The organism is Kitasatospora sp. NPDC022785 (assembly GCF_055561295.1).
The window spans coordinates 1-56,962 of the sequence record NZ_JBVHHB010000010.1; the positions used below are offsets into that span (position 1 = coordinate 1).

The window sequence follows — 56,962 nt, forward strand, 5'->3', positions numbered from 1 at the left end:
CGCGCCCCCGGCCCCATCGTCGCCCTCCTCGAGGACGAACGCGTCACCGTCGAACTGATCAACGACGGCGTGCACCTGCACCCCTCCGTCCTCGATCTCGCCTACCTCACCGCCGGCGCCTCCCGCGTCGCCCTGATCACCGACGCCATGGGCGCCGCCGGCATGGGCGACGGCCTCTACCCCCTCGGCCCCCTCCAGGTCGAAGTCAGGAACGGCGTCGCCATGCTCACCGACGGCAGCTCCATCGCCGGCTCCACGCTCACCCTGGACGTCGCGTTCAAGCGCTCCGTCACCGTCAACGGCCTGACCCCGAACCAGGCCGTCGAGTCGCTCTGCGCCGTCCCCGCCCGCCTGCTCGGCCTCGCCGACACCGTCGGCTCGCTGGAGACCGGCAAGAACGCCGACCTCGTCGTGGTCGACTCCCACACCTACGACCTCGTCGCCGTGATGCGCCGCGGCGAGTGGATCACCGGCGGGGACCGGTTCCCGCGCGTCCGGCGCGAGGTCCTGTCCGACCGGTCGCACGCCCGGCAGGACCGGCCGGACAGGACCTGAGCCCGCCGCCCACCCACCACCGTCAGCCGGCCACCCCTGCCAGGGCCCGCTGCCGCTCCTGGATGCCGTGGAGCTCGGCGACGATGTCGCGGAGCGTGCGGCAGTCCGGCGGGAGGGCGTCCACCGCGGGGCGGCCCGCCGGAGCGGCCCGGCCGTCCAGCGCGTCCGCCACCTCACCGACCGCCGAGACCACCTGGCCGACCGCCGCCGCGCCGGGCGGCTCCCAGCCGTGCGCCAGCCGGATGGCGCAGGCGGTCGCGGCGTCGGCGATCCGCTCGGCTCGCACCGCCACCTTCAGCCAGTCCTCGCCCGGGTCCGCCAGCAGCTCCACCCGCACGGTCTCGGCCGACACCCGGGCCTCCGCGAGCGCCCGGTAGGCGCTGCGGCGCAGTTCGGCGCGCCGCCCCGCCTCGGCCCCGGGTGCGGCCCCCGGGCCGGGTGGCGCCGCCCCCGGGTCGGGTGGCCCGGTCAGCACCTCGTCCAGGTAGCGCTGGGTGTGGCGCAGCGCCTCGGCGCAGCGGTGCCCGACCCGGGCCCGGGTGTCGACCAGCCGCGGCAGGTGCCCGACCACCAGGACCACCGCGCAGGCGAGCGCCGTGTCCGCGAGCCGGGAGGTCGCGGCCTGGGTGTCGCCGCCGAGCGAGACGAAGGCGAGGACGGTGAGCGTGACCACCCCGGTCTGGAGCGCGAAGTGCCGCAGGGACGGTGCGATGAGCGCCCCGCAGACGGCGACGACGATCACCGGCAGACCGGGAGCGGCTCCGGCCGGCACGCCGCCGAGGCCCGCGAAGAGCAGGACGCCCGCCGCCGTCCCGGCGAAGCGGTTGACGATCCGCGAGAACAGCGGGCCGTAGTCGGGCTTGACCAGGAAGGCCGCCGTGGCGGGCAGCCAGTACCAGTGGTCGGCGTGGAGCAGCAGCGCGAGCGCCGTGGTGACCGCCACGCACGCCCCCACGCGCACCCCGCACTCGCGCCCCGCCGGCCCTGCGGGGTGGATGCCCCGGCGGGAGCGGGCGGGGGCCGGCCGCTGCGAGGGCCCGCCGGTGGACGCATCGCGGGATCCGTCACGAGATCCGTCCGGGGATCCGTCAAGAGATCCGTCCGCCTGTCCGTCCGCCTGTCCGTCCGGAGCGCCGGACGGAGCGCCGGACCGGCGGTGGTCGAAGGCGAACCCGGCGGCCAGGACGGCGCGGTCGAAGGCGGTCCGGGCGGGGCTGTCGGCCACCGGGACGGGCAGCCTGCCGGGCTGGGTGTCGCCCCGGACGGCCTCCGCCAGGCGGCGCGGGCCCGCCAGCGCCATGGCCGGCAGCGCCTCGCCCTCCCAGAGCAGGGCCACACTCGCCTCGCAGAGCGCGGCGGCAGCAGCGAAACGCTCGTCCAGCCGGAGCTCCGCGGGCCGGCGGCGGCCGGGCCGGCGCAGCAGCCGCTGGAGCCGCAGCGCCTCGTCGGCCCGGTCGAGCGCCACCGTCAGCCCGCGCCGGGCGCGCTCGGCCCCGGGCGTGCCGACCGCCCGCAACGCCTCGGCCAGAGCGTCGAACACGGCCGCCACGGCCTGCCGCTCACCCTGCAACGGGCGGAACTCCGGGGCCGGCCGCACCGCGAGACGCAGCATCAGGAACCAGGCACCGCCGAGCAGGTACCAGCCCGCCTTCGCCCACGCGGGGCCGGCCATGGGCATTCCGCAGCCAAGGGCGGTGAGCACCAGCAGCTGCACCCCGGCCGCCGAGCAGACCGGCCCGGCGACGCTGACAGCACCGCAGACCACGCCCACCACCGCGAGCAGTGCCACCGCCCACCAGCCCGGGGCCTGGCCGATCAGCAGTCCGGCGGCCCCTGCCAGGGCCGGCAGGCCGACCAGCGCCGCGGCCGAGCGGGCGGTGCCGGGGCGGTCGTTGATGCCGCCGAACATCGCGGCGAGCCCGGCCAGGACGCCGGCCTGCGGCTGCCCGGCCGCGACGGCGGCCGCGAGCAGCGGCCCCATGCCGAGGGCACCGCGCAGCACGCCGCCCCAGGGGAACGGTCCGGACTGCCGCCGCAGCGGGTGGAGCAGCCAGTCCGGCGGTCTGATCTCTCGGCGGCGCACGCTCCCCCTTGGTCCACATGACACTGATCTCCCTCGGAACCGTAGGCGATCTGCCTTTCCAGACGGATTCCTGTAGGTAACGCTCCCGTTTCGTCCATCGATCCGCAGTCTGTCGCAAGGACGCCGCCCCTCGGTCCGCCGGCATGACAGCTCCGGTCGGATTCGGCCCGGGCTTGATCCGGCCGACCGCGGTGCAGGACGGGCGGGGGACGCCGTGGCGCCGCGCCGGAGGGGCTTCCGGGCGCCTGCCACGGCGAGCCGGAGTGCGGGGCGGGCGCGGGAATTGAGGAGGGGGCTTTTTAACGCTCCATCAGTTGGCTAGGCTTCCGCAGGTTTCGAAGACATGATCGACCGGCGCCACTATGATCGGCGCGGCATCGTGTCAGGTACGCGCCCACTGGACGACTCCCCAGCGGCCGACACCGCAGCACCCCTCGCCCGCCCGTCCGATCAACCTCCAAGGCGCCATGACTGCTCACCAGCAAGGCCTGATCAACCCTCCGCTCATGGCCGGAGGACCGGCCCGGTGACGATCACCCGCAAACTCGCCGTACTCGCCACGGTGCCACTGCTCGCGGTGGTGGCATTCGCGGCGCTCGCCCTGCGCATCACCGCCGGACAGGTCTTCGGGGCCGCGCAGCTGCGATCGATGGTGGCCATCAGCGCCCAGGTCGGCGACCTGACGCACCAGCTGCAGCGGGAACGCGCCTGCGCCGCCACGCTGCTGACCGGCGAGGCGAATCCCGACCGGACCAACGCCTACCTCCGGCAGATCCAGGCCACCGACGCGAGCATCGCGCAGTACCGTCAGCTGCGGGGGCGCATGCACGCCTCCCGGGGCAACTCCAGCGGGCTGCTCCGCCAGGTGGACGACGACCTGACGGGCCTGCCCGCGCTCCGCAAGCAGGTGGAGTCGAGCTCGGGTGCCGTCCTGTCGGCGACCACCTTCCACTACCGGATCGTCATCGCCGACCTGCTGGCCTACCGGGGCGCCGTCGCCGGGGCCGGACGCGCCGGGGCCGATCTCGCAAGCCGCATCAACAGCGGGGTGACCCTGGCCCGGGCCCAGGAGTCGGTGAGCCAACAGGAGGTGGCGGTCCTCACCTCGCAGGCCTCCGGCGTCCTCACCCCTGCCGCGCAACAGGCGATCACCGCCACCCGGACCGGGTACACCGAAGCCGTCCTGGAGTTCCAGCGGATCGCCACCCCGGAGTGGCAGACGTGGCTGGACCGGTCGTTGACCGGTCCCGGCATCATCGCGGCGGGCCGGCTGGAGGACGCCGTCGCCCGCGCCACGCCGGGCCGGCCGCTGCCGGTGGACGCGAGCTGGACGACCGTGATGGACGAGCGGACCGACCGGCTCCAGCAGGTCGAGCAGAAGGTCGACGCCTCGGCGCTCGACAGTGTCACCGACTTTCGCAACACGCAACGCCGACTGGCCCTGAGCGAGGGCGTGGCCGTCCTGCTCGCGGTGGTCTCGGTGATCGTCCTCGCACTCCGGCTGGGCCGGCCGATGATCCGGGAGCTGCGCCGGCTGCGCGTCGCCGCGCACGCGGTCGCCCACGAGCGCCTTCCGGCGGCCGTCACCGCACTGTCGGCGGGAGGCGCACTCGGCGAGGCCACGCCGGAGGAGTTCGCCGCCGCGGCGGGCGACGCGGTCGAGGTCCGCGGCCGGGACGAGATCGCCGCCGTCGGCGCCGCCTTCAACACCGTCAGCCGGGAGGCCGTGCGGATCGCCGCCGAGCAGGCGGCCATGCGCGACCGGATGGGCAGCGTCTTCGTCGGCCTGGCCCGCCGGGCCGAGCGGCTCACCGGCGCACTGGTCCAGGCACTCGACGCGGCCGAGCGCGACGAGCCCGACCCCGAACGGCTGGCCCGGCTCTTCGAGCTCGACCACCTGGCCAGCAGGATGCGCCGCAACAACCACAGCCTGCTCGTCCTCGGTGGCGAAGCGACGGCCCGGGTGCGGTCGACGGACGCCCCGATCGAGGACGTCCTCCGTGCGGCGGCGGCCCAGACCGAGCGCTACACCCGGATCGACGTCGGGACCACGGACCAGGGCGTCCTGGTCGAGGGCCGGGCGGTGGACCATCTGGTCCACCTCTTCGCCGAGTTGCTCGACAACGCCACCGCCTTCTCCAAGCCCGGGACCCGGGTGACCGCCGAGGCCCGGCTGCTGACCGACCGGCTCGTGGTCCAGGTCTGCGACCGGGGCATCGGCCTGGGTGAGGACCGCTGGGACGCCGCCAACGAGAAGCTGGCCACACCCTCTCCGGTCGAGATCGCCGCCGTCCGCGCGATGGGCCTGACCGTGGTCGGCCATCTGGCGTCCTGGTACGGCATCCGGGTCGAGCTGCGCCCGCGTCCGGGCGGCGGCACCATCGCCGAGGTCACCCTTCCGGACACGGTGTTCGGCGTGGCCGAGGCAGCCGACCCGGCCCCCGTCGCGGCCCCCGTCTCCGTCGCGGCCTCCGTCTCCGTGGCCGTCCCCGCGCCCGTCGAGGCCCCGTTGCCCGCCCAGGCCCCGGCGGCAGCGCCGGCGCTGCCGCCCGCCGCCTCACCGGCGCCGTCGGAGTCGACGACCGCGGGCACCACCGGGAGCGGCCTGCCCATGCGCAGGCGGCCGGCGGCCTCCGCCGCTGAGCCCGCCCCCGCCCACGCGGCGGCTCCCAGCACCTCCGGCTCCCCGCCGCCCGCCGCCCTTCCCTCGCACGGACTGGCACACCGCGACCCCGGACAGGTCTCGGCCTCCATGGCCGCCTACGCCCGCGGGATCGGCGCCAGCCGCGCCGGACGCGCCGCCCCCAAGCCACTCCTCTCCGATCCGAACCAGAAGGAAGACGCATGACCTCCCCCTCGACGCACGATCTCGACTGGCTGCTGAACGACTTCGCGGCCCGGGTCCCGGAGATCACCCACGCGGTGGCGGTCTCCGCCGACGGGCTGCTGATCGCCGCCACCAAGGAGGTCGACGCGGAGCACGCCGACCAGCTCGCCGCGATCGCGTCGGGGCTGGTCAGCCTGCTGGCCGGCGCCGCACGGCTGTTGAAGGCGGAGCCGGTGGTCAGCAACCTGACCGAGCTGCACGGCGGCTTCCTCTTCTCCATGGCGGTCAGCAGCGGCGCCTCGCTGCTGGTCCTGGCCTCGAAGGCCTGCGACATCGGCCAGGTCTCGTTCGAGATGGCCGAGCTCATCAACCAGGTCGGCCCGCAACTCACCCCCGCGGCCCGCGCCAAGCTGCTCGACACGCCCTCCTGACCGACCATCAGTTCCGGCCTGTCACGCCTACTCCGGGAGCACACATGTCACCGATACGCAGACGCCGCTCGGCAGGAGCCCTCCTGTCCGCCCTGCTACTCGCCACCGGCTGCAGCAGCGGCCACAGCGGCGGCGACGCGGCCGGCGGTGGTCGAAGCACGGTGAAGATCGGCCTGCTGGCGTCGCTCTCCGGGACGTACAAGTCCGTCGGAACCGATCTGCGGGACGGCTTCCAGCTCTATCTGGACACCCACGACGGCAAGCTCGGCGGCCATCCGGTCGACCTGGTGATCGCCGACGAGGGCGACGGTGCGCCGACCGCCCTCCCCGCCGCCACCAAGCTGGTCAAGCAGGACAAGGTCCTCGCCGTCACCGGTGTGGTCGGCGCGGGCTCCGTCGCCGCGATCTCCCCGCTGCTCGGCGAAGCCGGGATCCCGCTGGTGAGCTCCAACGGCCGCCCCGCCGTCAAGGAGGTCAGCCGGCAGTGGAGCACCAGCTTCATGTCCGACGAGCCGGGAGCCGCGATCGCCCAGTACGTGCACGACGTCGTCAACGGGCCGGTCTACGCGATCGGGCCCGACTACCAGGGCGGCTGGGACGAACTGCGCGGATTCACCGACGCGTTCGCCAAGGCCGGCGGCCAGCTCGCCGGCCCCGACGGCAAGGCGACCTTCACGCCGTTCCCCGCCACCACCGACTTCACTCCCTACCTCAACAAGATCAAGAACTCCAAGGCCAAGGCGGTGTACTGCTTCTACGCCGGCAGCGCGGCGGTCGACTTCGTCAAGCAGTACGCCCAGTCCGATCTGGCCGGCACCCCGCTGTACGCCGCCGGGTTCCTCACCGAGGGCGGCGTGCTGACCGCCCAGGGCGATGCCGCCAAGGGGATCCGCTCGGTGCTCAACTACGCCCCGGACCTGGACAACGCGGCCAACCGGTCGTTCGTCTCGGCCTGGCAGTCCAAGCACCAGTCCCCGCCCACCACATACGCGATGGCCTCCTACGACGCCGCCTCCGTGCTCGACAAGGCGATCGGCGCGGCGGGCGACAAGGTCGACCCGCAGACGCTGAACACCGCGATCGCCGGCCTCGGCCAGATCGACAGCCCCCGCGGCACCTGGCAGTTCGGCAGCAACACCCACTCGCCGGTGCAGAAGTGGTACCTGCGCGAGGTCAGGAGCGACGGCCGCGCGCTCTCCAACCAGATGGTCCAGGACCTCGCCACCATCGGGAACTGACCGGGCACCGGAGAGGGGGGCCGATGGGCCTGATCGACGCACATCTGGTGCCCGCGGTGGACGGCGTGGCCTACGGGCTGCTGCTGTACGTCGCGGCGGCCGGGCTCACGCTGGCGTTCGGGACCGGTGACGTCCTCAATCTCGCCCACGGCACCCTCTACGCCGTCGGCGCCTACACCGCCGCCGCGCTGTCGGACGGCTCATGGTGGGGGCTGCTGCTCGCGCTGGCCGTCGCCGTCGCCGCGGCCGGCGCCGGCGGCGGGCTGCTCGCCGCACTCACCGCACCGATTCGTCGGCGCGGCCATCTCGCCCAGGCACTGCTCACCTTCGGCGTGGCGCTGGTCGGCGGCGATCTGCTCAGCACGGCCGCCGGGCCCGACGACCTCCCGGTCACCCTGCCGGCGGCCCTCGACGGCAGCACCGACCTCGGCGGGCACCGCTACCCGGTCTACCGGCTGGCCTTCATCGTGGTGGCGGCGCTGCTGGCGGCCGCGGGGCAGCTCTTCCTCCGCCGCACCAGGGCCGGCGCGCTGCTGCGGGCCACGGTGGACGACTCCGCGATGGTCGCGGGCCTGGGCACCGACCCCCGTCTGGTCCACACCGCCGTGCTGGCCGGCGCCGGGGCTCTGGCGGGCCTCGCGGGCGTCCTCGGCGCGCCCATCATCGGCCCCGGCCCGCGCACGGCCGACACCGTCCTGCTGCTCTCCCTGATCGTGGTGGTGCTGGGCGGCATGGGCTCGGTCCTGGGCGCCCTGGTGGCGGCGGTGGCCGTGGGCGAGGTGCAGACCCTCGGCGTCGACCTGGTGCCGGAACTCGCCCCCTACCTCCTGTTCACGGCGATGGCCGCAGCCCTGGTCCTGCGCCGCGCCGGCGCCGCCGGAGCGGGCGGATGAACGGGATCCGGTCGGTCGCACCGGGGATCGTCCGCTCGCTCCGGTCGGCCGCGACACCCTCGGGCGGCGGCGCACGCCCCTCGGGCGGCTCCCGGCCGCCGGGCCGGGGGTCTGCCGTGCGCCCGGCCGGATGGGCGCTGCTGCTGACCGTGCTCGCGCTGTTCGGCGTACCGGCCGTGGTCGACGAGTCGACACTCGTCCTCATCACCCCGGTACCCGCGCTCGGCCTGGCCGCCGTCGGCATCACCGTACTCACCGGCCGGGCCGGGCTGCCCACACTCGGCCAGGCCGCCCCGTACGCCGTCGGCGCCTACACCACCGCCCTGCTGGGCCGCGCGGGCGTCGACGTCGGGCCGGTCCAGCTCGCCGCCGCCGCGTCGGCCGCCGCGCTCTTCGCCCTGCTGACCGGACCGGTCGTCGCCCGGGCCCGCGGCGTGACGGTCCTGATGATCACACTGGCCCTGGGAGAACTGACCGCCACCGCGGCGGCCCGCTGGAGCTCGGTCACCGGCGGCACGGACGGCCTGGCCGGCATACCGCCGGTCCGCGCGCTCTGGGGCACGGCACCGCTGACGGGGGACCCGGACGTCTACCGGTACGCGGTCGCCGTCGCCGCCTGCGCGATCACGGCGACGGTCATGGCGCTGCGCTCGCCGCTCGGGCTGCTGCTCGCCGGGTGCCGCGACGACGAGGCGCGGATGCTGGCCAGCGGCCACCCGGTCACCCGCGTGCTCCTCGGTGCCCACGTCTGGGCCGCCGCCCTGGCGGGAGTGGGCGGCCACCTGCTCGTGACCGCCCAGCGCTACGTCTCCCCCGCCGACGTCGGCTTCACCACGTCCTCGCTCTGCCTGCTCGCCGCCGTCCTCGGCGGCGTGGCCTCGCCGCTCGGCGCCCTCGCCGGCACCGCGCTGATACTGATCACCCGGGACCAGCTCGCCGCCCACTGGCCGGGGCACGGCCCGCTGCTGCTCGGCGCCCTGTTCATCGCCTCCGTGTACCTGCTCCCCCGCGGGCTCGCGGGCGTCCGCCTCCGCCGGCTCCCCCGCGGCTCCCTGCCGGATCCTCCCTCCGGTGCCCCGGCCCGTCCCGCCTCCCCGGAGGTCGGCCCGTGAACGCCCTGCTCAGCATCGCGAACGTGACCCGCCGCTACGGCGCGCTGGTCGCCGTCGACCGGCTCGACCTGACGGTCGGGCCCGGGGCACGCCACGCCGTGATCGGGCCCAACGGCGCCGGCAAGTCCACCCTGCTCGGCCTGGTCGCCGGCACAGTCGTACCGTCGTCCGGGCGGATCCTGCTCGACCGGCAGGACGTCACCCGCACCGGCCCGGCCCGACGGTCCCGCCTCGGCATCGCCCGCACCTTCCAACAGCCCGCCGTGCTCGCCGGCCTGAGCGCCCTGGACAACGTGGCCCTCGCGGCCTGGCGGCACACCGGACTGCGCGGGCTCTGGCGCCCCCGGCGGTACCGCGAACTCGGACGCCGCTGCCACGAACAGCTCGACCAGGTCGGCATCGGGCACCTGGCCTCCCACACCGCCGGGCACCTGTCCCACGGCCAGCAGCGGCTGGTGGAGATCGCGGCCGCCCTCGCCACCCGGCCCCGGATCCTGCTGCTGGACGAGCCGGCCGCCGGCCTGGCCGAGGAGGACACCGACCGGCTGGTGACGGTCCTGCGCCAGGTGTCCGCCGAGGTCGCCGTGCTCCTGATCGAGCACGACCTCGCCTTTGTCAACGCCCTAGCCGACCGCATCACCGTCCTGCACGAGGGCCGGTCGATCGCCGAGGGCACTCCGGATCAGATCAGCGCCGACCCCGCCGTCCGGGCGGCCTACCTCGACACCCGGGCCGGGTGATCCGGATGCTCGAAACGCTCTCCCTACGGGCCGGCTACCACGGCGGCACCGTTCTGCACGGCATCGACCTGACGGCCGGGCAGTTCTCCGTGCACGCCGTTCTCGGGCCCAACGGCGCCGGAAAGACGACCCTCCTGCACGCGCTTGCCGGCCTGGTCCCGGTGGGCTCGGGCCGGATCGAACTCGCCGGAACCGACGTCACCCGTCTCCCCACCCACCGCCGGGCCCGGGCCGGCATCGGCCTCGTCCCGCAGGGGCGCCGGGTCTTCGCGTCCCTGACGGTGGCCGAGCACCTCAAGGTGGCACAGCGGCGGCGGCCGACAGCCTGGTCACCGGCCCGGGTCGTCGACCTGCTCCCCCGGCTCGGCGAGCGGCTGCACCATCGCGCAGACCGCCTCTCCGGCGGCGAGCAGCAGATGCTCGCCATCGCCCGCACCCTGCTCACCGGGCCCCGTGTCCTGCTGATCGACGAGCCCACCGAAGGCCTGGCCCCCGCCGTCGCGGCCGACGTCCTCGCCCTGGCGGCCCAGTTGGCCGCCGACGGAATGGCCGTTGTCGTCACCTCCCCGCGCCCGGCCCAGGTGCTCCCCATCGCCGACCGGATCACCGTCCTCGGCGCCGGCCGGATCACGGCCGCGCTGGACGGCGCTGCCGCACGCCGGGACCCGGCCCGCGTACTCGCCGCCCTCACCCCGCCCCGCCGAACGCCACAGGAGCTGCCCTGATGCCGACCGACACGCGCTACGCCTTCGACAACCGGGCCGACGAGGCCGTGGACCAGCTGCAGGTGCTGGAGTCCTCCCTCGACCCGATCACCGCCTCTCACCTGGACCGCCTCGGGGTCCCGACCGGCGCCCACTGCTGGGAGGTCGGGGCCGGAGCCGGGTCGATCGCGCGGCTGCTCGCCCGACTGGTCGGTCCCACCGGCTCCGTGACCGCCACCGATCTCGACCCGGCCCGACTGGCCGGGTCCGCCGGGGCCGCCGGGAACCTCCTCGTCCGTCGCCACGACGTCCGGCACGAGCAGCCGCCCGGCGGCCCCTTCGACCTGATCCACGCCCGCCTGCTCCTCCTCCACCTGCCCGAACGCCGCGAGGTGCTCGCCACCCTGGCCGGCGCCCTGCGGCCCGGCGGCCTCCTGCTGATCGAGGAGTTCGACCGCAGCCCGCTCTCCGTCCTCACCCCGGTCGACCCGTCCGAACGCGAGCTCTTCTCCCGGGTCATCGACGCCGTCCTCGCCGTCCTCGGCGACCGGGGTGCCGACCTGGACTGGGGGCGCCAGGTCCAGGGCGCGATGACGGACCTCGGTCTGACCGACGTCCACACCACCGTCCACGCCGAGAGCTGGTCCCACGACGGCGGCGCCCGCCTCCACGAGATCAACTCCCGCCAGCTCCAGGAACCCCTGCTCGCCGCCGGTCTCACGCTCGACGAGCTGACCCGCTTCCGCGCGCTGGTCCGTAGGCCGGGCTTCGAGGCGCTCTCCTACACCCTGGTCTCGACCTCGGCGCGCAAGCCCGCGTGAGCAGCGCCCCGGGCCGGCCCGGCCGTGGAGGATGATGATCTCCATGAGCACTCGAGTGGACGAGGCGGGCGTGCGCCGTGCGATGCCGGCCGACCTCGCGGAGGTGGCGGTCCTGGCGGCCGAGCACGCGGCGTACGAGCGGGCGGCCCCACCGGCGCAGGGTCTGGCGGCGCTGCTCGCGGTGGAGCTGTTCGAGCGCGCGGAGCCGCGGCTGACCTGCCTGGTGGCCGAGCTGCCGGGCGGCGGGCTCGCCGGGTACGCCACCTGTACGAGCGAGTTCAGCACCTGGGAGGGGCGGCCGTACCTCCACCTCGACTGCCTCTACCTGCGCGAGGAGCACCGCGGTCTGGGCCTCGGCGCGGAACTGGTGGCCGCCGTGGTGGCCGAGGCCCGGGCTCGCGGGCTCGGACAGGTGCAGTGGAACACCCCCGCCTGGAACGAGGGCGCCATCCGCTTCTACGACCGGCTCGGCGCCACCCGCAAGGAGAAGCAGCGGTACAGCCTGGCCGTCGACACCGTCGGACCGGCGTGACGGGACAAGCCGTCGGCGCGGTCACGGGCCGCCCGTGACCGCGCCCCGGAAATATCCGCGGCCGGATTTTCCACCGGAACCGTCCCGGGCCTGCTACAGTCGTTTTTAGTTGCAGTAGTGGTTCCCATGAACTTTGTGTGCGCCTGCTGATGTTTCGCAGGCGCATTTTTGTTTCCCCGGCTCTTCCCCGGGCGGGTCATCATCGCGGCGACTCGGAGTCCGCACAGTGCGGTCTTCGGACAGCCCTTGAAGGAGATTTTTTTATGGCTAATGGCACCGTGAAGTGGTTCAACGCGGAAAAGGGCTTCGGCTTCATCGAGCAGGAGGGTGGCGGCCCGGACGTGTTCGCCCACTACTCGAACATCAACGCCCAGGGCTTCCGTGAGCTGCTCGAGGGCCAGAAGGTCGAGTTCGACGTCACGCAGGGCCAGAAGGGCCCGCAGGCCGAGAACATTCGCCCGCTGTAGTTCTTCTGCCACGGCACCCGCCCGGCAGCGAGGGGCCCGCACCGCGTACATGCCCGGTGCGGGCCCCTCGGCTTTCGCTCCACGAACGATCCCGGCCGCTCAGGCCCCTGGCTCCGCCACCGGCGGCCGGCCCCACGCGAGACGCACAGCGCCGCGTCCGGACCGGCGCCCCGCCGTGACAGCTCACGGTTCGAGGTTCTCCGCTCCCGCCCGCGCGGTGAGCGCCGACCGTAGGTGACGTGCCGCACGGCTGTGCCGTCCACGCTCCACCCGTCACACTTCTGGCCCGTTCCTTGCGATCTCCGCCGGCGCCTCGCGCTGCGGAGCCTTCCTCGAAGCGTGCCGCCCTTTGAGGAAGGTTTCCGTATGAACCGTTCCAGTCGTTCCCCGTACCAGAGTGCCGGTTCCCGCTCCGGCGGCAGCGCCTCCGGAGGCCGCTCCGCGCGCGGCAACGGCTCCGCCCCCCGCTCCGGCGGCGGCCGGCGGCCCTCCGGTGCGAGGGGGCGTCAGAGCTCCGCCCCGCAGGGCGAGTTCGCGATGCCGGTCAGCACCACCCCGTCGCTGCCGGCCGTCGAGTCCTTCGACGAGCTGGACATGCCGAAGGCGCTGCTGTCCACCCTGGCCCGCCAGGGCGTCACCTCGCCCTTCCCGATCCAGGCCGCGACGCTGCCCAACTCGCTGGCCGGGCGCGACGTCCTCGGGCGCGGCCGGACGGGTTCGGGCAAGACCATCGCCTTCGGCCTCGCCGTGCTGGCCCGCACCGCCGGCAAGCGTGCGGAGCCGCGCCGGCCGCTGGCACTGGTGCTCGTCCCCACCCGTGAGCTCGCGCAGCAGGTCACCGAGGCGCTCACCCCGTTCGCGCACTCGGTCCGCCTGCGGATCGCGACCGTGGTGGGCGGGGTGTCGATCGGCCGCCAGGCCCACGCACTGAACCGCGGGGCGGACGTCGTCGTCGCCACCCCCGGCCGTCTCAAGGACCTGATCCAGCGCGGCGACTGCCGGCTGGACGAGGTCGGCATCGCCGTCCTGGACGAGGCCGACCAGATGGCCGACATGGGCTTCCTGCCGCAGGTCACCGAACTGCTGGAACAGGTCGCGCAGGGCTGCCAGACGATGCTGTTCTCCGCCACTCTGGACCGCAACGTGGACCGCCTGGTGCGCCGCTTCCTCGACGACCCGGTCACCCACTCGGTGGACCCGTCGGCCGGGGCGGTCAGCACCATGGAACACCACGTGCTGCACGTGCAGAACCACGACAAGAACGCCACGATCGCCCACATCGCCTCCCGTGACGGCGGGGTGATCATGTTCACCGACACCAAGCACGGCGCCGACCGTCTGGTGGAGGACCTCCTCGCCAACGGGGTGAAGGCCGCCGCCCTGCACGGAGGCAAGTCCCAGCCCCAGCGGACCCGCACGCTGGAGCAGTTCCGCACCGGCCACGTCACCGCGCTGATCGCCACCAACGTCGCCGCCCGGGGCATCCACGTCGACGGGCTCGACCTGGTCGTCAACCTGGACCCGCCGGGCGACCACAAGGACTACCTGCACCGTGGCGGGCGCACCGCCCGGGCCGGGGAGTCCGGCACCGTGGTCACGCTCGTCCTGCCCAACCAGCGCCGCGAGATGGCCCGCATGATGGCCACCGCCGGGATCACTCCCACCGCCACCCGGGTGCACTCCGCCGACGAGGAGCTCGCCCGCATCACCGGTGCCCGTGTGCCCACCGGCGTGCCCGTCGTGATCCCCGACCCCGTCGTCGAGCGGCCCCGCCGCAGCGCCGCCGGAGGCCGCAACCGCCGCAGCCGTCCCGCCCCCGCCGAGCGCACCCCGCAGACCGCCACCGGCTCCCGCCGCAGGCCGCCGCGGCGGCGCGTCGCCCTCGCCGCCTAGGTCCTGGCCCGGCCGGCCTGGCCGGGAGCGCGGATCGACCGGACAGGACCTGGAACACCGCTGGGCCCGGCCCCTCACACGGGGGCCGGGCCGTTTCCGTCGGCGGCCGGCGTGCCTACGGCGAGAGCCGGCCGGTGGCGGTGAGTTCGGCGAGGCTGGTCCAGGGGCCCCGGTTGCCGGCTTCGGTGAGCGCTCTCAGCCGCAGGTAGCGGCCGGACTTGGCGGTGAAGTTCACCGTCTTGGCACCGGCGGTGTCGGCGAAGGTGCCGGTGGCCACAGGGGTGCCCCACGCGGTGGTGGAGTCCGATACGTAGACCTCGTACCGGCCGATCCGGCCGTTGACGCCGCCGTCCTGCCGGGGCAGGTAGGTGGTCGAATCGACGTCGTAGCGGGCGCCGAGGTCGATCTGGATCTCGTGCGGGAGCGGGTCCGCGCCGTTGCTCCACTTGGTGTGCCAGATGGTGCCGCCGTTGCCGTCGAAGGCGTTGGCCGCGGCGCCGTTCTCGCCCGTGGTCTCCTGGCTGTCGGCGTACGCGAGCTTCCACCCGGTCTGCGCGATCGGGCCGCTCGCCGCCACGGGCGTGCCGTTGGGCACGGTGATGCCGGTGGCGGTGACGGTGAACGCGCCGGAGGCGCTGCCGGTCTTGATCCACAGCACCCCGGCCCGGTCCGCCGGGTCGAAGTACCAGCCGGTGCTCGCGGCGTCGTACGCGGCCTTGCTGTTCAGCGCGGTGAGCGTGGTGCCGCCGGCCTTGACGGACGCCGGCGCCGTGGCGCTGTGCACGGTGAACTCGTAGCCGCGCGAGGCGGGTTTGCCGGCGTAGCTGCCGGTGGAGGCGCCGACCGAGAGGGTGACGTCGCCGGTGCCGGCGGCCGGGGCGGTGACGTCGACCCGCTGGCGGGCGTAGGCCCCGGACTGGTAGGCGCGGGTGGTGCCGTCGTCCTCGTAGAGGTCGAAGGAGGAGTTGCCGCGCGCGTAGACGTCGTAGGTGAGCGTGGAGACGGGCTTCTCGCCGGTGTAGTTCATCTGCGGCCACATCGGCACGACGCCGCCGGCCTTGACGAACAGCGGGAGGGTGTCGAGCGGCGCGGAGTAGCCGTTGAGCCAGCCCGGACCGTTGTAGACCTTGCCGGTCCAGTAGTCGGTCCAGCTGCCCGCGGGCAGGTAGATCCCGTCCCTGGTCGAGGTGTCGGAGACGACCGGGGCGACCAGGAAGGAGTCACCGGCCATGAACTGACCGCTCGTCAGGTTACCGCGCGCGACCGGGTCGTCCGGGTACTCCAGCACCATCGCCCGCGTGGAGGGCACGCCGGTGTCGTTGGCCGCCTTGCTCATCGTGTAGAAGTACGGCATCAGCCGCATCTTCAGCTGGAGGTACTTGCGGTTGGCCGACAGGTACGGCTCGGTGAACCGCCAGGGCTGCTTGTCGTTGTAGCCCGCCGACGGGTTGCCGGCGCCCCATCCGGACATCGTCATGAACGCCGGGGTGAACGCCTTCCACTGCAGGTCGCGCACGTAGGTCTGCGGGCTCCCGCCGTAGATGCCGTCGATGTCGCCGGAGGCGTAGTTGAGCCCGGACAGGCCCGCACCGGTGATCGCGGGGACGTGCCAGCGCATGGCGTCCCAGGTGCCGCTGGTGTCGCCGGTCCAGACGACGGCGTTGCGCTGGGTGCCCGCCCAGCCGTCGACCGTCCAGACGAAGCGCCGGGCGTCGGCGTTGTCCTCGATGCCGGCGACGGCCTGGTTGACGCCGGTGAAGGCGTTCTTGTAGCCGCCGCCGATCCATGCGACGTCGGTCTTCACGGCGCGTGAACCGGCCGTCCCGACCTCCCAGTCGATGTCGGCCAGCCCGGTGGAGGTCCACAGGCCGGTGTTGAACCCCTTGGCCTTGAGGCCGGCGACGGCGTCCGGCAGGTCGGTGTACCCGCAGCCGTAGCCGTCGTTGGGCAGGAACCAGCCGGACGGCATGTCGGCGGCCCGGGCGTCGGTGGCGTAACCGACCACGTCGGGCGTGGTCTGGTGGCGCAGCCGGTTGTGATCGCCGGTGTAGGCGGGGTTGGAGGCGTTGAAGCAGTCCGCGTTGCCGAGCTCCAGGCCCCAGATGGGCGCGAGGAAGGGCTTGCCGGTGACGTCGGTGTAGCCGTTGAGGACGTCCTTGAGCGAGTTGCCCGCGAAGTACCAGGCGTCGAAGCGCTTCTCGTCGTGGGTGAGCGCGGTCGGCGCACCGAAGTCGTAGGAGCCGGGCGCCCAGGTGTTGCGCATGACGCCGTAGCCGTTGGTGGACATGTAGAACGGCGCGGGGCTGGCGTTGCTGTTCTCGGTCCACCGGTTGGAGACCGAGATCGGGACGGTCTTGTCGCGCAGGGCCCACTCCCCGAGCCGCAGGCCGGTGCCGTAGAACTGCTCGTCGGCGCCGCGGGTGAGGTACTGGGTGGTCTGCGAGGCGGTCCAGCTGGTGGGCTTGGACTCCGCCCACACCAGGGTGGTGTTGTCGGCCTTGTACAGGGCGAAGGTGAGTGGCGACTTGTTGATCCGCAGGCTGATCGCCGGGGTGCTGATCCGGTAGTACGGGCCGGCGTCGGTCAGGGTGGCGCCGACGGCGCCGAAGCCGGTCCTGATGGCGAGGTCGGTACCGGCAGGGTCGTTGCCGAACGTGCCGTCCGGCGAGAGCCAGATCCGGAAGATGTCGGCCCTGGCGACGGCCACCCGGGCGGCGGCCCCGCCGGAGGTGGTGACGGTGAAGGTGTCGCCGGACCGGCTGACTCCGGTGACCTTGCCCGCCGTTGCGGCACGTGCCGTACCGGTCGGGCCGAGGACGGCGAAGAGCGAGGCGATGAGGAGCAGGGCGACGGCGACCGCGGCGGGTCTGGCGCCGGGACTGCCCGGCCTCGGCAGGACTGGGGTCGGTGCGGAACGCATGTGAGGGTCCTCCCTGGAGGAAAGCGAGCATCCGCATGCTTACTGATGCTCGAATATGTCCAGAGTGGCGCCGCTATCAGCATGAGTCAACAGGTACAGGTCAATAGCCTGCAGCGACAGAAGGTGCATTACGGGCAGCCGGCACGCCTCAGGGCGACCGTCGGGTCACTCCAACTCATCGCATGAACCGCGACAGTGACAGAGCGTCACGCCAAGGCCTCGGCCATGGGCCGGATCGGCCGGATATCGGCGGTCCGAAGCACAACGGTCCGATAACAGCACCTGGACCGGTCGGCCCACCTCGTGAATACTTCGCGACGCAGCAGCTTTCGGATCTGCTCGAAATGAGCGATCTTCACGCATAGATGAACAGTACGGCCAGGCGGCAGCCACCCACGGGGCTGCGCCCGCACGACGATCCGAAGGCTGCTGCCGACTCTCAATCCCCAGGAGTGGACCCGGCCGGAACGCGGGTCCGACGGCACGAAGGCGGTAACTGCGGTGAACGGACGTGTACTCGGTCTCTCGGTGGTGTGTACGGTCACCGCGCTCGCTCTCACGGCGTGCGGCAGCGGTGGCGGCGCCTCGGCGGACGGGAGCGTGACCCTCAAGCTGGTCGCCGCCGACTACGGCGACAAGGAGTCCAACAGCTCCAAGGCCTACTGGAACGACGTCGCCTCCGCGTTCACCGCGGCCAACCCGGCCATCAAGGTCGATGTCCAGGTGGTGAACTGGAACGACATCGACAAGCAGGTCAAGACCATGATCCAGAGCGGCAACATGCCGGACGTCCTGCAGACCGGCGGCTACGCCGACAAGGTCGCCGACGACCTCCTCTACAAGGCCGAGGACGTGCTGTCGACCGGCACCCGGGCCGGCTTCATCGACTCCTTCGCCGAGGCCGGCCAGGTCAAGGGCGTGCAGTACGGCATCCCGTTCGTCTCCTCGGCCCGCGCCTTCTTCTACAACAAGGCGCTCTTCGCCCAGGCCGGGATCACCGAGGCTCCGAAGACCTGGGACGAGGTGAAGGCCGACGCCGCGCTGGTCAAGGCCAAGGTCCCCGGGGTCACCCCGTACGCGCTGCCGCTCGGCCCCGAGGAGGCCCAGGGCGAGAGCATGATGTGGGAGCTCGGCAACGGCGGCGGCCCCACCGACAAGTCCGGCGCGTACACCCTCAACAGCCAGGCCAACATCGACACCTTCGGCTGGCTCAAGGCCAACCTCGTCGACCCCGGCCTGACCTACGCCAACCCGGCGACCACCGACCGCAAGACCGCGTTCGCCGACTTCGCCGCGGGCAAGGCGGCCATGGTCAACGGCCACCCCTCGCTGATCCAGATGTCCAAGGACGGCAAGGTCGACTATGCGGTCGCACCGATCCCCGGCAAGACCGGCCCGCTCAAGTCCACCCTCGGCGTGGCGGACTGGACCATGGCGTTCAAGAAGAACGGCCACCGGGACCAGATCAAGAAGTTCCTCGACTTCGTGTACTCCAAGGACAACACGCTCAAGTTCGACGAGACCTACAACCTGATGCCGGTCACCCAGGACACCCTGCACGAGATGACCTCCAGCGGCAAGCACAAGGACCTCGAACCGTTCTTCGCCCTCCTGCCGCAGGCCTCCTTCTACCCACTCGGTGACACCAGCTGGGACGCCGTCTCCGCCGAGATCAAGAAGAGCATCGGCACCGCCGTCGCCGGCGACCCGGCCAAGGTCCTCGGCGACCTGCAGAAGAAGTCCCAGGACGCCGTCGCGAACAAGTAGCCGCGCCCGCCCCGGCACCCACCGGCGCCGGGGCCCCGGCACGTCGCAAGCCGTGCGGCACGCGCTGCCGCACACGCCCGGAAGGCACCACCCGTGTCCCTCAAATCCGCTGCCCCCCAGGCCCGCAGGCCCGGCCGGGGCGGGCCGGCCGCCCGCTCCGGCCCCGGCAGGCTCGGCCCCCTGCCCTGGATCGGCCCGGCCGTCCTGCTGATCCTGTTCGTGGTCCTGTGGCCCGTCTACGAGATGGTCCGGACCTCCTTCCTGCGGATCAGCACCAGCGGCTTCGTCCGCGGCTCCGCCGGCTTCGACAAGTACCGCAAGCTCTTCGGCGAGACCGACCTCGGGCACGTCCTCGTCCGCACGGTGATCTGGACGGTCGCCGTCGTCGGCCTGACGATGCTGCTCTCGCTGGCCCTCGCCCAGCTGTTCAACCAGCGGTTCCCGGGCCGCCGCCTCACCCGCTGGGCCCTGATCGCGCCCTGGGCCGCGTCCGTCCTGATGACCGCCATCGGCTTCAAGTGGATGCTCAACCAGACCGCCGGCGTGCTCAACACCGCCATGACCGACCTCGGCCTGATCGACGGCCCCCAGGACTGGCTGGGCAGCCCCTCCACCGCCTGGCCATGGATGATGGGCGTCGCGGTCTTCGTCTCCCTCCCCTTCACCACCTACACCCTGCTCGCCGGGCTGCAGACCGTCCCCGGCGAGGTCTACGAGGCGGCCCGGGTGGACGGCGCCGGCACCTGGCAGACCTACCTGCGCATCACCCTGCCGCTGCTGCGCCCGGCCTTCCTGGTCGGCGTGGTGATCAACCTGATCAACGTCTTCAACTCCTTCCCCGTCATCTGGGGCATGACCCAGGGCGGCCCGGACAGTGCCACGGCCACCACCACCGTGTTCATGTACCAGTTGAAGAACACCGACATCGGCGAGTCCGCGGCCATGTCCGTCGTCAACTTCGCCCTGGTCGTGGTGATGGTGCTGGTCTTCCTCAAGGTCAGCCGCTGGAACGAGGAGGAGAGCTGATGGCCCAGCAGACGGACCGGGCCCGGCGTCCCGCCCGCCCGGCCCCCACACCCGCACCCGGCGCCGCCGCGCCCGGCTCCCGAGCACGCCTGACCGGGCGCCGGACCAGCCCGCGCACCCTGGTCATCGCGGCCGTCGCCTGGCTGCTGGCCGCACTCTTCCTGCTCCCCTACCTGGAGATGGTCGTCACCGCGCTGCGCCCGGCCGACGAGCTGCGCGACCCCGGCTACCTGCCGACCCACTTCGCCTGGTCCAACTTCGTCAACGTCTGGCGCGACTCCACCCTCGGCGGCAACCTGCGCGTGACCCTGCTGGTCGCCGGCGGCTCCACCCTGCTGGCCCTGCTGGTGGCGCTCCCCGCCGCCTACTACACCGCCCGCATCCGCTACCGCGGCCGCAAACTCTTCCTGCTGCTCGTCCTGGTCACCCAGATGTTCCAGCCGACCTCGCTACTGGTCGGCCTCTACCGCGAGTTCTACCAGCTCGGCATGCTCAACTCCGTCTGGACCCTGATCCTCTGCAACGCCGCCTTCAATCTGGCCTTCGCCATCTGGATCCTCACCGCCTACATCGGCTCCATCCCCGTCGAGCTCGAGGAGGCCGCCATGATCGACGGCCTCGGCCGGCTCGGAGCGCTGCGCCGGGTCGTCCTGCCACTGGCCATGCCCGGCGTGGTGACCGCGGTGATCTTCACCTTCATCTCCGCCTGGAACGAGTTCGTCATGGGCCTGACCCTCTCGACCGCTCCAGACAGCCAACCGCTGACCGTCGGCATCAACAGCTTCATCGGCAACTACACCGTCCAGTGGAACTACCTCTTCGCGGGATCGGTCGTCGCCATCGTCCCCGTCGTGGTGCTCTTCGCCTTCATCGAGCGCCAGGTCGTCTCCGGGCTCACCGCCGGATCGGTCAAGTAGGTCCGCCCGCCGGCTACCGGTCGGGGCACCCCCGGGTGCCCCGGCCGTGTGCTGCCCGGCCTCGCACCACCATTGACATGTACCGACAGTAACTGTGAATGTTGCTCCGAAACTCTGCGTTTCAAGCAGTTTCACGCACTGCGTGAACACACTCTGATCAGTCGACAGGAGAACGCACCGTGCGCCTACTTCGACATCACCTCCGCTGGGCCTCCCTCGCCGCGGCCGTCACCAGCGTTGCCGCCCTCGCCGGGCCCGCCGTTCCGGCCCGGGCCGCGACCCCCGGCTCCGCCGTCCTCGACGCGGGCCACCAGAGCGCGACCTGGCAGAGCCCCCGGTACGCCAAGGGGACGCTCGGCGGCGCCGCCGACTGCCCGCCGGCCGCGCAGGACCCGGACGGCGCGGTCTGCGACCACTTCGACCTGACCGTCGATGTCCCGGCCGGGTACTGGGACGACAACCCCGAGGGCGGCGTCCCGGTCTCCATCCAGTGGCAGACCCCCACCGACGACTTCGACCTGTACGTCTACGACGCCAACGGCAAGGAGGTCGCCCAGAGCGCGGGCACCGCCGACCCCGAGGCGACGGTGATCCCCCGGGCCTCCGGCACGTACCACGTCCTGGTCGTCCCCTACGACGTGCACGACAACTCCTACACCGGCCGGGCCTATCTGCCGCAGACCGCCGACGCGGGCGACCTCACCGCCTTCGACGGCTCCCAGGGCAGCTACGACATCGCCGCGGGCACCCTCAAGGCCAAGGTCGACTTCCTGGCCGACGACCAACTGCGCTTGCGGGCCGCCCCGGACGGCGTCCTCACCGACCCGGCCGGCAGCACCATCATCCGCAAGCAGCCCGAACTCCAGCGCGACACCAGCACGTTCGACGCCGGCGCGTACTACGGGATCCGCTCCGGCGGCCTGGTGCTGCGGGTCTACAAACACCCCCTGCGATTCGGCCTCTACCGGGCCGACGACCGCACCGCCCTCTGGCAGGAGGACGCACCACTGCGCTGGAGCACCAGCGGGCTGCGGCAGAGCCTGGTGCGCGGCGCCGACGAGCAGTTCTTCGGCGGCGGCGAGCAGAACGGCGCCTTCTCGCACCGCGACAAGACCATCCACGTCGCCAACAGCTCCAACTGGAACGAGGGCGGCTACAACAACTCGCAGCCGTTCTACGTCTCCAGCGCCGGCTACGGGGTCTTCCGCAACACCTTCGCGCCGGGGATCTACGACTTCGGCTCGCCCGTCCGCACCGGACAGCAGGAACGGCGGCTCGACGCCTACTACTTCACCGGCGACGTGAAGTCGGTGATCGGCCGGTACACCGCGCTGGTCGGCAAACCCTTCATGCCGCCCGTCTACGGCCTGGAGCCCGGCGACTCCGACTGCTACCTGCACAACGCCAACCGCGGCGAGCGGCACACCCAGGACGCGGTGAAGGTCGCCGACGGCTACGCCGAGAACCAGATGCCGCTGGGCTGGATGCTGGTCAACGACGGCTACGGCTGCGGCTACGAGGACCTCGCGAAGACCGGCGAGGGCCTGCGGAAGGACCACGCGCAGCTCGGGCTCTGGACGCAGAACGGCCTGCCCAACCAGGCCGAGGAGGTCAAGGCCGGGGTCCGGGTCCGCAAGCTCGACGTCGCCTGGGTCGGCAACGGCTACGACTTCGCGCTGAACGCCTGCGACCAGGCCAAGGCCGGCATCGAGGACAACAGCGACGCCCGCGGCTTCGTCTGGCTGCCCGTCTCCTGGGCCGGCGCACAGCGCTGCGGCGTGCTCTGGAGCGGTGACCAGAGCCTCTCCTGGGACTACATCCGCTGGCAGATCCCCACCTACGCCGGCGCGACCATGTCCGGCATCGCGTACAACACCGGTGACATCGGCTCCATCTTCCGGCGCGACCCGAAGATGTACGCCCGCGACCTGCAGTGGAAGGCCTTCCTCCCGGCCGTCATGACCATGGACGGCTGGGCGAAGGACATGGCCGGCAAGGAGCCCCGCGATCAGCAGCCCTGGTTGGACGGGGAGCCGTACACCTCGATCAACCGCAAGTACCTGCAGCTGAAGGAGCGGCTGCTGCCGTACATGTACACCCTGTCGGCGGAGGCCACCAGGACCGGCGTCGGCGCGGTCCGGCCGCTGGCCCTGGAGTACCCGGACGACCCGGCGGCCCTCGGGCCGAACGCGACCTACGAGTTCCTGGCCGGGCCGGACTTCCTGGTCGCACCGGTGTACTCGGACACCTCGGTGCGCGACGGCATCTACCTGCCCGAGGGCACCTGGACCGACTACTGGACCGGGCACACCTACCAGGGCCCGACCACGATCAACGGCTACTCCGCGCCGCTCGACACGCTGCCGTTGTTCGTCAAGGGCGGCTCGATCGTCCCGATGTGGCCCAAGGGCACGCTCTCCTGGCAGAACCGGGACCGGACCGAGCTCGACTACGACCTCTACCCGCAGGGCGACTCCTCCTACACCCTGTACGAGGACGACGGCACCACCCGGCAGTTCGCCCAGGGCGCCTCGGCCACCCAGAGGGTCGACGTGCACGCGAACCGCGCCGTCACCGTCGTCAATGTCGGTGCCAGTGTGGGAAGTTACGCCGACAAGCCGGCCCGCCGGGCGTACCGCTTCACCGTGCACGGCCAGCCCGCCCCGCGCCAGGTCGTCACCGAGGGCGGCCCGCTGCCCCGGCTCGACTCCGCGGCCGCGCTCGGCTCCGCCTCCTCCGGCTGGTACTACGACGCCGCGACCGGGGTGACGGAGATCAGGACGCCGGCCGTCTCCACCGACCACGGCTTCTCGCTCCAACTGATCCACGGCGGCCACTGACCGCCCCGCCCAGAGGGGGCTCCCGCGCCCGGGCGGCGCGGGAGCCCTCGGGCGTCCGGCCCTGGGCGGGGGCGTTCCTGGGACGCTCCGGGGGCGTTCCTGGGGGCTGCGGGGGCGTTCCTGGGACGCTCCGGGGGGGGCTCCGGGGGCGAGAGACATAGGCGCGACCGCGAAGGCGGCACCGTCGTCGTCCGGCGAACCCGCTCCGGTTCCGTGCCGGTGCCTCAGTACCGGTTGCGTGCCGGCGGGTTCATGCCGTGGTTGCTCCTCCGCGCCTGCCGGGGCGGGGGTTCCACCCGGTGGGCGCCGCCCGAACCCACGGGACGGGTCGGACATCTGGCTCACCGTCAGATCACCGTGTAATGTCACACTCCATGATGCCCGCCCGCCGCGCCGTCCTGGCAGCGACCCTCATCGGGGTGCTCTCCACGCCACTGCTGCCGGCCACCACCTCGGCAGCCGAGGACCGGTCTGCCTGTCGCACCGTCACCTCTCCCCCGGCCGACCGGGAGCAGGACCGCCTCGGGGACACCCGGACAGCCGCCTTCACCGAGGGGGCGGGCCTCGGCGACTTCGTCCGACGCTTCCCCGCTGCCCTGTGCAGTGCCCGGAACGCGGCCGAGGCCGGACGACTCGTGGAGGCCTGGGGACGGGCCCTCTGGTCGGCGGCGACCGACCGCGCGCAGGAACGGCGCCCCGGCGGCGACCTTCCCGCCCGGGATGACCGCCCGCTCTATTGGACCCGGCTCGCCATGACCGTCCAACTCGCCCGGTGGCAGCCCGACTTCCCTATCGACGCCACGGCCCTGCGGGAACGGTTCGAGGACGCCTCCCGAGGGCTGGCGGAGAACGACTTCACCGGCGCCCCGGGCCTGCGGCGAATATTCGTCAGCGGCTTCGACCCCTTCGGCCTCGACGACGAGCTGCGCCGCGCCAACCCCTCCGGCTCCGCCGCCCTGCAGCTGAACGGCCGCCGGATCACCCTCGCCGACGGCACCCGGGCCGAGATCAGGGCCGTCCTGCTCCCCGTCCGCTACGCCGACTTCGACCACGGCATCGTCGAGCGCGCCTTCGGCCCGCGCCTCACCCCAGGCCGCCGGTCCGCCGACCTCATCACCACGATCAGCCAGGGCTACCCCGGCCTGTTCACCCTGGAGGCGTGGGCGGGTCGCGCCCGCTCCGCCGACCCGTACCCCGACAACACCGGCACGCTCTCCGGCGGCACCCGGGAGCACCCGGTGACCGCCCCCGGGCTCGGCCCCGGAGCGGAGTTCATCCCCACCACCCTCCCGACCGGCGCGATGACCGCCGTCCAGCAGCCGTACCCCGCCCTGCTGAACACCGAGGTCACCGAGATCCCGGCCGGGGACGAGCAGCCGGTCGACCGCGCGGACGGGCCGACCCCGGGCTCGCGGGCCGTCGCCGGCGGCGGCGGTGGCTACCTCTCCAACGAGGTGGCCTACCGCTCCAACCGGCTGCGGCTGGACCTCGCCCCGCGGCTGCCCGGCGGCCACCTGCACACGCCCGTCCTCACCGGCCTGCCCGACCGGCCCGACCGGCTCACCGGTCCGGACTTCGAGCGGAACGAGGCCGCGATCACCGACGAAGTCCTCGACATCCTCCGGCACGCGACCTTCTGACCCCACCACCTGCCCGCCCCGCCCTCAGTCGAGGCACCCGGCGACTCGTACGATGATCATCGTGACAGAGGTGACGGGGTGAGCGGGCAGACGGGCGCGGCCCGGGCGGTGACCGACGTGCTGCAGCCGCGCAACGTGCTGCTGGCGGGGATGGTCGCGATCGGGGTCGCCGCGGCGGGTGACTGGACCGGGGTCGGCTGGGGGCTGCTGGGCGCGCTGTGCGCCGGGCTGGTGCCGGCCGGGTACATCGAGTGGGAACGGCGGCGCGGCACCTGGGGTGACCGGCACGTGGTGGACCGGCGGCAACGCGGGCCGATCTTCCTGGTGATCCTCGGCTCGATCGGGTCCGGGGCGCTGGCGATGCTGCTCGGGCACGCGCCGCGCGGGATCCTGGTGGCGATGCTGGCGCTGTGGGCGATGACGGTCGTCCTGCTCGCCGTCAACACGGTCTGGAAGATCAGTGTGGACTCCGCGGTGGCCTCGGCCGTGGTGGCACTCGCGGCGGCGGTGCACTCGCCGTGGTGGTGGGGCTGCGGCCCGGCGGTGGTCGCCGTGTGCTGGTCGCGGGTGGCTCTGCGCTACCACACGCTCGGCCAGACGGTGGCGGGCGCGGGACTGGGAGCGGCCACCGGCGCGGCCGCCTGGGCGTTCCTCGGCTGACCGCCGGGAGGGCGCGGCGTCAGCCCGCCTCCCGGGCCCGCTCGGTGATGTTGCGGGCCATCCCCCCGAAGACGGCCGCGTGGAAGGGGGCGACCGCCCACCAGTAGGCGTGGCCGGCCAGTCCGTGCGGGTGGAACAGCGCCCGCTGGCGGTAGTGCGTGCCGCCCTCGCCGTCCGGGCCGACCGACAACTCCAGCCAGGCCAGGCCCGGCAGCCGCATCTCGGCGCGCAGCCGCAGCAACCGCCCCGGTTCGATCTCCTCGACGCGCCAGAAGTCCAGCGAGTCGCCGACCCGCAGCCGGGCCGGGTCCCGCCGCCCGCGCCGCAGGCCGACGCCGCCGACCAGGCGGTCCAGCCAGCCGCGCAGCGCCCAGGCGAGCGGGAAGGAGTACCAGCCGTTGTCGCCCCCGATGCCCTCGACGACCTGCCAGACGGCACTCGGGGAGGCCCCGACGGCGCGTTCCCGGACGTCCTCGTAGAGGCTGCCGCCCGCCCAGCCGGGGTCGGTGGGCAGCGGGTCGCTGGGAGCGCCGGGGAGGGAGGCCGAGGACCAGCGGGTGACCACCTCGGCGTCGCGGATCCGGCGAAGGGCGAGCTCCACCGCCCGGTCGAAGCCGATCAGGCCGCCGGCCGGGTCGGGCACCCAGCGGGCGATGTCGTGCTCGCCGCACACCACCTCGTGCCGCAGCGACTCGACCAGCGGCCGGGCGATGGCGTTCGGCACCGGGGTGACCAGGCCCACCCAGTGGCTGGACAGCCCCGGGGTGAGCACCGGCACCGGGACGATGACGCGCCGGCGCAGCCCGGCGACCCGGGCGTAGCGGCGCATCATGCCCCGGTAGGTCAGGACGTCGGGCCCGCCGAGGTCGAAGGTCCGGTTGACCCCGGACGGCAGCCCGGCCGCGCCGACCAGGTAGCGGAGCACGTCCCGTACGGCGATCGGCTGGATCCGGGTCCCCACCCAGCTCGGGGTGACCATCACCGGCAGCCGCTCGGTGAGGTAGCGCAGCATCTCGAACGACGCGCTGCCGGATCCGATGATCACCGCGGCGCGCAGTTCCGCGGTGGGCACGCCGCTGCGCCGCAGCGTGCGGCCGACCTCCGCGCGCGAGCGGAGGTGCGGCGAGAGCTGCTGCTCGGGCACCCCGCCGGGGATCAGTCCGCCCAGGTAGACGATGCGGGCCACGCCGGCCGCGGCGGCGGCCTCGCCGAACGCGCGGGCGGCCTCGCGGTCGGTCTGCTCGAACCCGGGCCCGGTGCCCAGCGAGTGGACGAGGTAGTAGGCGACGTCCACCCCGTCGACGGCGGCGTGGAGCGTGTCGGGCCGGGTGACGTCACCGGTGACGGTCTCGACCTGCGCCCGCCACGGCTGGTCGCGCAGCCGGCCGGGGTCGCGGACCAGGCAGCGCACCGGGTGTCCGGCCGCGAGCAGTTCGGGGACCAGGCGGCCGCCGATGTAGCCGGTGGCGCCGGTCACCAGGCAGCGTGGCGGGGTGGGAGGCTGATGGGTCATGCCGGCTCCTCCGCCCGGTGGCCGCAGGCCGCCGGGCCCTGCTCGGTTTCCGGGGTCGGTGTGAACCCAGGATCTCGCGCGCCGTCCGGATCCGGCGACCGGGCGGACCGGGTGGCAAGGTCGGGGGCCGGGCCGGTGGTGGCCAGATCGGGGGGCCGGGCCGGTGGTGGCCAGATCGGGGGCCAGATCGGGGGCCGGGCCGGTGATGGCCAGATCGGGGGGCCGGGCCGGTGACCCGGCCGGTGCCGAAGGTCCGCCTGGCACCATCGGTGACGCGCCGGCGCCGGGTGAAGCTCACCGCGGCCCCCGGCGGCGCGGGACCACCCGCAGGGACAGCAGGGCGCGGCCCACGGTGGCTCCCCCGTACACCGAGAAGCCCACCCCGATCAGCCAGGACTGGACGACCAGTACCGTGCCGACCGGCCCGTACGAGACCACGTTGGCCACGATCAGCGGTGCGAACACCAGCCGGGAGAACGCCCGCAGGCCGGCCAGCGCGACGACGGTCGCGGCCGCGCCCGGCAGCAGCCTGCGCCAGGAGACCCGCGCGCCGAGCAGCAGGCGTTGCAGCCACCAGAAGAGCAGGATCCCGCCCCCCACCGTGGCGACCACCCTCAGGGCCGGCTGCGCGGCGGTGTGCTCCCAGGGGACCCGGCTCCAGGCCGCGACCAGGATGTAGCCGATCAGCCCCGCCAAGGCCGCGGCCTGCCGCCACACGCTGTGCCAGGCGGCGGGCGCCAGCTGCCAGATCCGCTCGTACGCGGTCTGCAGGGCGGTCATCAGGGTGACCCCGAACACCGCGAGCGCGGCGAGGCTGAGGCCGGTGGCGGTGCTGAGAACCTCCCGCCGCGAGGCGAACAGCTGCGCCACCGCCGCCGACGACCGGCCGGACAGGCCGAGGCCGTCGGCGATCCAGTCGGCGATTCCGCTGCCGCGGGTCGGTGACGCGGCGGCGATCACCACGAGCAGCGGCACGAGCGTCACGAAGCACAGCGCCGCGAACGCCATCGCCCGCTGCAGCAGCTCGACCTCGCGGCCCCGCCGCCACGTCACGGCGACCACGCTCCGGGCGCGGCGGATCACGTCAGCGGTACGGCGTGCAGGCATCGCATCGAGGTGGGCCCGGGCGGGTCGGCGAGCGGCTCGGCCACCCCGCCGTTCACGTAGACCAGGAAGGTCCCCGTGTCGTCGGTGTAGACCGGCCGTCCGTCCGGCCCGGTCGTGTGCGTCAGGCTCACGACGACGACGCGCGGATCGGCGTGGGCGCCCGGTGCCCCGGGGATCGTGACGGCGTATCGCTCGATGTGTTCCATGGCGGCCTCCTGATGCCGCTCCGCCCGGCCGGCGGGGCCGGACGGGTGTGCCGGGGCCGTCCGCACAACCTCCTCCCCCGGGGGCCCGTGGGCGCATCTGCCCTGCTCTCCCGGGGGCAAACGACCTCCGGGTCCCGTGAACGGCCGACCGCCGGGCCGCCGGGGCGAACGAGCTCCGGGCAAACCGTCCGTCGGCGGACCGCCCGTGGGCGGTCGACCACCGGGCGATCCGCCTTCAGGAGGCGTCCGCCGCCGGATCGGCCAGCCGCTCCCGCAGGCTGCCGAGCGTGGCGGCCAGGAGCCGGGAAACGTGCATCTGGGAGCAGCCGATCTGCTCGGCGATCTCCGACTGGGTGCAGTCGCCCCAGAACCGCAGCATCAGGATCGTGCGCTCGCGCGGCGAGAGCTCGCCGAGCAGCGGCCGCACGGACTCCCGGAACTCCACCAGGGCGAGGTTCCGGTCGCGCTCGCCCAGCCGGTCGATCAGCGCACTGCCCGTCTCGTCCTCGCGGTCCTCACGCAGCGCGTCCAGCGAGTCCGAGCGGTAGGCACGGCCCACGCCGAGCGCGGCGGCGACCTCGGCGACGTCCAAGTCCAGCTTCTCGGCGAGCTCCTCCGCGGTGGGCAGCCGCCCGAGCTCCTGCTCCAGGACGTCCGAGCGGCGGGCGACCCGCAGGTAGAGCTCCTGGAGGCTGCGCGGGACCCGCACCGGCCAGGAGGTGTCACGGAAGAACCGTTTGATCTCACCGACGATCGTCGGGATCGCGTACGTCACGAACTCCACGCCCCGCCGGTGGTCGTAGCCGTCCACCGCCTTGATCAGCCCGACCGTGCCGACCTGCAGGAGGTCCTCCAGCTCGGCGGAGCGGTTGCGGAAGCCGGAAACGACGAACCGCACCAGCGGCATGTTGAGCTCGATGATCGTGCCGCGTACGTAGCTGTAGGCGTCCGACTCGCGGTCCAGGCCGGCGAGGCGCTCGAACAGCGCGTCGCTCCGCGCCCGGGCCTCGGTCTTGCCCATGCCCCGCAGCTCGTCGCGGGTCGGTCGGTGGAAGTCCTGCGCTCGTGGCGCGCTCGCGGGCAGCACCGCAGTGGTGAGGGCGGACACGGGGTCATCTCCCTGGCTTGTCCCCGCGCCACCTCACCCCCGGACAGGGTGATGCCTCCACCCGCGCGGCGGCTACGGACAGCCACGACGGGGGCACGCAGGGATCGGATGATGGGAGACCGTGACACCCGGCTTCTTCAGGCGGCGGCGTCCCGGCACGGTGACCGTGCCGTGAATCCGGCGGCTGCGAGACCGCCGGTGCGGAGAGGGCGGCAAGCCCGGCACTCCGTTCTTCGTTTATGCCCGGCCGCCGGGCGGATCAACCTTTTCCGGAGGCGCCCGACGCGGGGCGTGGCGACGAACGGACGATCGTCATGGCGACGGACGTGGTCCTGCGCCGTTTCCCGGTCCGCCGACCGGGCAGACGCGCGGCACGGGGACCGCCTCGCGCGCCGAGGAGACCGGCCATGGCCGCCACGACCGCGCCGCCCCTGCCCCGCACCGCACCGCACCCATCGAGCAGACCCGACAGGACGTGATCGCATGACCTCCCTCGGACGCCTCCCCTCCGACGGGGAGTCCGCCGGTGCCGGGCTCCGGGACCGGGCCCGCCGGGCCGGGGGCTGAGGTGGCCGGGATCATGGACGACGCCGCGTTCGGACGGCTGCTGGGCACGGTGCTGGAGGAGTCGCACACCACGGCCCCCGGCGCCCTGCCGGCCCTCATCGGCCGCACCGCCGCCGCCATGGGCCTGGCGGGCGCGGCCGTGTACCTGGCGGACGTCCAACAGGGTCGGCTGGTCGCCCTCCCGTCCGACGCGCCCTCCGACAGGGCGGATCCGGCGGCCGGGCAGGCGGGCGACGTGCTGGAGATCGACGGGACGCTGGCGGGGTGGGCGTACCGGACGATGTCGGAGCGGCTCTCCTCGGGCCCCGGGCTGACCCTGTGGCTCCCGCTGGCCGACGGGATCGAGCGGATCGGGGTGCTGCGGGTGGCGGCCACCTCGCTGGATGCCGCGACGATCGATCGGTGCCGGACGCTGGCCTCGCTGACCGCCCTCCTCGTGGAGTCGAAGTCGGCGTTCAGCGACACCGTGGCGCGGACGGTACGGCGCCGCCCGATGACCCTGCAGGCCGAGCTGGCGTGGGCGTTCATGCCGCCCATGACACTGGGCACCCGCCAGGTCACCTCCAGTGCCGTGCTGGAGCCCGCGTACGAGATCGGTGGGGACGCCTTCGACCACAGCCTCGACGAGGGTCGGCTGCACCTGGCGGTCGTCGACGCGATGGGGCACGACCTCGCGGCCGGCGGGGCGTCGGCGGTGGCGCTGGCCGGCTGCCGGTCGGTCCGCCGGGCCGGCGGCGGCCTCGCCGAGATCGTGGCGGCCGTCGACGGGGTGCTCGCCCGCTGGATACCGGGCCGGCTGCTGACGGCGGTCTTCGGCGAGATCGATCTCGCCGGCGGCCGGTTGTCGTGGGTCAACTGCGGCCATCCGCCGCCGCTGCTGATCCGCCGCCAGCACGTCGTGCCCGACGCCCTGCGGCGGCGCTCCGAGCTGCCGCTCGGACTGGGCGAGGGCTACCCGGTGGCGAACCGGACGGTCCACCACACCCAGCTGGAGCCGGGTGACCGGGTCCTCGTCCACACTGACGGGGTGACCGAGGGCCGGGGCCCCACCGGAGAGCAATTCGGCGAGCAGCGGCTGCTCGACCTGGTCGTGCGCTCGGTGGCGGCCGGTGAGCCGGCCCCCGAGGCGCTGCGCCGGCTGGTGCGCGCCCTTCTCGACTACCAGGGTGCGGGTCTTCGTGACGACGCCACCGTGCTGCTCGCGGAATGGCACCCGGCGCCGTGACGCCGGGCCCTCGCGCCCGCACCCGCACCCGCACCCGCACGACGGAGGGTCCGCGCCACTCGGGTGTCGGGCGTACCGCCGGCGCGGCGCCGGTGAACCTCCGCCCGCGCGGCCCGGGCGCCGGCCGTCTCAGGACAACCGGATGCCGATGACGCAGGTGTCGTCGTACGGGTTGGGTGCCTTGAGCCGGCGCAGTACGTGGTCGAGGCAGCCGGGGATCCCCGGCACCTTGTACTCCTCGACCGCCCTGAGCAGCCGGTCCAGGCCGCGGTCGAGGCCCTCGCCGCGGCGCTCGACCAGTCCGTCGGTGAAGAGCAGGACCAGGTCGCCCGGCGCGAGCGTCAGGACGGTGCTGCGGTAGACGGCGCCGGGGTGGGCGCCGAGCAGCGGTCCCAGGGGCGGGTCGAGGTAGCGGCCGACACCGTCGTGGACCAGCAGGGGCGGCAGGTGCCCGGCCCTGGCCCAGGTGAGGGTACGCCGCCCGGTGTCGAGCCGGCCGCAGACTGCGGTGGCGATGAACTCGCCGCCGAGGTGGCAGAGCATCTGGTTGAGGCGCTGGAGCAACTGGTCCGGTTCGGCCCCGGTGAAGGCGAGGCCGCGCAGCGCGTCGCGCAGCTGCGCCATGCCGGCGGCGGCGCGCAGACCGTGGCCGGAGACGTCGCCGACCACGATGAGGACGGTGCCGTCGGGGAGGGTCAGGGCGTCGTACCAGTCGCCGCCGACCTGGGTGTCGCTCTCGGCCGGCAGGTAGCGGGCCGCCATGTCGAGGTTGGGCGCGGGCGGGCCGTTCGGCACGTCCATGAGCGCGTGCTGGAGGGCGCGGACGGCGCGGTGCTCCACGGCCGTCTGACGGACCTGTTCGGCCAGCCGGGCCCGGGTGTCGGCGAGCGCCTTCTCGGTGTGCCGCCAGGCGGTGATGTCCTGGATGACGCCGCGTACGGCGAGAGGCTCGCCGTCCAGCTGCCCGGGGACGGTCTCGGCGATGGCCCGGACGGCCCGGCTGACGCCGTCGGCGCGGACGACCCGGAACTCGAGCGTGGCGGAGGTGTGGCCGGCGAGCAGCCGCTCGGCCAGGAGCCGGACGGCGGCACGGTCGGCCGGTGCGATGGCGGCCTCCGCCTCGGCCGGGCCCAGCGTGCCGGGCTCGGCCCGTTCCGGCAGGCCGAGCAGCCGGAAGACCTCGGGCGAGCAGTCGAGTCTCGCGGCGGAGACCTCCCACTGCCAGGTGCCGAGGCCGGCCAGCCGTTGCGCCTGGGCGAGCTGCTGTTCCCGGCGTTCCTGCTCGTCGTGGGTGCGCCAGCTGACCAGGACGCCGTCGAGGAACGGGGTGGCATGGAGGGTCATGGTCGAGCCGTGGACCGCGCCGCCGACGACCTCGACGTACTGCTCGGCCTCACCCCGGTAGGGCACGCCGCCGGCCGCGACGTCGAGCAGGTGCTGGAAGGTGCCGGAGGAGACCATGCCGGGGTAGAGCTCGCTGAGCAGCCGGCCGACGATGTCCTGACCGGTGCGCCCGGCCAGGTCGACGGTGGCGGCGTTGGCGTGCCCGACCCGAAGGTCGGTGACCTTCCCCTCGGGCTCGCGGACGGCGTGCAGGATCAGGACGGGGTCGAGGAGCGCGTCGAGGACCGCCCGGAACCACGGCTCGCCGGCCGGCACCGGAGCTTCCTCCTCCGCGCCCGGGGTGAGCACGCGCAGCAGCTGGGCGGCGCACAGCCGGGCCAGGGCGGAGAGGTGGTGCGCGGTGGGCCCGTCGGCGTGGAAGTCGCCGGGCCAGCCGAGTTTCATCGCGCCGATCAGCTGTTCGCCGGTGCGCAGCGGCAGCGCGCAGACGGTGTCGCCGGGGACGAGGTCCTCCCCCTTCAGGTCGGGGTACCGCGTGGCGAAGTCGGAGCGGCCGCGCACCCACACGGTCGCTCCGGCGCGGGCGGCGTCGGTCAGCGGCAGGGACATGTGCGGGGGGATGCGCTGCCACTGGCTGAGCTGGTGGGCGGGCACCCCGTGGCTGGCGACCAGCCTCAGCGCGCCGTCGGGCTCCAGGACGGTGAGGGCCACCGCGCCGACACCCAGCGGGGCGAGGGCGGCCTCGATGAGCAGGGCGGCCAGCTCGTCCGGTGTCTCGGCCGAGCCGAGGGCCGAGGCGGTGACGTGGTAGCGGGCGGCGTACTCGCCCCCGACCGCGGGAGCGCCCGCCCGCGGCTGCGGGGGGTCGGGGCCGCGCATCACGGGGGCGGGCGGCGCGAAGGACGGACGCCGCTCCACCACGGGGAGGTGCTCGTCGGCCTCCGGCGGCGCGACGGTCCCGAGGAGGTCGGCGGCGATGTCGACGAGTTTGCGGTTGCTGTCCTGGGAGAGCTGGACGAGGTGGCTGAACGCCTCGTCCGGGGTGCACCCGATCCGTTCGGTCAGGATGCCCTTCGCCTGTTCGATCACGGCGCGCGTCCGCATCGCGCGGCGCTGGCCCTCCACCTCGCTGCGCAGCCGGTCGATGGTGGCCCGTAGCCGGGCGCTCTCGCTGTGCGATTCCGACATCCGCGCCCCCTGGTCTGTCCTGCCAAGGTCCCGGTTCGCGTCTCTGGGCTGCCGGGGACGGTGCGAGGCACCGTGTTGAGGTGTGGGTCCAGCTTAGGCCGGTGGCCCGGGCGGCGCCGCGTGCGGGCGGGGCGTCCGCCGGCGGCTTGGGCCGGTGGCCCGGGCGGTGCCGCGTGCGGGCGGGGCGTCCGCCGGCGGCGCGGGACGTGGGCGCCGTCAGTTCAGTGCGGGTCGCGTCCGGTCGCGGGTCCCAGGCGGGCCGGCGGGGCGGCGATCTCCGACCACACGGTCTTGCCGCCCGCGTCCGGCACGCTGCCCCAGGCCCAGGAGAGCAGCGCGACCACACGTAGCCCGTGCCGGCCGGGGACCGCCGGATCGTCGTTGCTCCGGAGTACCGGCGGTTCGGGGCTCTCGTCCGACACTTCCACGCGCAGCCCCGACGACGAGTGGCGCAGCCGCAGCTCGATCGGACCACCGGCGTGCCGGGCGGCGTTGGTGACCAGCTCGCTGACGACCAGCAGGACGTCCTCGGCCACCGCCCGGCGCTCGTCCCCGGCGGCCGGGAGCCAGCCCCAGTCGAACAGGGCCGCGCGGGTGAACTCGCGGGACCTGGTGACCGCTCCCCTGCCGGAGACGAGGGCCAGGCTGCGCTGGTCGGCGGCGGGTGGCATCAGCCGTCCTGGCCGGCGAGCGCCTCGGCCCTCGAGGGGGCGATGCGGAAGATCTCGGCCGCGCCGGTGATCTCCAGCATGCGGGCCACCATCGGGCTGGGACCGGCGAGCACCAGCACCCGGCCGCCGCCCTCGGCGGCGAGGCGGGTGCGCAGCAGCAGGTTCAGGCCGGTGGAGTCGCAGAAGGAGAGGCCGTCGCAGTCGATCACGACCGGCCCGGGCGGGCCGTGCAGGGCCGTTTCCAGGGCTTCCCGCAGAGGCTGCGCCGTGTCGTGGTCCAGCTCGCCCTCGGGGCGGACGACCACGCTCCGCCCCGAGGCGCTGACCGTCACCGTGAGCCCCTCCGGGCCACCGTCGGCTTCCATGGCCTCCGCTCCTCCCATGTCCTTGTTCAACGATAGGGCGCGTGTGCTCTCAGCGGTCGCGGACGGTCGTCTCGACGATCTTGCCCGTGGCCGTGCGGACGGCGTGCACCCGGTGGCCGATCGTGGCCACCACGAGCAGTCCGTACCCGCCCGGCCCGGGCCGCGCGGCCGGGTGGAGAAGCTCCGGGCTGGTGTCCTCGACCGCGATCTCGACGCCCGCGTCGGCGACCGCCATGCTCAGCGTGCACGGGCCCGGCGCGTGACGGCAGGCGTTGCCCACCAGCTCGCCGACCACCAGCACCGCGTCCTGGCAGGTCTGGGGGCTCAGCCGGCCCCTGCCGAGACCGGCCAGCTCACCGAGGAAACGGCGCGCGGCGCGCCTGGCCCTGGCCTCCGAGCCCGGGGCGCCGTCGAGGTCGACCTCGAGCGAGGGGACACATCGCATGACGTCACCTCGGTTCTCCTCGCTTCCGGTCCGGACCTCGCGCCTACCCCACCGCAGCCGGCGTAACCTGCGGCTCCGATGCCGGGAGGGGCACCATTCGGGACGCCGGGAGGGGCACCATTCGGGACGGTGACACCGCTCGGGACGAAGGCCGCCGGCCCCCGACAGCCGTCCAGGGCGCCGCGCCGACCGTGGGCCGGCGCGGCGCCCTGGAAGACGGGGGCCTTCTGTCGTTCCGGGCGGCCTCAGGCCGGGGTGAGGCGGCCCCGCCATCCGCCGCTCTCGCCGCCGCGTCCCTCGATGAATCCCTTGAAGCGGTCGAGATCGCCCTTCACCCGCCAGTCGACCATGCCGAGCGTGTCGGCCGCCGACTCGGCCAGGCCCTTCGGCTCGAACTCCATCGCCAGGCTCACCCGGGTGTGGTTCTCGTCGATCTTCCGGAAGGTCACCATGCCCATCTGCTGCACGTCCCCGCCGACGGTCCGCCAGGACACGCGCTCGTCGGGCACCTGGTCGACGATCTCGGTGTCGAACTCGCGGCTCACGCCCGCGATGCTGGTCTTCCAGTGGTTGTGCCGGTCGTCGACCTGCCGGACCTCCTCCACGCCGTCCATGAAGTTCGGGAACTCCTCGAACTGCGTCCACTGGTTGTACGCGGTGTGCAGCGGCACGTCCACGTCGATCGATTGCCGCACCATGCTCATGAGTGCTCCTCCTCGTCGGCGGTCAGTCCTTGGCGGCGTCCTTGACCTTCTGGGCGGCCTGCTTGAGGTCGCTCTTGGCCTGGGTCGCCCGGCCCTCGGCCTTCAGACCGGGGTCGTCGGTGGCCCTGCCGACGGACTCCTTCGCCTTGCCCTTCGCCTTCTCGGCGACGTTCTTCACCTTGTCCCCGGCGCCCATGGCGTCGCTCCTCTGCTCTCGGCCCGGCCGTGGTCCGGCCGGCGTCCCGGGGCGTCTGCTCCGGTTGGCGGACCTCAAACCGCCCGGCCGGCTCGGGCTTGGCCCCGCCCCTGGCGGGTAGCCGCGGGAGGCGGCGGTGTCCCCCGGCCCTCCCGTTCGCCGGCACCGCACCGCGGGAAGGAGGCCGACGTGCGGCCGCTGCGCTTCGGTGTGGAGGAGGAGTACCTCCTCGTGGACACCCGGACCAGGACCACGGTGCCCCGGGCGCCCTCCGTTCTGCGGGACGTGTCGCGCGTACTCGGCGACCGGGCACAGGCGGAGTTCTACGCCACCCAGATCGAGGGCTGCACTCCCCCGGTGCGCACCGCCGCCGAGCTGCGCGCACACCTGCTGGCGGTCCGGGCGGCCCTGACGGCGGCGGCGGCCCGGGCCGGCTGCCTGCTGGTCGCGTCCGGGTCGGCCGTGCTGCCGAGCGCCCATCCGCTGCCGGTCACCGACGCACCGCGCTACCGGCGCATCGCCGGCCATGTGGGGCCGGGCGTCGCGGACCAGGCCGGCGGGGAGGTCTGCGGCTGCCACGTCCATGTCGGCGACCTGACCCGGGGCGAGGCTCTCGCGGTGAGCACCCGCCTGAGCCCGTGGCTGCCGGTCGTCCAGGCCCTCGGTGCGAACTCACCGTTCTGCGAGGGCGCGGACCGCGGCGGGGCGAGCTCGCGGGCGACACACTACGAACGCTGGCCGACGGTCGGTCCGGCCCCGAGCCTCGACGAGACCGGGTACGAGCGGTACGTCGAGCGGCTGGTCGCCGACGGCACCGTCGTCGACCGGCGGATGATCTACTGGTACGCCCGCCCGTCCGAGCACCTGCCCACGCTGGAGGTGCGCATCGCGGACGTGAACGCCGACGTCGGGGTCCCGGTGCTGATCGCGGTGCTGCTCCGCGGGCTGACCCGCGTCCTGCTCGCGGAGACGGACCGGCCGTGTCCGCCCGTCGGGGAGCGGCTGCTGCGCACGGCCCACCGGCGGGCCGCGGCGGCCGGGCTGCACGGCACCGCCCTGGACGTGCGCGGCGGCGACGACGCGCCCAGGTCCGCGCCGGTGTCCGTGCTGCTCGACGAGTTGCTGGAACGGGCCGCGCCGGGCCTGGCGGCAGAGGGCGACCTCGACCTGGCCCGGCGGCTCTGCGCCCGGCTGCTGGCCGGCGGCGCCGGCGCGGACGCCCAGCGGGCCGCTTTCGCCCGGCGCGGCCTGCTGCCGGACGTGGTCGACGCGCTCGCGGCGCTGACGGCGGGCGGCGGGACGTCGGGCGCCCGGACCTCGGGCGGCCGGACCTCGGGCGGCCGAACGGAGTCCGAGTGAGCCGGCCCGTGCCGGGCAGACGCGCGCTGGGGGCCGCCGAACCGGAGGTGTGACCGCCATGCCCCGCCCGCAACGAACTCCGCTCCGCCGCCGGGTACTGATGTGCCCGCCCACCTACTTCTCGGTGGACTACACGATCAACCCGTGGATGGACCCGGAACGACCGGTCGACCGGCGGCGGGCGGTCCGCCAGTGGGAGGAGCTGGTGGGCGTGTACCGCTCCCTGGGGCACCTGGTGGAGTTCGCCGACCCGGTGCCGGGGCTGCCCGACATGGTGTTCAGCGCGAATGCCGCCACCGTGGTCGACGGGAGGGTGCTGATCGCCCGCTTCCGCCATCCGCAACGGGCACCGGAGGCGGTGGCGTTCTGGCGCTGGTTCGCCGGCCGTCCGTTCCCGGAGGTCGGCATGGCGGCGCACGTCAACGAGGGGCAGGGCGACATCCTCACCGCAGGCCGCATCCTGCTCGCCGGTACGGGGTTCCGCACCGAGCCGGCGGCCCACGACGAGGTCCGCCGCCGCCTCGGCCTCCCGGTCGTGACCCTGCGGCTGGCGGACCCCTGCTTCTACCACCTCGACACCGCGCTGTGCGTGTTGAGCGAAACCGAGGTGCTGTACTACCCCGGCGCGTTCGACCGGCCGAGTCTGGCGGCGCTGACGGCGCTGTTCCCGGACGCCCTGCTCGCCACCCGGGAGGAGGCCGGCCGCTTCGAGGTGAACGCCTTCAGCGACGGCCACCACGTCGTGCTCCCCGCCACCGCGGACCGGCTGGCCTCCCGCCTCGCCGGCCGCGGGTTCGAGCCGGTCGGCGTCGACGTGTCGGAGTTCCGCAAGGCCGGTGGCGGGGCCAAGTGCTGCACCCTCGAACTCGCCGCGACCTGACCGCAGCCGCCCCTCCTCCCTCGGAGACCACCACCAGGAGACCAGCGTGAGGAGACCACCGTGATCGAGACCTCCCGACCGCCCCGCCTGCCCGCCCCGCGCGGCCCGCTCTCCGAGGCCGTCCGGACCGTCCTCGCCTCGGGCCCGCCCGGCGCCGCGGGCCTGCCCGACCCCGTCCCGGTACGCACGCAGGACCCGTGGGGCGAGGACCTTCAGCTGGCCCTCTACGTCTGCTACGAGCTGCACTACCGCGGCTTCGGGGGCGTCGACCCGGGCTGGGAGTGGGACCCTGGACTCTTGCGACTGCGCCGCGCGTTGGAACGGCACTTCCTGGCTTCCGTACGGGCGGAGGCGGGCGGGCCGCCTCCGCTGGACGACCTGCTCGAACGGCTGCTCACCGAGCCGCGCACCGGCACCGGCCCCTCCCACTTCCTGCTGGCCGACGGACGGCGCTGGCAGGCCTGCGAGTACCTGGTGCACCGCTCGCTGTACCACCTCAAGGAGGCCGACCCCCAACTGTGGGCGGCGCCCCGCCTCGGCGGCGCGGCGCAGGCGGCCTTCCTCGCCGTCGAGTACGACGAGTACGGGGCGGGGCACCCCGATCGGGCGCACTCCCGGCTCTTCGCCGAGATGATGGCGGACTTCGGCCTGGACCCCACGTACGGCCACTACGTCGACGCGGCGGCCGCCCCGGCGCTGGCGGTGGTCAACCTGATGTCGCTGTTCGGTCTCCACCGGGCCCTGCGCGGCGCGCTGGTGGGGCAGTTCGCGGCGGTGGAGATCACCTCCTCGCCCGGGTCCGCCCGGCTGGTCCGGGCGTTCGAGCGGCTCGGCGCGGGGCCGGCCGGCATCCGCTTCTACCAGGAGCACGTGGAGGCCGACGCCGTGCACGAGCAGCTGGTCCGGCACGGGGTGATCGCCCCGCTCCTCGCGGCGGAGCCCGGGCTGGCCGGCGACGTGGCCTTCGGGGTCGCCGCGAGCTCGCTCGCCGAGGAGCGCCTGGCCGACCACCTGACCGGCGCGTGGGCGGCCGGGCGCAGCTCACTGCGCGGCGGACCGCTCGCCGGAACCGGGTGGACCGCCCGGGCCGGGTGAGCCGCCCGGGCGGTGGCGACGGTGGCTGGTGTCGCAGAAGGGGTAGCGGCGGCTGCGGCCGCAGGTGCACAGGGCCACCATCGGACGGTCGGAGCGGACGGTGGTGCCGTCCGGGAGCACGATCTCGACCGGGCCCTCGATCAGCACCGGGCCGTGCCCCGTCGGCTGCACCCGCCGCGGGCCGCCACGATCGGGGCGGGCCGGCTCGGACAGCGCGGGCGACTCGGACGGCCCGGACGGCCCGGACGGCCCGGACGGCTCGGACGGCCCGGACGGCTCGGGCCGCCCTGGTAGGACGGGACGGGCGGGTGAGTCAGGCAGGGCGGGCACCGCGGATCACCGCCAGTTCCTCCTCGCGAACGCCCGGGTCGATCAGGCCGCGGCTCTCGAACCAGACCGCCCGTGCGGTCATCACCGGCCCGAAGCGCTGGCGCCGCCGGGCCACCACCTCGGCCCGCAGCCCGGCCCGTTCCAGGGCTCGCACGGTCGCCCGGACGTCGGCCAGCGAGGACTGCACCACGAGCAGCACCCCGCCGCGCGCCAACAGCCCGGGGGCCTCGCGGCAGATCCGGTCGAGCAGCAGCCGGCCGTCCGGCCCGGCGTCCCAGGCCCGCGCGACGCCCCGCCGCGGGCTCCCGGGCCGCTCGGCGGGCACGTACGGCGGGTTGCTGAGCACCAGGTCGAACCGCCGGCCCCGGACGGGGCCGGTCAGGTCGCCGTGGCGCAGCCGGATGCGACACCGGTGGAGCCAGGCGTTCGCGCCCGCGGTCGCGAGGGCCAGCCAGGACACGTCCACCGCCGTCACCCGGGCACCGCGGCAGGCCGCCGCCAGCGCGATCGCACCGCTGCCGGTCCCGAGATCGAGGCAGCGCACCCCGCGCAGCGGACCCTCCCGGGCCAGGCTCTCCGCCAACAGGGCCGTGTCGCCCTGCGCCGGGTACACACCGGGTGGTCTGAGCAGCAACATAACGCGCGCCTGCCCAGCATCCTCCTGCACAACCGGAGATTGCGGGCTTCACTCCCGTACCACCGGACGACCCCGGCACCGCGAGTGTTTCCCGCCGAGCCGGGCAGACGGAAGGGCCGGAGGTGGGGACATCATGACCCTGCTGATCATCGTCCTGCGATTCGCTCTGTTTCTGCGGCGCAGGTCTCGCCGTCGGCGTGCTGCGCGCGGTCGACGTACTGCGGGCGGTCGACGTACTGCGGGCGGTCGACGTACTGCGGGCGCCGGCGCCCGCCGGGCTCGTGGCCCGGGTGCCGGGCATCGTACTCGCCGGCGGCTCCTCGTCCGACGTCCGACGCCGGTGGTGCCGCCGATGGGCGCCCGCCCGCCGATGGATGCCCGCGAAGGACGCGGACATGCCCACGAAGGAGGGCCGCCATGGCGCTCGTACTCTTCCTGATCATCATCGCGATCGTGCTCGGGCTGATCGGCGTGGTCGCCCACGGGCTGCTCTACCTGCTGTTCCTCGGCATCGCGGTACTGCTCCTCGCCCTGGGCATCTCCGCGGTCCGGTTCCGGCGCGGGGGCGGGCGCGCGACCCGGTGAGGTGCGATCGCGTGAGGTGGGATCGCGCGGGAGGAGGCGGCTCGGCTCCGGGCGCCTCAGCTCCGGTCGCCGAGGAGTTCGGCAACCGTGTCCGGGCAGTCGATGAAGGAGCTCTCGTCACCTGCCGGGACAGCGCGGTAGGTGCGGTCGAGGAACCTGGCGAGCTCGTCGGTGCGCAACACGACCAGCGCGCAGCCCTCCGTACCATGGATCTGGATCTGGGTGAACCCCTCCTCCCACGGGCCGACCCGGATGTCCCCGTGGCCGGAGAGCGCCTCCAGCCCGGCGGCGAAGAGGTCGCGCGCGGCGGTCCACTCCGTCTCCACGTCCTCGCACGGCCGGACCGACGCCCGGGCCGGAAAGCCGAGTGTGAGGGCGAGCGGGTCGTCACTGGCGTAGCGCGCGCAGATGCGGATCATCTGCGGCGCCGGCCCCAGGATGCAGGCCTCCACGACGTCCTCGATCAGATGGCTCACTCCGTACTCCTCCCTGCGGTGTGGTGCCCGGGCGTCTACCCGGGCCGCGGAGGTACATGTCCTCCCCGTCCGGGGGGAATGGTGGATGCCCCGTGCCCCCTCGTTCACATCTCCCGTATCGTCCCGACCCCATCGCGCCGGGCGCGGGCCCGGGGAGGGGGCGCCGTTGTCACCCGCCGCACGGCACCGGGGAAACGCATGACACCGAGGAAAGAGGCCCGCACCATGAGCAGGTTCGACGCGTTCACCGCCATGCTCGACTGTCCGGTCCACGTCGTCACCGCGGCCGTCGGCGAGGAACGGGCGGGCTGTCTGGTCGGCTTCGCCGGGCAGTGCTCGATCCGGCCGCCCCGGTTCACCGTGTGGATCTCCAAGGCGAACCACACCTACGCCGTCGCCTCGCGCGCCGACACCCTGGCGGTCCACCTGCTGTCACGGCAGCGCCACGACCTCGCCGAACTGTTCGGCGGCCTTACCGGCGACCGGGTCGACAAGTTCACGGCCGTCCGCTGGACCCCCGGCCCGGACGGCGTCCCCGTCCTCACCGACGCCGTCGCGTGGTTCGCCGGCCGCGTGCTCGACCGCGCCGACTGGGGCGACCACGTCGGCTTCCTCCTCGACCCGTTCGTCACCCGCACCACCACCGACCACGGCCACCCGCTCACCCTCCGCGACGTGACCGACATCGACGCAGGACATGCCGCCTGACCCTCCGGGGGCCGGCCCGGTGACCGCTCGCGTCATCGCCGACGCCTCGGCCGGGCACGCGCCCACGGATTCGGCCGCCCGGCGGCGGACTCGGACACCCTCGTCAGGAGACCTCTACGCCGGAGAACAGCGGGCTGCCGGCGCCCGGAGGCCGGCAGCCCGCACGGGTGGGCTCGTCGCGGTCAGCCGTGCCGCATGTCGTCCGGGTCGGCGGGAAGGCCCGCCGACGTGCCGCGGCCGCCGTCCTCCGGCAGAGGCGGCGCGCCCTCCCCTGTCATCCGCGTCTGCGGCGTCTCCCTGTCCGGCGCGTCGGCGGGACCGGTCGGCCCTGCCCCGGCCGGGGCAGCCGGCCCGCCGTCCGGTGTCAGCCGGCCGCGCCAGGCGCCCCGCTCCCGGCCCTGCTCCTCGATGAACCCCTTGAACCGCTTGAGGTCGCCCTTGACCTGCCGGTCCAGGACACCGAGCATGGCGCCCGCCCTCTCGGCCATGCCGTGGGGCTCGTAGTCCATGGCCAGGCTCACGCGGGTGCGGGCCTCGTCGATGCGCTGGAACGTCACGACGCCCATCTGCCGGACGTCGCCGCCCACGGTGCGCCAGGCGATGCGCTCGTCGGGCAGTTGGTCGACTATCTCGGTGTCGAACTCGCGCCGGGCGCCGGCGACCTTCGTCGTCCAGTGGCAGTGCCGGTCATCGGTCTGGCGGACCTGCTCCACGCCGTCCATGAACCGCGGGAAGTCCTCGAACTGCGTCCACTGGTTGTAGACGCTGTGCAGCGGGACCTCGACGTCGATGGACTCCTTCACCGTGCTCATGGCGTTCCCCTTCCACAGGTGCGGCCCGGAGGCTCCGAGCCAACCGGCGCCTGCCCGCGAGACGGGATCCCAATCAGCGGGCCAGGGCTTCGCCCCGGCGTGCGGGGCCGGCCGGTAGGCGCCCTCGACGCGCTGCGGCAGGCCTGCTCCCGGTCCCGTCACTCGCCGGCCGCGGCTGTGCGCCGGGTCAGGTCCATGTGCCAGTTGGTGATCCATGTCCGCCCGCCGTCGAGGGAGAAGGCCTGCTCCCAGTGCGCGCGGTCGGCGGTGATGCCCGACCAGATGAAGCGGGCCCGGATCTCGTGGCCGTCGTGCTCGTCGTCGCCGTAGAAGACGCCGGTGCCGTCCGGGCGGAAGCCGCCGCTGACCGGCGGGAAGAGGGTGCCGGTGCGCTTGCTGGCCCAGTAGAGCGACCACTGGGCGGTGGCCGGGTCGAACAGGCGCAGGGTCAGACCGGAGAAGCCCTTCGTGGGGAACTCGATCTCGTCGAAACTGGCGGCGCCGTCGAAGTGGACGGAGGCGCGGGTGACGCCGGGGAACTCCTCCCAGTGCTCCTCGCCCTCGCTGGGGTCGAGGAAGTTCTTGCGCCAGCGGTTGGCGACGTCGTAGGTGCCGGTGAGGAAAGCGAAGCCGTTGTTCGTCATGCAGCGGACGCTATGGCCACTTCCCTGACAGCTTCTGTCAGCGAAGTGGCGCGAATTGACGGCTGTGCCTGCCCGCCGGTCGGGGGCGCGGCCCGGCGCGGCCGGTGACCGGCACCGGTGGGCACGCCGCGGCATGGCCGCCTGCGGCCGCCGGGGCGACACTGGAGACAGCCAGGGGCGATGACGCTCGCCCTCGAACGCCCTCGATGCCGCGGCGCTGACGGCCTCCATCCGGCAAGGGCAGGAAGGCCGCCGTGCCCGCCGGCTCGTCGAGAGCCGCGCGCGCCTCGCCGGCCTCGGCGCCCCCGCCCGACTCCTGCGCGACCTGCACCACGGCCTCGGCCGGGAACTCGCGGCCCCGGCCGAACGCCCCGGCGTCCGATGACCCTGACCGAACGACCCGGCGTCCGATCACCCTGCCCTGCCCTGCCCCGGGAGGAATCCTTGCGTCTCACCGACACCCGCACCGGCACCACCGCCGAGATCCGCCCCGCCTGGCGCGGCCTGCTGCGCGTCGCCGTCCACCTCGGGCGCCCGGAGCACCCATTCGACCTCGCGGACCTGCGCGCCCTGCTGGTCGCCGACGTGCTGCGCCGCGTCTGCGAGCTCGGCGGGGATCTCCAGGTCGGCCTCGTGTGGGCATACCCCGACCTGCCGCCTGCCCAGGTCAAGGCGCTGGCCCGGGGCGCCGACCTGATCGGCGTCCACCCGCCCGACCCCGACGGTGCCACCGCCCCGGCCGACGTCCACCTGCTCGCGCCCGGTACCGGCGCCGCCCGGCCGGCCGCCGGCGCCGTCGTCACCGCCACGGCGCCCGCCCGGCCGCCGGTCCCCGGCGAACCACCGCTCGGATTCCTCGACCGCATGGAGGTGGAGCCGCTCGCCGTCCGCCTCGCGCTGCTGCGCCACCCCTACCGGGTACCCGTGGACCTCACCCGCCGGACACTCACCGCCGCCCAGGAAACGCTCGACCGCTGGCGGCGGCTGGTCGCCGACTGGGCGCAGGAGCCCTCCCTCCCCTCGCTCGCCGACCCGACCCACCGGGCCTTCGCAGCCTTCGAGAACGACCTCGACACCGCGACCGGCCTGGCCGAGCTGGACCGGATCGCCGATGGCTCCGGGCCGGCAGGTGCCCGGTTCGAGACCTCCGTGCGCCTCGACCGCGTCCTCGGTCTCGAACTCCCGCGGGACATCGGCCGGGCCGCGCCCCGGACGAGGAGCTGAGCCGGTTGGCCCCGGCCCGGACGAGGAGCTGAGCCGGTTGGCCCCGGCCCGGACCGGCGGTAGCGGCCGGGGCGGGAGGACGACACGGTGCGCGCCTGCCGGGAACGGACGGCCCGCCACGGCGCGAACGAGCCCACCCCCGGCTCAGCCGGTGCCCGCGTAGTCGTGGTCGCCCGAGCGTGGCACGAACGGCACGCCGTGCCCGGCGGCGCACGGCACGGCGGCCTGCACGTCGCCCTCGGTCGCACACGCCACGCCCAAGGCCGGGACGCACCGTCAGGCGGAAGGCTTCGGGCGGCCGTCGCCGAGGGCGGTCGAGGCGTCGCGGAGCGCCTGGTCCACCGCTTCGGCCTGGCACTGCCACCGGGCGAGCGCCGTCCGGAGCGCGCCACCGGTGGCGAAACCATCGAGGGCGGCCACCGCGGAGGCACCCGAGTGGGCGCCGAGTCCGCGGATCGTGGTGTTCGCGTCGGCGAGTTCGGTCAGCGCGGCTCTCACCGGCGCGATACTCCCGGGCGGGTCGACGCCCTCGTTGTTCTTCGGCGAACCACTCACCGCTGATCATCCCCTCCCCGGTCGATGATTCGATCACGTTAGTCGGCGACAGGAATTGTTAACAACTCGTCAATATGCGCCAGCGGCTTACCTGTTGCCTTCCCGGTTGCCTTTCCCACATCCCTTCCCGCTGCCATTCCCGCCGCCATTCCTGTTGCCTTCCCTGTCGATGCCGGCCGGGCTCGCCGCCGTGTCGACAGCCGGCGCCGCGACGTGCCGTGAACCGGGGTGGAATCTTGACGCGGGGCTGACGTCACACCCGGTCGGCGACGGCGATACTGGGCAGGTCGCGAGCGGCGGATCCGGCAGGTGCCAAGGGTTCCGAGGACAGGAGGGACCATGGGGACGACGACCGGGATCGCGACCGCCCTGGCGGCGTTCGCGGCCCTCGGGGGCCTGGTCTCCTACCTGGCCGGCGTGGCGGGGCTGCGGGACCTCCGGCGGCTGCGCCGGGCCGGCGTGCCGGTGCGGGCACTGGTGCGCGAGCGCGTTCCAGGGCCGGAGGACCGCTCGGCCGTCTCCCGCCCGCTGCTGCAGTTCACCACCGACGACGGCCGCGTGGTCGAGGTCTTCTCGCCGGTGCCGTCGAGCCGCCGCGCGCCCCTCGTCGACGGCTCGTACGTCGGCATCCGGTACGACCCTGCGGACCCTCGTCACGTCCTCGTCAGCGGGCGCGAGCGCCGTCGGCTGGAGTACGCGTTCCTGGGGCTGGGCGGCGTCATGGCGCTCGCCGCGCTCGTCCTGGTCGTCCTCGACCGGCGGCCACGGTGACGGCGGAGTACTCCGCCGTGGACGGCCGGCCGTCGACCCGCCGGACGGCCCGCACCCCGAGCCGAACTGGTAGAACTTCCACGGCGGCCTCACGGGTTGCCGGTTCATCGGCGGCGATGGGGGACACCGTCCGGACCGGCCACGAGGTCACCTGGCCCCTCAAGGGTCGGCCACCCGGACACCGCGGCCGACCGGTACAGCTCCTGCCCGGCCCCGGCGCCCGGCAGCACCAGAAGGCACGCGGAGACGGAGCAATGAGCGCGAACGGCACCACCGGCGGCGGGCATCGTGTCCGGATCCTGGACGGCGGGCACGAGCTGACCGTTCACACCCTGACGAGGACCACGGAGGGGTTCAGCGTCTCCTACTCCGTCACCCCACCCCTTCCGGGTGATCTTCACCCGGCCTCCACCGACGCACCGCCGCTGTTCCTCTGGCTGGAGGCCGTCGACGACCGCGGCCGCCACTACCTCGACTACGGCGGCGCCCACGGGCTCAGCCCCGACGGACTGCGGACCGACGGCAGCATCTGCGGGCGCCCGCCCGTACCACCGGAGGCCGGCGCGCTGAGGGTCCGGCTGGTCTTCCTGCGGGGTGGGACGGAGCAGGCCTACGAGGTCGCATTCCCGCTGCCGGCGCCCCACTGAGCGGCGGCCGCGCACCTGCTCCGGGCTGTTCCACCACGACCCGCGGGACCAACCACGGGAGGCCGCGCATGAGGTGCCGGTGACGGGGGGCGCGCGGCTCGGGTGCCAGGTCGACCGGATTTGAGCCCGCCACCCCCGGCGGGGCCGTCCCCACGACAACCGATCTGCCCGGGCACCCTTTGGCAATCGCCGCGCGCCCCCACCCCTGTTTTTCACTGGCCGCCGAAACGGCCCCGGAGGAACCGCCGGGGCTGGGATTCGGCACGGTCCGCCGTCCAGTCGTCGACTCTGGTGGCGAACCGTTTCCTCGCTGCTGACGCTATGCCCGCCGGTACGGCATCCGACCGGCCCTGACGCCTCCCTGACGGGCCGCGCGGCGATCTTGACGACCCCTTGGCGCCGGAGGTCGGACCGGGAGCGGTAGCCCCTCGGGGTGGGGGCGGTGGGGGCAGCAGCTTCGCCACCCCCACGGGCACCGGCACGGGCTACGCGCTTTCGACGATCGGGACCGCGAACCACAACGGCCAGGTGACCATCTCCTTCACGGTCCCGTCTTTTGACCATCACCAAGACCCACACCAGGCACTTCACGCAGGGACGGGACGGCACCTACACCACCACCGTTGGCAACGCCGCCGGGGCCGCCCCGACCGACTGGCACCACGGTCACCGTGCAAGACACCCTCCCTGCGGGGCTCAATGCCGACAGCATCAGCGGCACGGGCTGGCCCTGTGACCAGGGCACGCTCACCTGCACCCGCAGTGACGCCCTTCCCGCCGGGAGCAGCTACCCGCCCATCACACTGCAGGTCGCCGTCTCCTGCGGGGCCGGCGGCGAGGTCACCAGCACCGCGACCTTCACCGGGGGCGGTGACACCACCTCCCTCACCGCCACCGACCCCACCACGATCAGGCACCACAAGCACGACAAGTACGACATGCGCTGCGACCACCACGAGCACTGGTAGACCAACCAACCCGGGGCCGCCCTACCAGCCGACTCCCAGGGCCTCCAGCTGCACGAGTTGTCCCGGGCTGACCTTCGCCCAGCGGACCTTCGTGTTGGAGATCCACACCCCCGAGCGCGGGCGGGACCGCCGCCGGAGACGTGGAACCCGGCGCCCACCCGACGCGACAGCCGGGGCACCACCCTGCCCACGACCGGCTCGAACAACCGAAACGGCCCGCCGAACGACCCGACGGACCGTCACGAAACTTCGCGGTCAGGCCCGCTGCGCCCTCGGCCGACCACGGAGACGCCGAGGACCGCGCTGAGATTCGCGCGATCACCGACGCCATGATGCGTCTCCCGACCGGCGTCCCTTTTCACTCCGCCGGACAGCTCACCGTCAGGTCACTCGCCGAAGAAGCGCAGTTCAAGCGCCACAAACCGACACACAAACACCGGACTCAAGGACCTGTTCCACGCTGCCCTCGTCTGCTCGCAGGGCCACCGCCCACAGATCGCACAGCGACCGACTTGCCACAGAAGGCGATCAGGCGGTCGAACCGTCAGGAGGTCAGGCCGCGAGGAGGGTCAGCAGGTCCGCGCTGCGCGCCACGTGCCGGAGGTCCTTCAGCAGTTCGGACGGGGGCACCGTGATCACGGTGCAGGCCGCGTGCGCCTGGCAGTAGCGGCTCACCGAGGGCCGCAGGATCCGCGGCAGCCGACCGCTCCGGCCGGTGCCCACCACCAGGAGGTCGTCCGGGCGGTTCGCGACCTCCACCAGGGCCCGGCCGGCCTCGGCCCGAAGCACCAGCGGCTCGATGCGGACGCCGGTCGGGTAGCCCCCGAAGGCCTGCTCGAAGGCGGTGTCGAGCCGCTCGCCGGCCGCCTGCGCCCAGAGCTTCGCCAGCGGCGGGCACGGGTGGGCCCGGTAGGCCGGCTCGCCGCCGACCGGCGTCCAGGTGATCACCGGGACGAGCACGGCGTCGCGGAGCACGGCCTCCTCCATCGCGCGGTGCAGGGCCGCCAGATTGCCCAGTGATCCACTGACTCCGACGATAACCCGAGTGTCCTCGGCCATGACGCTTCGCTTCCTTTGATTCATAGGCTGTGATGTGAGTCTAGCCTGCGTAATACGTCCTTAGCAACGGGATACACCTGGGATCGCCGAAATCGCGAGCGCGGACGGCCCTTCTTGGCGCAACCTTGACGCCGTCGCACGGGATCGTCACTCCCCGTGGGCACTGGCATCCCTTGTGCCACCATCCGGGCATACGTTCGCGCCGCAGTCGATGGACGCCCTGGCCGCCCTCGCGCAAGCCCGGCAGCCACGGGCGAGCCCGGCGCGTCCGGTGCCCCCACCCCGGCCGACAGGGCACGCCGGGACAGCAGGTGCGTGCGTCAGGGCCGCATCAAGGACTTCCCGCGCCGCGCCAAGCGGGCGTCAAAACGCGTACGGCCCGTGGCGGGTCGGTGCTTCGCTGTGCCCGTCCCGTTCGTCCCGTCATCGCCGACATGCCGTCCCGCTTCGCCGGGTCGGCTCCGGAAGGTCCCAGAACTGATGCGCCGCTCGGCCCTCACCCCACCGGCCACCACCCCCGACCCGGCCGGGCCCGGCCGGGCCCGCCGCACGAAGGCCGCCGGCGCCGAGCCGGCACCCCCGCGCCACCGCCCCGGCGCGCCCCGCCCGGGCCGCCGCCGGCTGATCACCGCGCAGCAGCTCCGCGAAGCCCTGCCCGCCGCCGTGCGCAAGCTCCGCCCGCGCGCCATGGCGAGGAACCCGGTCATGCTGGTGGTCGAGACCGGCTCCGCCCTCACCACGCTCACCGCCGTCGTCCACCCGAGCGTCTTCGCCTGGATGATCAGCTTCTGGCTCTGGCTCACCGTCCTCTTCGCCAACCTGGCGGAAGCCGTCGCAGAGAGCCGGGGCAAGGCGCAGGCCGCCTCGCTGAGGCAGGCACAGACCGGGACGACGGCCCGCCGCCTCCTGCACTGGCGGGTCGGCAGCCCCGACCGCCGCCACGAATCCCTCCCGGCCGAGCACCTGCTGCTGCACGACATCGTGCTCGTCCCCGCCGGCGAGGTGATCCCCCGCGACGGCGAGGTGATCGAGGGCGTCGCGGCCGTGGACGAGTCGGCGATCACCGGCGAGTCCGCGCCCGTCATCCGCGAGTCCGGCGGCGACCGCACCAGCGTGACCGGCGGCACCCGCGTCCTCTCCGACCAGCTCGTCGTCCGGATCACCTCGCGGCCGGGCCAGAGCTTCATCGACCGCATGATCGTCCTGGTCGAGGGCGCCAACCGGCAGAAGACGCCGAACGAGATCGCCCTCAACATCCTGCTCGCCTCACTCACCATCGTCTTCGTCCTCTCCGTGGTCTCCCTCCAGCCGATGGCGATCTACGCCGGCTCCCCGCAGACCACCGTCGTGCTGGTCGCCCTGATGGTCGCCCTCATCCCGACCACGATCGGCGCCTTGCTCTCCGCCATCGGCATCGCCGGCATGGACCGCCTCGTCCAGCGCAACGTCGTCGCGCTCTCCGGCCGGGCCGTCGAGGCCGCGGGCGACGTCGACGTCCTGCTGCTCGACAAGACCGGCACCATCACCCACGGCAACCGCCGCGCCGTCGCCCTGCACCCGCTGCCCGGCGCCACCGTCGAGCAACTCGCCGAGGCCGCCCAGCTCGCCTCTGCGGCGGACGAGACCCCCGAGGGACGCTCCGTCATCGAGCTGACCGACCGTCAGTACTGGACACCGCCACGCGCCGAGGGCGAACTGGGCGAGCGGAGCACCGTCCCGTTCACCGCCCAGAGCCGGATGAGCGGCGCCGACCTCGCCTGGCCCGACGGCGCCACCTGTCTCATCCGCAAGGGTGCCGCCGGCGCCGTCGCCCACTGGGTGGTGCGCTCCGGCGGACGGCTGACGATGGAGGCCAAGAGCGTCGTCGACCGGATCTCCGCCGCCGGCGGCACCCCGCTGCTGGTCGCCGTCCACGACCGGCACGGCGCCCGGGCGCTGGGCGTGATCGAGCTCAAGGACGTCGTCAAGGAGGGCATCGCGGACCGCTTCGCCGAGCTGCGCCGGATGGGCATCCGCACCGTCATGGTCACCGGCGACAACCCGCTCACCGCCCGCGCGATCGCCGCCGAGGCCGGCGTCGACGACTACCTCGCCGAGGCCACCCCCGAGGACAAACTCGCCTACCTCAAACGGGAACAGGCCGCCGGCAACATGGTCGCGATGACCGGCGACGGCACCAACGACGCCCCCGCCCTCGCCCAGGCCGACGTCGGCGTCGCCATGAACACCGGCACCCCGGCCGCCAAGGAGGCCGGCAACATGGTCGACCTCGACTCCAACCCCACCAAACTGATCGAGATCATCCGCGTCGGCAAGCAACTCCTCATCACCCGAGGGGCGTTGACCACCTTCTCGATCACCAACGACGTCGCCAAGTTCTTCGCGATCATCCCCGCGATGTTCGTCGACTCCCACCCCGGCCTCGTCCACCTCAACATCATGGACCTGCACAGCCCGACCTCGGCCATCGCCTCCGCGATCATCTTCAACGCCCTGATCATCGTCGCCCTGATCCCGCTCGCCCTGCGCGGCGTCCGCTACCAGCCCGCCTCCGCCACCGACCTGCTCCGCCGCAACCTCCGCGTCTACGGGCTCGGCGGGCTGATCCTGCCGTTCCTCGGCATCAAGGCGATCGACCTGCTCGTCCAGTTCGTCCCCGGCCTCGGCTGAGGCCGGGAGAACCGGCAGCTCGTCAAGGCCCCGTCAAGAAGCACGCGCGGGCGTCAGAGCCCCATCAGCGGCCGCTCCGCCCGCTCCCGCGGCGGGTTTCACTGAAGGCAGCCGAACACCGAGAAGGAGTTGAGCGGCCATGACCGGTACCACACGGGTGATCGTCGGGCTCAACGGGTCGTTGAGCAGTCCCGCGGCCCTGTACCGCGCCGTCGACGAGGCCACCCGCCGCGCGGCGACACTCGTCCCGGTCGCCGCCTGGGAGCCGTCGCGCCGTGACGGCCCGCGACCCCACTCCGAGCTGGAGCGCGCGACCCGCAAGCGTCTGGACACCACCTTCGAGCAGGCCTTCGGCGGCTACCCCGCCGGCCTCGTCCTGCGCCCGCTGGTGATCCGCGGCCCGGCCGGCCCAGCCCTGGTCGCCGCCGCCGGCCCGGACGACCTGCTCGTGGTCGGCTCCACCGGGCCGCCCGGACGACGGGGCGACCCGGGCCCGGACCGGGAGATTCCGGAGCGCGATCCGTTCGCCCGGCTCCCCCGGCCGCTTCCACCCTCACCGCCGCGCACGCCGAACCGGTCCGCCAGGCGTTCGGCCGGCACCCCTCCGAGCCCAGCGCGATGTCGGCCGCCGCCCGGGGCGCGCGGCCTCTGCGCCATCCGGGACGTACCCGAGCCGCCGCGCCTGGACGAGCGCAGCGCCGGAGTCCACCGCCACACCCTCGCCCGAGCACTCGCCGTCGATCCCCTCGCCCGCGGCCCGGCCGACTGCGTCACGCTGGCGCAGGCCGAGCGGGCGAACGCCGAGACCTGCGGCTTCTCCGAGATCGCCCGTGAACGCGCCCGGTCGGCCTCCTTCCGGATACTCGCCGAAGTCGAGCCGGGGGCAGTGGAGTTGACCGCCCACCACGCCGACCGGCAGGCGGGCCCCACGGCGCCAGGGCGTCACCCCGGTCACCCGGCGCCGGGTCGCCGAGGAACTCGCCCTCGGCGACCCGGACCTCCGCGCGCTCTCCGCCGGTTCCGACCCGACGGTGCCCGGGAGCCCGGGGCCGCGGGCTCGGCGCAGGCGGCTCGTCTCCTGCCGATCCAGCGTGAGATGAAAACCATTGCCGAAACTTGACCCGAACATCAGTGCTGCTCATGCACGCGACATGGTTCAGTGGTCCCCGCGCCCGCGCCGACCCCGGAGTGATCACCGTGCCTGCCATCCCCGCGCTCGTCAGCGCCCTGCGCACACTCGGCGACCGGCCCGCCGTCGTCGCAGGCGGCCGCGCGATCAGCGGCATCGGGCTCCTGCTCGGCGTCGCACCGCAGGGTGGCCTGCCGGAGGCTGTGGCCGAACGCGTGGCGGCGCACGCGGCGCTCCCCGCCGCGGAGAGCGCGCAGGCCGAACGCCGGCTGCGGCACTGGGCCGGCGTACTCGGCTCGCCGCCGATCCGGCACACCGTGCTCTACCCGGCGACCGAGCTCGGGATCGAACTGGCCCTAGCCACCCTGCTCGCCGGCGGGACGGTCCTCTGCGGCGACCCCGACCAGCCGGCGGACCAACTCCCCGCCCAGCTCGAACAGTCCGGCACCACCCACCTGAGCCTGCCGTCCGAGCTGCTCTGGCGGCTCAGCCGGGTCACCACGCTGCGCGGGACCGACCTCGCCGCGCTCCGCCAGGTGCTCCACGTCGGCCCCGAACCCGCCCAGGACGACGTGTACGCCGCCATGGACGCCCTCGGCGCCGTCGTGGCCCACGTCCGCCCGCCGCACAGCGAGGCCGAGCTCGCCGACCACCGGCTGCGCGAAGTCGTGGGCGCCGCGGCGGACACCGCCTGGAAGCAGGCCATCGGCGTCACCGCCGGGCAGGCGCGGCTGTTCGTCGAACGGCTCGACGACGCCGTGCTCCTGTCGATGCTGTCGGCCCTGCAGAGCGCCGGCGTCCTGAACGACCCGGCCGGTGGTCACCCACGCGCCGAGATCCCGGACGCCGCCCGGGTGGCGCCCGAGCACCGCCCGCTCGCCGCACGCTGGCTGCGGACGCTGGTACGGGAGCAGCTGGTCACCTTCCGGGGAGAGCACGTCCACGGTGCCCGGCCGGTCGACGACGCCACCGCGCACACGGCCTGGGAGCAGGCCGCCGAGGCCTGGACCGGCCACCTCGGCGCGGCCGCCGTCATCGACCACCTGCGACGCGGCGCCGCCCACCTGCCCGGTCTCCTCTCGGGCGAGCAGCCCGCCGGGAGGCTGTTCCGCCCCGACGGGAGCGCCGGCGGTATCGACGCCCTGACGCGGTCCACCGCCACAGGGCGCTACCTCGGCAGCGCCCTCGGCTCGGCGGTACGGCACATCGCCACGGCCCACCGCGGCCGTCGTCCGCTGCGGCTGCTGGAACTCGGCGCCGGTACCGGGGCGGCCACCGAGGCGATCGCGGACGCTCTGGCGTCCGCGTGCGGGGCCGTCCACTCCGTCGACTACCTGTGCACCGAGCCGTCCGGCGTCCTCCTCGGCGCGGCCCGGACCCGGCTCCGACACCACCCCTGGCTACGCTTCGGACTCCTGGACCCCCACGGGGGGCCGGGCACCGCCGAACCCGGCCCGGTCGACGTGGTGGTCTCCACCGGCGTACTGGGCGGCGCCCGCGACGCCGGGGACCGTGCCCGCCGACTGGCCGGCCTGCTCGCTCCCGGCGGCTGGCTGCTCGCCGTCGAGCCGACCCGGGAACACCTCGACCGCCTGATCACCCGCGACTTCCTCGCCCCCTCGCCCGCCGCCCAGGCCGGACCCCCCTCCCGGCAGGGGTGGCTCGACGTGCTGGCCGCCGCGGGCTTCGGATCCGCCCTCACCCTGCCCGGCGAGGACCATCCCCTGACGCTGCTCGGGTACCAGCTCTTCGTCGCCCGCACTCCCTGACCGGTGTCCCACGGCACGCGCCGGCCCGCGCCCGCCGGCCCGCGCCTGGCGGCACGCGCCTGGCGGTCTCCGCGAGCGCCACCCGGAGAACAGCACCCCGGCCCGACCGGCCTCGGCACCCCCAACGGCACCGCCGCCTTCACCTCGGGCAGCACCTCCGGCAACACCGTCACCGTCACCGTCACCAACCCGGGCAACCAGTCCACCGCGCAGGGCGGTTCGGTCAGCCTGCAGATCCACGCGACCGACTCCGCCTCCGGCCAGACCCTCACGTACGGCGCGAGCGGCCTGCCCACCGGCCTGTCCGTCGACCCCGCCACCGGCCTGACACCGGCACCGCCACCGCGGCCGGCACGTACACCGTGAGCGTCACGGCCACCGACACCACCGGCGCGAGCGGCTCGACCACCTTCACCTGGACGGTCACCGGCACCGGCGGCGGCTGCACCGCCGCCCAACTGCTCGGCAACCCGGGCTTCGAGACGGGCAGCGCCACACCGTGGAACGCCACCGCCGGCGTGATCGACAACTCCGGCAGCGAGGCCGCCCACTCCGGCAGCTGGAAGGCCTGGCTCGACGGCTACGGCTCCACCCACACCGACACGCTCTCCCAGTCGGTCACCATCCCGCAGGGCTGCCGGGCGACGCTCAGCTTCTCCCTGCACATCGACACGTCCGAGTCCGGCTCCACCGTCCACGACAAGCTGACCGTCCCGGCCAACCGCACCACCCTGGCCACCTTCAGCAACGTCAACGCCGGCACCGGCTACACCCTCCGCAGCTACGACCTCTCCGCCTTCGCCGGCCAGACCGTGACCGTCAAGTTCACCGGCACCGAGGACAGCTCCCTCCAGACCGGCTTCGTCGTCGACGACACCGCGCTCAACGTCTCCTGACCGACCCCGCACCACCGAGGGGCCGCAGCCAACGCTGCGGCCCCTTCCGGTCTGTGAACAGGTCCGCGGTCCGTGAGCGGGACCGCGGACCGTGAGCGGTCCGCGATCGCCCCACCGCCCGGCCGTGGCGACGGCGCTACCGGAACGACGGGGCCGGGCCCGACCGGTGACCGCGGGTCGCCGGTCGCCGGTCGGGCCGACGCGGGTCAGTTGACGTAGACCGCCGGGCTGCCGGGCTGGGTGGTGTCGGTGACCGGGCCGTAGGCGGCGGAGAAGTAGCCGTCGGCGGGGCAGAGGCCCGAGCCGCCGCTCTTGGCGAAGTGCTCGTTGCGGAAGCCGAGGCTGTGGGCGGCGTTGTCGGCGTTGCCGGTGAACGCGCCGCTGAGCTGGTAGGTGCAGGTGATGGTACCGAACCAGGTGTTGAGCACGGCGGTGGCCTGGATCGGCCCGGCGGCTCCGGCCGTGAGGGTGACCGGGAGGCCGGGGCCGTCGTCGACGGCGATGCCGTGGGGCAGATTGCCGACCGTCAGGCTGCGGACCGAGGTGACACCGGTGACGTTGCTGGTGCACGAGCCGAAGGTCAGCCCGGTGAGGGACTCGGTCGCCGTGCCGGGCGCCGCCGGGTTGCCCAGGACCGTGGCCGAGAGCTGGGAGAGGGTGCAGGTGACGCCGGTGGTGCTGGTGGCGGTCGAGTAGAAGGTGGCGCGGGTGTTCGCGGCCAGCGGTGCGGCGAGCACGTCGCCCGCCGCGACGGCGGTGCCGCCCGCGCTGCCGGCGGTCAGCACCGGGGTGGCGGCGGGCTCCGGCGTCGCGGAGGCGGGTACCGCGCCCAGTGCGAGCACGGAGGCGACGGTGGCGGCGACGGCAAGATGGCGGTGAAGACGCATGGGAAAGCCTCTTCCTCGGTGAGGGGGGATCGAGAAGGCGAACTTTCACTGCTCCCCGGCGGTGGGGGGATCTGGGAGCTGACTACGTTGTAGAGCCGTGTCCATGCACCGTCAAGACACTGCGTCGAAGTTGCTGACATTTCGTCAACAAGGCGG

General features: G+C 73.8%; 51 protein-coding genes and 2 pseudogenes (1 of these 53 cut by a window edge). 32 read left to right on the plus strand and 21 right to left on the minus strand.

What is annotated here, in order from left to right:
• Positions 1-555 (plus strand): amidohydrolase family protein (locus ACZ3YO_RS17985; protein ID WP_465570144.1); only part of this gene is annotated, 555 nt, incomplete at its 5' end.
• A gap of 22 nt (positions 556-577) precedes the next feature.
• Here ACZ3YO_RS17985 and ACZ3YO_RS17990 read toward each other — a convergent pair.
• A complete protein-coding gene (locus tag ACZ3YO_RS17990) occupies positions 578-2,638 on the minus strand; it encodes an FUSC family protein (RefSeq protein WP_465570146.1) in 2,061 nt (686 codons plus the stop codon).
• Between the two features lie 526 nt (positions 2,639-3,164).
• On the opposite strand from ACZ3YO_RS17990, the gene ACZ3YO_RS17995 reads away from it, so the two are divergent.
• From ACZ3YO_RS17995 to ACZ3YO_RS18045, 11 genes are all read left to right on the plus strand, one after another.
• Positions 3,165-5,486, plus strand: a complete 2,322-nt coding sequence (locus ACZ3YO_RS17995; RefSeq protein WP_465570147.1) for a sensor histidine kinase — start codon at positions 3,165-3,167, stop codon at positions 5,484-5,486.
• On the plus strand, positions 5,483-5,896 hold the full coding sequence (locus tag ACZ3YO_RS18000; protein WP_331741638.1) for a roadblock/LC7 domain-containing protein: 414 nt from the start codon (positions 5,483-5,485) through the stop codon (positions 5,894-5,896). The genes ACZ3YO_RS17995 and ACZ3YO_RS18000 overlap by 4 nt, the downstream gene beginning before the upstream one ends.
• Before the next feature lie 44 nt (positions 5,897-5,940).
• Positions 5,941-7,134, plus strand: a complete 1,194-nt coding sequence (locus ACZ3YO_RS18005) for an ABC transporter substrate-binding protein (protein WP_465570150.1) — start codon at positions 5,941-5,943, stop codon at positions 7,132-7,134.
• A 23-nt stretch (positions 7,135-7,157) separates the two neighbouring features.
• Complete coding sequence (locus tag ACZ3YO_RS18010) at positions 7,158-8,027, plus strand: branched-chain amino acid ABC transporter permease (RefSeq protein ID WP_465570152.1); 870 nt, start codon at positions 7,158-7,160, stop codon at positions 8,025-8,027.
• A 116-nt stretch (positions 8,028-8,143) separates the two neighbouring features.
• Positions 8,144-9,139 carry a branched-chain amino acid ABC transporter permease gene (locus ACZ3YO_RS18015; protein ID WP_465570154.1) on the plus strand — a complete coding sequence of 332 codons (996 nt, stop codon included), beginning with the start codon at positions 8,144-8,146 and terminating at the stop codon, positions 9,137-9,139.
• Positions 9,136-9,879 carry an ABC transporter ATP-binding protein gene (locus tag ACZ3YO_RS18020; RefSeq protein ID WP_465570156.1) on the plus strand — a complete coding sequence of 248 codons (744 nt, stop codon included), beginning with the start codon at positions 9,136-9,138 and terminating at the stop codon, positions 9,877-9,879. Before ACZ3YO_RS18015 ends, ACZ3YO_RS18020 begins: the two co-directional genes overlap by 4 nt.
• 5 nt (positions 9,880-9,884) lie before the next feature.
• On the plus strand, positions 9,885-10,604 hold the full coding sequence (locus ACZ3YO_RS18025) for an ABC transporter ATP-binding protein (protein WP_465570157.1): 720 nt from the start codon (positions 9,885-9,887) through the stop codon (positions 10,602-10,604).
• Positions 10,604-11,404: a class I SAM-dependent methyltransferase gene (locus ACZ3YO_RS18030; RefSeq protein WP_465570159.1), complete on the plus strand. Its 801-nt coding sequence runs from the start codon at positions 10,604-10,606 to the stop codon at positions 11,402-11,404. The genes ACZ3YO_RS18025 and ACZ3YO_RS18030 overlap by 1 nt, the downstream gene beginning before the upstream one ends.
• Before the next feature lie 43 nt (positions 11,405-11,447).
• Positions 11,448-11,936 (plus strand): GNAT family N-acetyltransferase, encoded by a 489-nt coding sequence (locus ACZ3YO_RS18035; protein WP_465570161.1) that lies wholly within the window; start codon positions 11,448-11,450, stop codon positions 11,934-11,936.
• 263 nt (positions 11,937-12,199) lie between these two features.
• Complete coding sequence (locus tag ACZ3YO_RS18040) at positions 12,200-12,403, plus strand: cold-shock protein (RefSeq protein WP_042388274.1); 204 nt, start codon at positions 12,200-12,202, stop codon at positions 12,401-12,403.
• A gap of 366 nt (positions 12,404-12,769) precedes the next feature.
• Entirely contained in the window at positions 12,770-14,296 is a 1,527-nt protein-coding gene (locus ACZ3YO_RS18045) for a DEAD/DEAH box helicase (RefSeq protein WP_465570163.1), read from the plus strand.
• Between the two features lie 115 nt (positions 14,297-14,411).
• Here ACZ3YO_RS18045 and ACZ3YO_RS18050 read toward each other — a convergent pair whose 3' ends face one another.
• Complete coding sequence (locus ACZ3YO_RS18050; RefSeq protein WP_465570165.1) at positions 14,412-17,216, minus strand: TIM-barrel domain-containing protein; 2,805 nt, start codon at positions 17,214-17,216, stop codon at positions 14,412-14,414.
• Between the two features lie 501 nt (positions 17,217-17,717).
• Here ACZ3YO_RS18050 and ACZ3YO_RS18055 point away from each other — a divergent pair.
• The 6 genes from ACZ3YO_RS18055 (at position 17,718) to ACZ3YO_RS18080 (ending at position 26,066) form a co-directional block, all read left to right on the plus strand.
• Positions 17,718-18,983 (plus strand): extracellular solute-binding protein, encoded by a 1,266-nt coding sequence (locus tag ACZ3YO_RS18055; RefSeq protein WP_465551877.1) that lies wholly within the window; start codon positions 17,718-17,720, stop codon positions 18,981-18,983.
• A gap of 93 nt (positions 18,984-19,076) precedes the next feature.
• Positions 19,077-20,009 (plus strand): carbohydrate ABC transporter permease, encoded by a 933-nt coding sequence (locus ACZ3YO_RS18060; RefSeq protein ID WP_465570168.1) that lies wholly within the window; start codon positions 19,077-19,079, stop codon positions 20,007-20,009.
• Entirely contained in the window at positions 20,009-20,926 is a 918-nt protein-coding gene (locus tag ACZ3YO_RS18065; RefSeq protein ID WP_465570170.1) for a carbohydrate ABC transporter permease, read from the plus strand. Before ACZ3YO_RS18060 ends, ACZ3YO_RS18065 begins: the two co-directional genes overlap by 1 nt.
• A gap of 179 nt (positions 20,927-21,105) precedes the next feature.
• Positions 21,106-23,766 carry a glycoside hydrolase family 31 protein gene (locus tag ACZ3YO_RS18070; protein ID WP_465570172.1) on the plus strand — a complete coding sequence of 887 codons (2,661 nt, stop codon included), beginning with the start codon at positions 21,106-21,108 and terminating at the stop codon, positions 23,764-23,766.
• A 362-nt stretch (positions 23,767-24,128) separates the two neighbouring features.
• Positions 24,129-25,406: a pyroglutamyl peptidase gene (locus tag ACZ3YO_RS18075; protein WP_465570173.1), complete on the plus strand. Its 1,278-nt coding sequence runs from the start codon at positions 24,129-24,131 to the stop codon at positions 25,404-25,406.
• Positions 25,407-25,484: 78 nt separating this feature from the next.
• Positions 25,485-26,066, plus strand: coding sequence for a hypothetical protein (locus ACZ3YO_RS18080; protein ID WP_331741591.1), 582 nt, complete (start codon positions 25,485-25,487; stop codon positions 26,064-26,066).
• 19 nt (positions 26,067-26,085) lie between these two features.
• On the opposite strand, the gene ACZ3YO_RS18085 is transcribed toward ACZ3YO_RS18080, so the two are convergent.
• The 4 genes from ACZ3YO_RS18085 to ACZ3YO_RS18100 all read right to left on the minus strand — a co-directional run bounded on the left by ACZ3YO_RS18085 (position 26,086) and on the right by ACZ3YO_RS18100 (position 30,000).
• The gene (locus ACZ3YO_RS18085) at positions 26,086-27,579 is read right to left on the minus strand and encodes an SDR family oxidoreductase (protein WP_465570175.1); all 1,494 of its coding nucleotides are present in this window, start codon (positions 27,577-27,579) and stop codon (positions 26,086-26,088) included.
• Positions 27,580-27,873: 294 nt separating this feature from the next.
• On the minus strand, positions 27,874-28,686 hold the full coding sequence (locus ACZ3YO_RS18090; RefSeq protein WP_465570176.1) for a ribonuclease BN: 813 nt from the start codon (positions 28,684-28,686) through the stop codon (positions 27,874-27,876).
• Entirely contained in the window at positions 28,659-28,892 is a 234-nt protein-coding gene (locus ACZ3YO_RS18095; protein WP_465570178.1) for a DUF6296 family protein, read from the minus strand. The genes ACZ3YO_RS18090 and ACZ3YO_RS18095 overlap by 28 nt, the downstream gene beginning before the upstream one ends.
• A gap of 235 nt (positions 28,893-29,127) precedes the next feature.
• Complete coding sequence (locus ACZ3YO_RS18100; RefSeq protein WP_465570180.1) at positions 29,128-30,000, minus strand: SigB/SigF/SigG family RNA polymerase sigma factor; 873 nt, start codon at positions 29,998-30,000, stop codon at positions 29,128-29,130.
• A 580-nt stretch (positions 30,001-30,580) separates the two neighbouring features.
• On the opposite strand from ACZ3YO_RS18100, the gene ACZ3YO_RS18105 reads away from it, so the two are divergent.
• Positions 30,581-31,792 (plus strand): PP2C family protein-serine/threonine phosphatase, encoded by a 1,212-nt coding sequence (locus ACZ3YO_RS18105; protein ID WP_465570181.1) that lies wholly within the window; start codon positions 30,581-30,583, stop codon positions 31,790-31,792.
• A gap of 129 nt (positions 31,793-31,921) precedes the next feature.
• Here the strand turns inward: ACZ3YO_RS18105 and ACZ3YO_RS18110 are convergent, their stop codons facing one another.
• The 6 genes from ACZ3YO_RS18110 to ACZ3YO_RS18135 all read right to left on the minus strand — a co-directional run bounded on the left by ACZ3YO_RS18110 (position 31,922) and on the right by ACZ3YO_RS18135 (position 36,705).
• Positions 31,922-34,324 carry a SpoIIE family protein phosphatase gene (locus tag ACZ3YO_RS18110; protein WP_465570183.1) on the minus strand — a complete coding sequence of 801 codons (2,403 nt, stop codon included), beginning with the start codon at positions 34,322-34,324 and terminating at the stop codon, positions 31,922-31,924.
• Positions 34,325-34,545: 221 nt separating this feature from the next.
• Complete coding sequence (locus ACZ3YO_RS18115; RefSeq protein ID WP_465570184.1) at positions 34,546-34,995, minus strand: ATP-binding protein; 450 nt, start codon at positions 34,993-34,995, stop codon at positions 34,546-34,548.
• The gene (locus tag ACZ3YO_RS18120) at positions 34,995-35,360 is read right to left on the minus strand and encodes an STAS domain-containing protein (protein ID WP_465570186.1); all 366 of its coding nucleotides are present in this window, start codon (positions 35,358-35,360) and stop codon (positions 34,995-34,997) included. The genes ACZ3YO_RS18115 and ACZ3YO_RS18120 overlap by 1 nt, the downstream gene beginning before the upstream one ends.
• 49 nt (positions 35,361-35,409) lie before the next feature.
• Positions 35,410-35,805, minus strand: coding sequence for an ATP-binding protein (locus ACZ3YO_RS18125; protein ID WP_465570187.1), 396 nt, complete (start codon positions 35,803-35,805; stop codon positions 35,410-35,412).
• 245 nt (positions 35,806-36,050) lie between these two features.
• Positions 36,051-36,509 (minus strand): SRPBCC family protein, encoded by a 459-nt coding sequence (locus tag ACZ3YO_RS18130; RefSeq protein ID WP_465570189.1) that lies wholly within the window; start codon positions 36,507-36,509, stop codon positions 36,051-36,053.
• Positions 36,510-36,531: 22 nt separating this feature from the next.
• On the minus strand, positions 36,532-36,705 hold the full coding sequence (locus ACZ3YO_RS18135) for a CsbD family protein (RefSeq protein WP_331741562.1): 174 nt from the start codon (positions 36,703-36,705) through the stop codon (positions 36,532-36,534).
• Between the two features lie 189 nt (positions 36,706-36,894).
• Here ACZ3YO_RS18135 and ACZ3YO_RS18140 point away from each other — a divergent pair, with 189 nt between their 5' ends.
• From ACZ3YO_RS18140 to ACZ3YO_RS18150, 3 genes are read left to right on the plus strand one after another with little or no spacing between them, the layout of a single operon-like run.
• A complete protein-coding gene (locus tag ACZ3YO_RS18140; protein WP_465570191.1) occupies positions 36,895-38,064 on the plus strand; it encodes a carboxylate-amine ligase in 1,170 nt (389 codons plus the stop codon).
• 58 nt (positions 38,065-38,122) lie between these two features.
• Positions 38,123-38,944, plus strand: a complete 822-nt coding sequence (ddaH, locus tag ACZ3YO_RS18145; RefSeq protein ID WP_465570192.1) for a dimethylargininase — start codon at positions 38,123-38,125, stop codon at positions 38,942-38,944.
• A 60-nt stretch (positions 38,945-39,004) separates the two neighbouring features.
• A complete protein-coding gene (locus tag ACZ3YO_RS18150) occupies positions 39,005-40,039 on the plus strand; it encodes an iron-containing redox enzyme family protein (protein ID WP_465570193.1) in 1,035 nt (344 codons plus the stop codon).
• Here ACZ3YO_RS18150 and ACZ3YO_RS18155 read toward each other — a convergent pair.
• Together ACZ3YO_RS18155 and ACZ3YO_RS18160 are read right to left on the minus strand one after the other, a co-directional pair.
• Entirely contained in the window at positions 39,986-40,369 is a 384-nt protein-coding gene (locus tag ACZ3YO_RS18155; RefSeq protein ID WP_465570195.1) for a CDGSH iron-sulfur domain-containing protein, read from the minus strand. The two genes, ACZ3YO_RS18150 and ACZ3YO_RS18155, sit on opposite strands and share 54 nt — an antisense overlap.
• Positions 40,353-41,006: a HemK2/MTQ2 family protein methyltransferase gene (locus ACZ3YO_RS18160; protein ID WP_465570197.1), complete on the minus strand. Its 654-nt coding sequence runs from the start codon at positions 41,004-41,006 to the stop codon at positions 40,353-40,355. Before ACZ3YO_RS18160 ends, ACZ3YO_RS18155 begins: the two co-directional genes overlap by 17 nt.
• A gap of 417 nt (positions 41,007-41,423) precedes the next feature.
• On the opposite strand from ACZ3YO_RS18160, the gene ACZ3YO_RS18165 reads away from it, so the two are divergent.
• Positions 41,424-41,591, plus strand: a complete 168-nt coding sequence (locus ACZ3YO_RS18165; protein WP_331741551.1) for a hypothetical protein — start codon at positions 41,424-41,426, stop codon at positions 41,589-41,591.
• 56 nt (positions 41,592-41,647) lie between these two features.
• Here ACZ3YO_RS18165 and ACZ3YO_RS18170 read toward each other — a convergent pair whose 3' ends face one another.
• Entirely contained in the window at positions 41,648-42,067 is a 420-nt protein-coding gene (locus tag ACZ3YO_RS18170) for an SsgA family sporulation/cell division regulator (protein ID WP_465570198.1), read from the minus strand.
• Positions 42,068-42,292: 225 nt separating this feature from the next.
• Between ACZ3YO_RS18170 and ACZ3YO_RS18175 the strand changes: the two genes are divergently transcribed.
• Positions 42,293-42,775, plus strand: coding sequence for a flavin reductase family protein (locus tag ACZ3YO_RS18175; protein WP_465570200.1), 483 nt, complete (start codon positions 42,293-42,295; stop codon positions 42,773-42,775).
• A gap of 359 nt (positions 42,776-43,134) precedes the next feature.
• Here ACZ3YO_RS18175 and ACZ3YO_RS18180 read toward each other — a convergent pair.
• Positions 43,135-43,587 (minus strand): annotated as a pseudogene (locus ACZ3YO_RS18180) (SRPBCC family protein); the annotation flags it as partial.
• Positions 43,588-43,745: 158 nt separating this feature from the next.
• Positions 43,746-44,231 (minus strand): hypothetical protein, encoded by a 486-nt coding sequence (locus ACZ3YO_RS18185; protein ID WP_465570202.1) that lies wholly within the window; start codon positions 44,229-44,231, stop codon positions 43,746-43,748.
• Positions 44,232-44,675: 444 nt separating this feature from the next.
• On the opposite strand from ACZ3YO_RS18185, the gene ACZ3YO_RS18190 reads away from it, so the two are divergent.
• Entirely contained in the window at positions 44,676-45,455 is a 780-nt protein-coding gene (locus tag ACZ3YO_RS18190) for a hypothetical protein (protein ID WP_465570204.1), read from the plus strand.
• A 276-nt stretch (positions 45,456-45,731) separates the two neighbouring features.
• Here ACZ3YO_RS18190 and ACZ3YO_RS18195 read toward each other — a convergent pair whose 3' ends face one another.
• Positions 45,732-46,010: a hypothetical protein gene (locus ACZ3YO_RS18195; RefSeq protein ID WP_465570205.1), complete on the minus strand. Its 279-nt coding sequence runs from the start codon at positions 46,008-46,010 to the stop codon at positions 45,732-45,734.
• A gap of 339 nt (positions 46,011-46,349) precedes the next feature.
• On the opposite strand from ACZ3YO_RS18195, the gene ACZ3YO_RS18200 reads away from it, so the two are divergent.
• From ACZ3YO_RS18200 to ACZ3YO_RS18210, 3 genes are all read left to right on the plus strand, one after another.
• The gene (locus ACZ3YO_RS18200) at positions 46,350-46,781 is read left to right on the plus strand and encodes a DUF3592 domain-containing protein (protein ID WP_465570206.1); all 432 of its coding nucleotides are present in this window, start codon (positions 46,350-46,352) and stop codon (positions 46,779-46,781) included.
• Positions 46,782-47,035: 254 nt separating this feature from the next.
• Positions 47,036-47,428 (plus strand): hypothetical protein, encoded by a 393-nt coding sequence (locus tag ACZ3YO_RS18205; RefSeq protein WP_465570207.1) that lies wholly within the window; start codon positions 47,036-47,038, stop codon positions 47,426-47,428.
• 623 nt (positions 47,429-48,051) lie between these two features.
• Positions 48,052-48,396, plus strand: a complete 345-nt coding sequence (locus ACZ3YO_RS18210) for a hypothetical protein (RefSeq protein WP_465570208.1) — start codon at positions 48,052-48,054, stop codon at positions 48,394-48,396.
• 552 nt (positions 48,397-48,948) lie between these two features.
• Here the strand turns inward: ACZ3YO_RS18210 and ACZ3YO_RS18215 are convergent.
• Positions 48,949-49,455, minus strand: a complete 507-nt coding sequence (locus ACZ3YO_RS18215; RefSeq protein WP_465570209.1) for a universal stress protein — start codon at positions 49,453-49,455, stop codon at positions 48,949-48,951.
• A gap of 480 nt (positions 49,456-49,935) precedes the next feature.
• On the opposite strand from ACZ3YO_RS18215, the gene kdpB reads away from it, so the two are divergent.
• The 4 genes and pseudogenes from kdpB to ACZ3YO_RS18235 form a co-directional block, all read left to right on the plus strand.
• A complete protein-coding gene (kdpB, locus tag ACZ3YO_RS18220; RefSeq protein WP_465570210.1) occupies positions 49,936-52,125 on the plus strand; it encodes a potassium-transporting ATPase subunit KdpB in 2,190 nt (729 codons plus the stop codon).
• 139 nt (positions 52,126-52,264) lie between these two features.
• Entirely contained in the window at positions 52,265-53,245 is a 981-nt protein-coding gene (locus ACZ3YO_RS18225) for a universal stress protein (protein ID WP_465570211.1), read from the plus strand.
• 77 nt (positions 53,246-53,322) lie between these two features.
• Positions 53,323-55,023, plus strand: a complete 1,701-nt coding sequence (locus tag ACZ3YO_RS18230; protein ID WP_465570213.1) for a methyltransferase — start codon at positions 53,323-53,325, stop codon at positions 55,021-55,023.
• A 93-nt stretch (positions 55,024-55,116) separates the two neighbouring features.
• Positions 55,117-55,919 (plus strand): annotated as a pseudogene (locus ACZ3YO_RS18235) (putative Ig domain-containing protein); the annotation flags it as partial.
• A gap of 206 nt (positions 55,920-56,125) precedes the next feature.
• Here ACZ3YO_RS18235 and ACZ3YO_RS18240 read toward each other — a convergent pair.
• Together ACZ3YO_RS18240 and ACZ3YO_RS18245 are read right to left on the minus strand one after the other, a co-directional pair.
• The gene (locus ACZ3YO_RS18240) at positions 56,126-56,806 is read right to left on the minus strand and encodes a Tat pathway signal sequence domain protein (protein ID WP_465570215.1); all 681 of its coding nucleotides are present in this window, start codon (positions 56,804-56,806) and stop codon (positions 56,126-56,128) included.
• Positions 56,807-56,950: 144 nt separating this feature from the next.
• A protein-coding gene (locus tag ACZ3YO_RS18245; RefSeq protein WP_465570533.1) for a DUF6333 family protein crosses the window boundary here: on the minus strand, positions 56,951-56,962 show its end. Its footprint extends 621 nt past the window's final position; the window shows 12 of its 633 coding nt (coding positions 622-633); its start codon lies off the right edge, out of view; the stop codon is at positions 56,951-56,953.

Coding starts and splice junctions, on each gene's coding strand:
- ACZ3YO_RS18175 (WP_465570200.1), top strand. CDS start 42,293: ATGAGCAGGTTCGACGCGTTCACCGCCATGCTCGACTGTCCGGTCCAC.
- ACZ3YO_RS18205 (WP_465570207.1), top strand. CDS start 47,036: ATGAGCGCGAACGGCACCACCGGCGGCGGGCATCGTGTCCGGATCCTG.
- ddaH (WP_465570192.1), top strand. CDS start 38,123: ATGCCCCGCCCGCAACGAACTCCGCTCCGCCGCCGGGTACTGATGTGC.
- ACZ3YO_RS18075 (WP_465570173.1), top strand. CDS start 24,129: ATGTCACACTCCATGATGCCCGCCCGCCGCGCCGTCCTGGCAGCGACC.
- ACZ3YO_RS18185 (WP_465570202.1), bottom strand. CDS start 44,231: ATGACGAACAACGGCTTCGCTTTCCTCACCGGCACCTACGACGTCGCC.
- ACZ3YO_RS18085 (WP_465570175.1), bottom strand. CDS start 27,579: ATGACCCATCAGCCTCCCACCCCGCCACGCTGCCTGGTGACCGGCGCC.
- ACZ3YO_RS18095 (WP_465570178.1), bottom strand. CDS start 28,892: ATGGAACACATCGAGCGATACGCCGTCACGATCCCCGGGGCACCGGGC.
- ACZ3YO_RS18010 (WP_465570152.1), top strand. CDS start 7,158: ATGGGCCTGATCGACGCACATCTGGTGCCCGCGGTGGACGGCGTGGCC.
- ACZ3YO_RS18115 (WP_465570184.1), bottom strand. CDS start 34,995: ATGCCACCCGCCGCCGACCAGCGCAGCCTGGCCCTCGTCTCCGGCAGG.
- ACZ3YO_RS18165 (WP_331741551.1), top strand. CDS start 41,424: ATGGCGCTCGTACTCTTCCTGATCATCATCGCGATCGTGCTCGGGCTG.
- ACZ3YO_RS18120 (WP_465570186.1), bottom strand. CDS start 35,360: ATGGAAGCCGACGGTGGCCCGGAGGGGCTCACGGTGACGGTCAGCGCC.
- ACZ3YO_RS18005 (WP_465570150.1), top strand. CDS start 5,941: ATGTCACCGATACGCAGACGCCGCTCGGCAGGAGCCCTCCTGTCCGCC.
- ACZ3YO_RS18215 (WP_465570209.1), bottom strand. CDS start 49,455: ATGGCCGAGGACACTCGGGTTATCGTCGGAGTCAGTGGATCACTGGGC.
- ACZ3YO_RS18065 (WP_465570170.1), top strand. CDS start 20,009: ATGGCCCAGCAGACGGACCGGGCCCGGCGTCCCGCCCGCCCGGCCCCC.
- ACZ3YO_RS18125 (WP_465570187.1), bottom strand. CDS start 35,805: ATGCGATGTGTCCCCTCGCTCGAGGTCGACCTCGACGGCGCCCCGGGC.
- ACZ3YO_RS18030 (WP_465570159.1), top strand. CDS start 10,604: ATGCCGACCGACACGCGCTACGCCTTCGACAACCGGGCCGACGAGGCC.
- ACZ3YO_RS18050 (WP_465570165.1), bottom strand. CDS start 17,216: ATGCGTTCCGCACCGACCCCAGTCCTGCCGAGGCCGGGCAGTCCCGGC.
- ACZ3YO_RS18045 (WP_465570163.1), top strand. CDS start 12,770: ATGAACCGTTCCAGTCGTTCCCCGTACCAGAGTGCCGGTTCCCGCTCC.
- ACZ3YO_RS18025 (WP_465570157.1), top strand. CDS start 9,885: ATGCTCGAAACGCTCTCCCTACGGGCCGGCTACCACGGCGGCACCGTT.
- ACZ3YO_RS18000 (WP_331741638.1), top strand. CDS start 5,483: ATGACCTCCCCCTCGACGCACGATCTCGACTGGCTGCTGAACGACTTC.
- ACZ3YO_RS18110 (WP_465570183.1), bottom strand. CDS start 34,324: ATGTCGGAATCGCACAGCGAGAGCGCCCGGCTACGGGCCACCATCGAC.
- kdpB (WP_465570210.1), top strand. CDS start 49,936: ATGCGCCGCTCGGCCCTCACCCCACCGGCCACCACCCCCGACCCGGCC.
- ACZ3YO_RS18200 (WP_465570206.1), top strand. CDS start 46,350: ATGGGGACGACGACCGGGATCGCGACCGCCCTGGCGGCGTTCGCGGCC.
- ACZ3YO_RS18105 (WP_465570181.1), top strand. CDS start 30,581: ATGGACGACGCCGCGTTCGGACGGCTGCTGGGCACGGTGCTGGAGGAG.
- ACZ3YO_RS18240 (WP_465570215.1), bottom strand. CDS start 56,806: ATGCGTCTTCACCGCCATCTTGCCGTCGCCGCCACCGTCGCCTCCGTG.
- ACZ3YO_RS18040 (WP_042388274.1), top strand. CDS start 12,200: ATGGCTAATGGCACCGTGAAGTGGTTCAACGCGGAAAAGGGCTTCGGC.
- ACZ3YO_RS18035 (WP_465570161.1), top strand. CDS start 11,448: ATGAGCACTCGAGTGGACGAGGCGGGCGTGCGCCGTGCGATGCCGGCC.
- ACZ3YO_RS18130 (WP_465570189.1), bottom strand. CDS start 36,509: ATGAGCATGGTGCGGCAATCGATCGACGTGGACGTGCCGCTGCACACC.
- ACZ3YO_RS18225 (WP_465570211.1), top strand. CDS start 52,265: ATGACCGGTACCACACGGGTGATCGTCGGGCTCAACGGGTCGTTGAGC.
- ACZ3YO_RS18135 (WP_331741562.1), bottom strand. CDS start 36,705: ATGGGCGCCGGGGACAAGGTGAAGAACGTCGCCGAGAAGGCGAAGGGC.
- ACZ3YO_RS18090 (WP_465570176.1), bottom strand. CDS start 28,686: ATGCCTGCACGCCGTACCGCTGACGTGATCCGCCGCGCCCGGAGCGTG.
- ACZ3YO_RS18160 (WP_465570197.1), bottom strand. CDS start 41,006: ATGTTGCTGCTCAGACCACCCGGTGTGTACCCGGCGCAGGGCGACACG.